Source organism: uncultured Roseobacter sp., from assembly GCF_947495275.1.
In the GTDB taxonomy this organism is placed as follows: Bacteria; Pseudomonadota; Alphaproteobacteria; order Rhodobacterales; family Rhodobacteraceae; genus Roseobacter.
Window position 1 is genome coordinate 571,101 of the sequence record NZ_CANLYL010000001.1, and the last position, 57,671, is coordinate 628,771.

Annotated in this window: 53 protein-coding genes and 1 tRNA gene (2 of these 54 cut by a window edge); 19 read left to right on the forward strand and 35 right to left on the reverse strand. The window is 58.5% G+C overall.

All coding sequences use genetic code 11. The annotated features are described in order from the left end of the window. On the reverse strand, positions 1-655 hold the 5' portion of the coding sequence (cobT, locus tag Q0802_RS02780) for a nicotinate-nucleotide--dimethylbenzimidazole phosphoribosyltransferase (RefSeq protein WP_298913199.1). The gene continues 359 nt to the left of window position 1, outside the view; only the first 655 of its 1,014 coding nucleotides appear in the window; its start codon is at positions 653-655; its stop codon lies off the left edge, out of view. Positions 656-737: 82 nt separating this feature from the next. Here cobT and cobS point away from each other — a divergent pair, with 82 nt between their 5' ends. Beyond that, the gene (cobS, locus tag Q0802_RS02785; RefSeq protein ID WP_298913202.1) at positions 738-1,499 is read left to right on the forward strand and encodes an adenosylcobinamide-GDP ribazoletransferase; all 762 of its coding nucleotides are present in this window, start codon (positions 738-740) and stop codon (positions 1,497-1,499) included. A gap of 50 nt (positions 1,500-1,549) precedes the next feature. Here cobS and Q0802_RS02790 read toward each other — a convergent pair whose 3' ends face one another. From Q0802_RS02790 to Q0802_RS02810, 5 genes are all read right to left on the reverse strand, one after another. Continuing rightward, positions 1,550-2,062, reverse strand: coding sequence for a CarD family transcriptional regulator (locus Q0802_RS02790; protein WP_298913205.1), 513 nt, complete (start codon positions 2,060-2,062; stop codon positions 1,550-1,552). A gap of 292 nt (positions 2,063-2,354) precedes the next feature. Next, entirely contained in the window at positions 2,355-2,693 is a 339-nt protein-coding gene (gene fdxA / locus Q0802_RS02795; RefSeq protein ID WP_298913208.1) for a ferredoxin FdxA, read from the reverse strand. A 52-nt stretch (positions 2,694-2,745) separates the two neighbouring features. After that, on the reverse strand, positions 2,746-3,123 hold the full coding sequence (locus Q0802_RS02800; RefSeq protein ID WP_298913211.1) for an RNA-binding S4 domain-containing protein: 378 nt from the start codon (positions 3,121-3,123) through the stop codon (positions 2,746-2,748). After that, a complete protein-coding gene (locus Q0802_RS02805; protein ID WP_298913214.1) occupies positions 3,124-5,979 on the reverse strand; it encodes a helicase-related protein in 2,856 nt (951 codons plus the stop codon). Between the two features lie 24 nt (positions 5,980-6,003). Continuing rightward, the gene (locus tag Q0802_RS02810; RefSeq protein WP_298913217.1) at positions 6,004-6,561 is read right to left on the reverse strand and encodes a tetratricopeptide repeat protein; all 558 of its coding nucleotides are present in this window, start codon (positions 6,559-6,561) and stop codon (positions 6,004-6,006) included. Positions 6,562-6,635: 74 nt separating this feature from the next. Here Q0802_RS02810 and Q0802_RS02815 point away from each other — a divergent pair, with 74 nt between their 5' ends. From Q0802_RS02815 to Q0802_RS02840, 6 genes are all read left to right on the forward strand, one after another. Further along, the gene (locus tag Q0802_RS02815; protein WP_298913220.1) at positions 6,636-6,926 is read left to right on the forward strand and encodes an SCP2 sterol-binding domain-containing protein; all 291 of its coding nucleotides are present in this window, start codon (positions 6,636-6,638) and stop codon (positions 6,924-6,926) included. Continuing rightward, positions 6,926-7,873, forward strand: a complete 948-nt coding sequence (locus Q0802_RS02820) for an alpha/beta hydrolase (protein WP_298913223.1) — start codon at positions 6,926-6,928, stop codon at positions 7,871-7,873. Before Q0802_RS02815 ends, Q0802_RS02820 begins: the two co-directional genes overlap by 1 nt. Before the next feature lie 39 nt (positions 7,874-7,912). Beyond that, positions 7,913-8,926, forward strand: coding sequence for a ligase-associated DNA damage response exonuclease (locus tag Q0802_RS02825; RefSeq protein ID WP_298913226.1), 1,014 nt, complete (start codon positions 7,913-7,915; stop codon positions 8,924-8,926). Beyond that, complete coding sequence (locus tag Q0802_RS02830) at positions 8,923-10,521, forward strand: ATP-dependent DNA ligase (RefSeq protein ID WP_298913229.1); 1,599 nt, start codon at positions 8,923-8,925, stop codon at positions 10,519-10,521. The genes Q0802_RS02825 and Q0802_RS02830 overlap by 4 nt, the downstream gene beginning before the upstream one ends. Further along, positions 10,514-11,389 carry an amidohydrolase family protein gene (locus Q0802_RS02835; protein WP_298913232.1) on the forward strand — a complete coding sequence of 292 codons (876 nt, stop codon included), beginning with the start codon at positions 10,514-10,516 and terminating at the stop codon, positions 11,387-11,389. Before Q0802_RS02830 ends, Q0802_RS02835 begins: the two co-directional genes overlap by 8 nt. A 77-nt stretch (positions 11,390-11,466) precedes the next feature. Beyond that, complete coding sequence (locus tag Q0802_RS02840) at positions 11,467-13,287, forward strand: M3 family oligoendopeptidase (protein WP_298913235.1); 1,821 nt, start codon at positions 11,467-11,469, stop codon at positions 13,285-13,287. 7 nt (positions 13,288-13,294) lie between these two features. On the opposite strand, the gene Q0802_RS02845 is transcribed toward Q0802_RS02840, so the two are convergent. The 3 genes from Q0802_RS02845 to Q0802_RS02855 form a co-directional block, all read right to left on the reverse strand. Further along, positions 13,295-14,269, reverse strand: a complete 975-nt coding sequence (locus Q0802_RS02845; protein ID WP_298913238.1) for a Gfo/Idh/MocA family oxidoreductase — start codon at positions 14,267-14,269, stop codon at positions 13,295-13,297. A 92-nt stretch (positions 14,270-14,361) separates the two neighbouring features. Then, positions 14,362-15,258, reverse strand: a complete 897-nt coding sequence (gene rpoH, locus Q0802_RS02850) for an RNA polymerase sigma factor RpoH (protein ID WP_298913241.1) — start codon at positions 15,256-15,258, stop codon at positions 14,362-14,364. Positions 15,259-15,439: 181 nt separating this feature from the next. Next, positions 15,440-16,468: an RluA family pseudouridine synthase gene (locus tag Q0802_RS02855; protein ID WP_298913244.1), complete on the reverse strand. Its 1,029-nt coding sequence runs from the start codon at positions 16,466-16,468 to the stop codon at positions 15,440-15,442. Here Q0802_RS02855 and Q0802_RS02860 point away from each other — a divergent pair. Next, positions 16,467-16,775 (forward strand): DUF6476 family protein, encoded by a 309-nt coding sequence (locus Q0802_RS02860; RefSeq protein ID WP_298913247.1) that lies wholly within the window; start codon positions 16,467-16,469, stop codon positions 16,773-16,775. The genes Q0802_RS02855 and Q0802_RS02860 overlap by 2 nt on opposite strands. Before the next feature lie 469 nt (positions 16,776-17,244). Here the strand turns inward: Q0802_RS02860 and Q0802_RS02865 are convergent. After that, a tRNA-His gene (locus Q0802_RS02865) sits at positions 17,245-17,321 on the reverse strand. Positions 17,322-17,364: 43 nt separating this feature from the next. Next, entirely contained in the window at positions 17,365-17,847 is a 483-nt protein-coding gene (locus Q0802_RS02870; RefSeq protein ID WP_298913578.1) for a GNAT family N-acetyltransferase, read from the reverse strand. 81 nt (positions 17,848-17,928) lie between these two features. Between Q0802_RS02870 and Q0802_RS02875 the strand changes: the two genes are divergently transcribed. After that, a complete protein-coding gene (locus tag Q0802_RS02875; protein WP_298913250.1) occupies positions 17,929-18,126 on the forward strand; it encodes a DUF6324 family protein in 198 nt (65 codons plus the stop codon). Here Q0802_RS02875 and Q0802_RS02880 read toward each other — a convergent pair. From Q0802_RS02880 to Q0802_RS02900, 5 genes are all read right to left on the reverse strand, one after another. After that, positions 18,123-18,581: an MmcB family DNA repair protein gene (locus Q0802_RS02880; RefSeq protein WP_298913253.1), complete on the reverse strand. Its 459-nt coding sequence runs from the start codon at positions 18,579-18,581 to the stop codon at positions 18,123-18,125. The two genes, Q0802_RS02875 and Q0802_RS02880, sit on opposite strands and share 4 nt — an antisense overlap. Before the next feature lie 568 nt (positions 18,582-19,149). Further along, a complete protein-coding gene (gene nusB, locus Q0802_RS02885; protein WP_298913256.1) occupies positions 19,150-19,632 on the reverse strand; it encodes a transcription antitermination factor NusB in 483 nt (160 codons plus the stop codon). Next, the gene (locus tag Q0802_RS02890) at positions 19,629-20,180 is read right to left on the reverse strand and encodes a 6,7-dimethyl-8-ribityllumazine synthase (RefSeq protein ID WP_298913259.1); all 552 of its coding nucleotides are present in this window, start codon (positions 20,178-20,180) and stop codon (positions 19,629-19,631) included. The genes nusB and Q0802_RS02890 overlap by 4 nt, the downstream gene beginning before the upstream one ends. A 3-nt stretch (positions 20,181-20,183) precedes the next feature. Continuing rightward, a complete protein-coding gene (gene ribB, locus Q0802_RS02895) occupies positions 20,184-21,308 on the reverse strand; it encodes a 3,4-dihydroxy-2-butanone-4-phosphate synthase (RefSeq protein WP_298913262.1) in 1,125 nt (374 codons plus the stop codon). A gap of 73 nt (positions 21,309-21,381) precedes the next feature. Next, positions 21,382-21,981, reverse strand: a complete 600-nt coding sequence (locus Q0802_RS02900; RefSeq protein ID WP_298913264.1) for a riboflavin synthase — start codon at positions 21,979-21,981, stop codon at positions 21,382-21,384. Between the two features lie 179 nt (positions 21,982-22,160). Here Q0802_RS02900 and Q0802_RS02905 point away from each other — a divergent pair, with 179 nt between their 5' ends. From Q0802_RS02905 to Q0802_RS02915, 3 genes are all read left to right on the forward strand, one after another. Then, complete coding sequence (locus Q0802_RS02905) at positions 22,161-23,426, forward strand: capsule biosynthesis protein CapA (protein WP_298913266.1); 1,266 nt, start codon at positions 22,161-22,163, stop codon at positions 23,424-23,426. Positions 23,427-23,542: 116 nt separating this feature from the next. Continuing rightward, the gene (locus tag Q0802_RS02910) at positions 23,543-24,676 is read left to right on the forward strand and encodes a polysaccharide biosynthesis/export family protein (protein WP_298913267.1); all 1,134 of its coding nucleotides are present in this window, start codon (positions 23,543-23,545) and stop codon (positions 24,674-24,676) included. Between the two features lie 8 nt (positions 24,677-24,684). Next, a complete protein-coding gene (locus Q0802_RS02915) occupies positions 24,685-26,703 on the forward strand; it encodes a capsular polysaccharide biosynthesis protein (protein ID WP_298913269.1) in 2,019 nt (672 codons plus the stop codon). Here the strand turns inward: Q0802_RS02915 and ribD are convergent. From ribD to Q0802_RS02980, 13 genes are all read right to left on the reverse strand, one after another. Continuing rightward, a complete protein-coding gene (gene ribD, locus Q0802_RS02920; protein WP_298913581.1) occupies positions 26,700-27,785 on the reverse strand; it encodes a bifunctional diaminohydroxyphosphoribosylaminopyrimidine deaminase/5-amino-6-(5-phosphoribosylamino)uracil reductase RibD in 1,086 nt (361 codons plus the stop codon). The genes Q0802_RS02915 and ribD overlap by 4 nt on opposite strands. Positions 27,786-27,802: 17 nt before the next feature. Further along, on the reverse strand, positions 27,803-28,270 hold the full coding sequence (nrdR, locus tag Q0802_RS02925; RefSeq protein WP_298913271.1) for a transcriptional regulator NrdR: 468 nt from the start codon (positions 28,268-28,270) through the stop codon (positions 27,803-27,805). Positions 28,271-28,404: 134 nt separating this feature from the next. Next, positions 28,405-28,824: a secondary thiamine-phosphate synthase enzyme YjbQ gene (locus Q0802_RS02930; RefSeq protein WP_298913273.1), complete on the reverse strand. Its 420-nt coding sequence runs from the start codon at positions 28,822-28,824 to the stop codon at positions 28,405-28,407. A gap of 43 nt (positions 28,825-28,867) precedes the next feature. Next, on the reverse strand, positions 28,868-29,284 hold the full coding sequence (locus Q0802_RS02935) for a hypothetical protein (RefSeq protein ID WP_298913275.1): 417 nt from the start codon (positions 29,282-29,284) through the stop codon (positions 28,868-28,870). A gap of 155 nt (positions 29,285-29,439) precedes the next feature. After that, on the reverse strand, positions 29,440-31,422 hold the full coding sequence (gene rpoD, locus Q0802_RS02940; RefSeq protein WP_298913277.1) for an RNA polymerase sigma factor RpoD: 1,983 nt from the start codon (positions 31,420-31,422) through the stop codon (positions 29,440-29,442). Positions 31,423-31,625: 203 nt separating this feature from the next. Beyond that, the gene (dnaG, locus tag Q0802_RS02945) at positions 31,626-33,581 is read right to left on the reverse strand and encodes a DNA primase (protein ID WP_298913279.1); all 1,956 of its coding nucleotides are present in this window, start codon (positions 33,579-33,581) and stop codon (positions 31,626-31,628) included. Positions 33,582-33,697: 116 nt separating this feature from the next. Then, a complete protein-coding gene (locus Q0802_RS02950) occupies positions 33,698-34,021 on the reverse strand; it encodes a hypothetical protein (RefSeq protein ID WP_298913281.1) in 324 nt (107 codons plus the stop codon). Positions 34,022-34,056: 35 nt separating this feature from the next. Next, entirely contained in the window at positions 34,057-34,602 is a 546-nt protein-coding gene (locus Q0802_RS02955; RefSeq protein WP_298913283.1) for a sarcosine oxidase subunit gamma, read from the reverse strand. Further along, positions 34,595-37,537, reverse strand: a complete 2,943-nt coding sequence (locus tag Q0802_RS02960) for a sarcosine oxidase subunit alpha family protein (RefSeq protein WP_298913285.1) — start codon at positions 37,535-37,537, stop codon at positions 34,595-34,597. Before Q0802_RS02960 ends, Q0802_RS02955 begins: the two co-directional genes overlap by 8 nt. Further along, complete coding sequence (locus Q0802_RS02965; protein WP_298913287.1) at positions 37,534-37,806, reverse strand: sarcosine oxidase subunit delta; 273 nt, start codon at positions 37,804-37,806, stop codon at positions 37,534-37,536. The genes Q0802_RS02960 and Q0802_RS02965 overlap by 4 nt, the downstream gene beginning before the upstream one ends. A gap of 66 nt (positions 37,807-37,872) precedes the next feature. Next, on the reverse strand, positions 37,873-39,126 hold the full coding sequence (locus Q0802_RS02970) for a sarcosine oxidase subunit beta family protein (RefSeq protein ID WP_298913289.1): 1,254 nt from the start codon (positions 39,124-39,126) through the stop codon (positions 37,873-37,875). 109 nt (positions 39,127-39,235) lie between these two features. Next, positions 39,236-39,826, reverse strand: a complete 591-nt coding sequence (locus tag Q0802_RS02975) for a DUF6151 family protein (protein ID WP_298913291.1) — start codon at positions 39,824-39,826, stop codon at positions 39,236-39,238. Between the two features lie 86 nt (positions 39,827-39,912). Next, positions 39,913-41,298 carry a Glu/Leu/Phe/Val dehydrogenase gene (locus Q0802_RS02980; protein WP_298913584.1) on the reverse strand — a complete coding sequence of 462 codons (1,386 nt, stop codon included), beginning with the start codon at positions 41,296-41,298 and terminating at the stop codon, positions 39,913-39,915. Positions 41,299-41,678: 380 nt separating this feature from the next. On the opposite strand from Q0802_RS02980, the gene Q0802_RS02985 reads away from it, so the two are divergent. Genes Q0802_RS02985 through Q0802_RS02995 form a run of 3 tightly spaced genes read left to right on the forward strand, consistent with a single transcriptional unit; the run spans position 41,679 to position 44,535 of the window. Then, positions 41,679-43,424: a TadE/TadG family type IV pilus assembly protein gene (locus Q0802_RS02985; protein ID WP_298913293.1), complete on the forward strand. Its 1,746-nt coding sequence runs from the start codon at positions 41,679-41,681 to the stop codon at positions 43,422-43,424. Then, entirely contained in the window at positions 43,421-43,957 is a 537-nt protein-coding gene (locus Q0802_RS02990) for a TadE/TadG family type IV pilus assembly protein (RefSeq protein WP_298913294.1), read from the forward strand. Before Q0802_RS02985 ends, Q0802_RS02990 begins: the two co-directional genes overlap by 4 nt. Continuing rightward, positions 43,954-44,535 (forward strand): hypothetical protein, encoded by a 582-nt coding sequence (locus Q0802_RS02995; RefSeq protein ID WP_298913296.1) that lies wholly within the window; start codon positions 43,954-43,956, stop codon positions 44,533-44,535. Before Q0802_RS02990 ends, Q0802_RS02995 begins: the two co-directional genes overlap by 4 nt. A gap of 16 nt (positions 44,536-44,551) precedes the next feature. Here Q0802_RS02995 and Q0802_RS03000 read toward each other — a convergent pair whose 3' ends face one another. Together Q0802_RS03000 and Q0802_RS03005 are read right to left on the reverse strand one after the other, a co-directional pair. Beyond that, on the reverse strand, positions 44,552-45,034 hold the full coding sequence (locus Q0802_RS03000; RefSeq protein WP_298913298.1) for a hypothetical protein: 483 nt from the start codon (positions 45,032-45,034) through the stop codon (positions 44,552-44,554). Between the two features lie 83 nt (positions 45,035-45,117). Further along, positions 45,118-46,248, reverse strand: a complete 1,131-nt coding sequence (locus tag Q0802_RS03005) for a DUF2235 domain-containing protein (protein ID WP_298913300.1) — start codon at positions 46,246-46,248, stop codon at positions 45,118-45,120. Between the two features lie 116 nt (positions 46,249-46,364). Here Q0802_RS03005 and Q0802_RS03010 point away from each other — a divergent pair, with 116 nt between their 5' ends. Beyond that, a complete protein-coding gene (locus Q0802_RS03010; protein WP_298913302.1) occupies positions 46,365-47,072 on the forward strand; it encodes a tryptophan-rich sensory protein in 708 nt (235 codons plus the stop codon). On the opposite strand, the gene der is transcribed toward Q0802_RS03010, so the two are convergent. Genes der through Q0802_RS03025 form a run of 3 tightly spaced genes read right to left on the reverse strand, consistent with a single transcriptional unit; the run spans position 47,069 to position 50,672 of the window. After that, entirely contained in the window at positions 47,069-48,532 is a 1,464-nt protein-coding gene (gene der, locus Q0802_RS03015; protein WP_298913303.1) for a ribosome biogenesis GTPase Der, read from the reverse strand. The two genes, Q0802_RS03010 and der, sit on opposite strands and share 4 nt — an antisense overlap. Positions 48,533-48,584: 52 nt before the next feature. Then, positions 48,585-49,934, reverse strand: coding sequence for a PQQ-like beta-propeller repeat protein (locus Q0802_RS03020; protein WP_298913306.1), 1,350 nt, complete (start codon positions 49,932-49,934; stop codon positions 48,585-48,587). Between the two features lie 60 nt (positions 49,935-49,994). Continuing rightward, complete coding sequence (locus tag Q0802_RS03025) at positions 49,995-50,672, reverse strand: hypothetical protein (protein WP_298913309.1); 678 nt, start codon at positions 50,670-50,672, stop codon at positions 49,995-49,997. A 230-nt stretch (positions 50,673-50,902) separates the two neighbouring features. On the opposite strand from Q0802_RS03025, the gene Q0802_RS03030 reads away from it, so the two are divergent. The 3 genes from Q0802_RS03030 to Q0802_RS03040 all read left to right on the forward strand — a co-directional run bounded on the left by Q0802_RS03030 (position 50,903) and on the right by Q0802_RS03040 (position 56,528). Beyond that, the gene (locus Q0802_RS03030) at positions 50,903-52,177 is read left to right on the forward strand and encodes an efflux RND transporter periplasmic adaptor subunit (protein WP_298913312.1); all 1,275 of its coding nucleotides are present in this window, start codon (positions 50,903-50,905) and stop codon (positions 52,175-52,177) included. Then, entirely contained in the window at positions 52,174-55,989 is a 3,816-nt protein-coding gene (locus tag Q0802_RS03035; RefSeq protein WP_298913315.1) for an efflux RND transporter permease subunit, read from the forward strand. Before Q0802_RS03030 ends, Q0802_RS03035 begins: the two co-directional genes overlap by 4 nt. Positions 55,990-56,069: 80 nt before the next feature. Then, the gene (locus Q0802_RS03040; RefSeq protein WP_298913318.1) at positions 56,070-56,528 is read left to right on the forward strand and encodes a DUF302 domain-containing protein; all 459 of its coding nucleotides are present in this window, start codon (positions 56,070-56,072) and stop codon (positions 56,526-56,528) included. A gap of 174 nt (positions 56,529-56,702) precedes the next feature. Here the strand turns inward: Q0802_RS03040 and Q0802_RS03045 are convergent, their stop codons facing one another. Next, a protein-coding gene (locus Q0802_RS03045; protein ID WP_298913320.1) for an ABC transporter ATP-binding protein/permease crosses the window boundary here: on the reverse strand, positions 56,703-57,671 show its 3' portion. The gene runs 873 nt beyond the window's last position; the window shows 969 of its 1,842 coding nt (coding positions 874-1,842); its start codon lies beyond the right edge, outside the window; it ends in the stop codon at positions 56,703-56,705.

Here is a 57,671-nt window from a genome sequence, read left to right on the forward strand (position 1 = left end):
CGTCCCCCTGACCGCCATGCAGCGCGACACCTTCGCGGACCACACGGATCTTGTTTGAAAGACCTACGTCATCGACACCTGTGCCACGGCCCGTCCAGCTTTCCGGCTCGCCCCCCAGAAGGGCTGTCGCCAGCGCGGCGGCCGGTGTCGTATTGCCGATGCCCATCTCTCCGGTCACCAGCACGTCTGCGCTTTCATCAACGGCCTCCCAGCCCGCCAGCAAGGCCGCGCAAAACTCCTCGTCGTTCATTGCCGGGGCCTTGGTAAAATCTGCGGTCGGCGTTCCCAGCGAGAGAGCATGGACGTCCAGCTTTGCGCCAAAGGTCTTGGCCAGTTGGTTGATTGCCGCGCCTCCATGCTGAAAATTCAGTACCATCTGCTCGGTGACTTCGGGGGGAAATGCAGAAACACCCTGCGCCGCAACGCCGTGGTTCCCGGCAAAAACGATCACCTGGGGTGATGTAATTTCCGGCCTCTCGGTGCCCCGCCATCCCGCATACCACACTGCAAGCTCTTCGAGCTGCCCCAAAGCACCCGGTGGTTTGGTTAACTGGCCATTACGCGCCTGCGCGGCCGAGACAGCAGCAGCGTCATTGTCGGGCTGAGTGGACAAAATCGACCGAAATCCGGCCAGATCGGAAAAAGCTGCTGTCATTTGACTACCTCGGTTGCAACATTCATCGCACCTCATTACCCAATGCTGACCGACCGGCAAGACGCGAAAAGGCCCCTTTTTCATGAAAACCGACAGATTGCCCAAATGGTTGGTCGACCTGCTCCTGGCCGCGACGCTTCTGACACGGCTGCCGCTGCCGCGATTGCCGGATATGTCCTACGCTCGGATGGGCAACGCAGTCTGGACTTATCCCATTGTCGGTGCCGCTCTGGGCGGTCTGGCGGCGCTGTTTGGTCATCTGCTCTTGATGCTGGGGCTGCCCGACAGCTTTGCGGCAGGTGGGCTGCTGGCGATTTTAATATTGATCACGGGTGCTATGCATGAGGATGGTCTCGCCGATAGCGCCGACGGATTTTGGGGTGGGTTTGATTCAAACCGCCGTTTGGAGATCATGAAGGACAGCCATTTGGGCACCTACGGCCTCCTGGCGCTGCTTTTCGTGACCGGTCTTCGGTGGCTGGCCTATGCCTCACTCCTGCCTCTGGGTATTCTGCCGGTCATTGCGGCAACCGCCCTGTCCCGAAGCGCGATGCCCGTGCTGATGGCGGCTCTGCCGAACGCCCGTGACAGCGGGCTTTCCCATAGCGTTGGTCGCCCTGCCATGCCCGTCGCGATCTTGGGATTGGCGCTTGGTTTGTTGATTGCAGGCAGTTGTGTCGGGTTGCCGGTGTTCGCCGCCCTGATCCTGACGCTGGCAGTGGCGATCAGCATCGGGGCACTGGCCAAGGCGAAAATCGGAGGTCAGACAGGTGATGTTCTGGGGGCCACTCAGCAATTGACCGAAGTTTCAATCCTGGCCGTGCTGGTTATCCAGCTGACATAAAAAAAACCGCGCCAGTGTTGGCGCGGTCTTTGTTTTCGATCCGAGGTACCTCAGGCCGCGACGCGGCTTTCCAACACATCCCCGACTTGTTTGGCCGCCGCGAGTTCATCGCCACCACTTACAGCGGCCACTTCACGGGTCAAACGCTCAAGCGCCGCCTCATAGAGTTGGCGTTCGGAATAGCTCTGCTCGCGCTGGTCATCCGTGCGGTGCAGATCACGCACAACTTCCGCAATCGCGATCAGATCACCGGAATTGATCTTTTGCTCATATTCCTGCGCCCTGCGCGACCACATGGCCCGCTTGACCTTGGCCTTCCCCTTCAATGTCTTCATCGCGTGGGTAATGACATCAGGAGAGCTCAGCGCCCGCATCCCGATTTCGGTCGCCTTATGGGTCGGCACCCGCAAAGTCATCTTGTCCTTCTCAAAAGAGATGACAAAGAGTTCCAGCGAAATGCCTGCGACTTCCTGTTCTTCAACCGAGATGATCTGACCCACGCCATGCGCAGGGTAGACAACAAACTCGTTGGGGCGGAAATCAAGCTTCTTCGATTTGGTCATTCAGTGTTCCTTAGAAAACGGCGCTGCCAATCCCGACAATCGACAGTCAAAAACACACCGAGCGGAGACCGTTAGGTCACGCGTCCAAGTGTGAACATGCCGATTTTTCAGAGCCCTCCCCCTTCTGGGGGCGGAGCGATTGCGTCGTCCGTTATTACTTTGCGAAGGTATTATAACACAAAAAGCGACCCTAAAAAAGCTGCCGCAGCGTCATCTGTGGAAAAATCGCGCCGAATAAGGCTGTTAGGCCGCAAAACCAAAGCGTTCCAAGCTCGAATCGGTGGTGACGGACCTAGCCGCCTTCGCCGGGTGTTTCGGAAAAATACTTCTCAAGCTTCCCGGTTTCCCCGTCGCGCTCTTCTGCGTCTGGCAGAGGGTCTTTCTTGGTGATGATCACCGGCCACATTTCGGAATACTTGCGATTGAACTCGACCCACTTTTCCATATCCGGTTCGGTGTCCGGGCGGATCGCATCCGCGGGACATTCCGGTTCACACACGCCGCAATCGATGCATTCGTCTGGGTGAATGACCAGCATGTTTTCACCTTCATAGAAGCAATCCACCGGGCATACTTCGACGCAGTCGGTGTATTTGCAGGCAATGCAGCTGTCGTTCACGATATAGGTCATCGGACCCTCTTTTCGGATTGTGTCAGAGCGCTAGCTAAATCAGCCGCCCGTATCATTCAAGAGAGCGCGCCTTAGAAAGATCAAGCATGCGACGATCACGCTTGGTCGGGCGACCTTTTCCCTCATAGCCCGGGTTTTCAGGAGGCGTGTTCTTTGATTCAGGCTCTGGCGGGGACAAATCCGTATAAAGAGCCTGAGCTTCGGGCGCTGGCCCGCGCCTTTGACCAATGGCATCTATCCGGATCACGCGAACTTGATCGCCCTGCACAAAGGTCAGCACATCCTCGGGCCCGATCATCTGACTGCGTTTTTCTGTACGGCTCCCGTTGACCCTTACCTCCCCCGCAGAAACCCGGGCCGCGGCAAGCGAACGGGTCTTGAAAAACCGCGCATGCCACAACCACTTGTCCAGTCGAAGCTCATCCGCCAACTACTTGTTGTCCTTCAGTCCCATCAAGGCGGCAGCAAAAGGATTGTCCGGATCGATTTTCTTTTCCGGTTTGGGCGGGCGGGCAGAAAACTTCTGTGCGCCTTGGCCCTTGTTACCACGCGGGCCTCCCCGTTTTCCTTTACCGCCAGGTTTGCCCTTGCCTTTGCCCGGCGTGCGATCTTCGCCCGAACGCCTTTGGTGCTGCCCCGCACTACGCGCCGGACGTCCCCAGGTGAAGGTATAGAAAACCTCAATTTCAGGTTCCGCATCCTGCTCTTCAACCGCGTCGCCAGCAGGTATCTGATCTTCTTCAACGGCACTCGCGTCACTTGCCGTCGCAGGCGCCGTTGATGGCTCTTCTGGTGTTTCCTGAGCCGGTATCTCTGCTGGCTTATCTTCGTCGGTGCTGCCCGCATCAGACTCAGGTTTGCCCTCCGTCGGTGCAACGGCTTCTTTGGCAGGATCTGGGGCAACGGCCTTGACCTTCGCGCGTTCACCTTTCTCCGCCTTGTAGCCCAATCCCTGCATCAGATCGGCAAATTGCTCAAGCGTCATGCCGGTGATGGACAACATGTCAGCCGTGGCCTCGAATCCGGCACGGGAGTTTTCACCACGCAACATGTCCGCCAGGCGCTCCAGCATGTCGATGCGTATCGCGCGTTCGCCCGCATTTCGGTAGCCCGCCATCGTGTCTGCGCCAGCCGGTGCCGACGTATCAGACGGAATCGTCACCAAACCGGGCGGCGGCGCTTCGGGAAAATCCTGCACGCCCTGAGCCAGAGACCACAACACCAGCCGCAAGCGCGTTGGTGCCGGTTTCAGCAAAAGCGGCATGAATATCGTGAATTGTCCAAATCGGATACCGTGTTTGCGCAAGGCCCCGCGCGCATCCTGATCCAGCGCCTTCACATCGTCTGCGACGCTCGCGCGCGGCAAGACACCAAGTGCTTCAACCATCTGAAAGGCAAAGCCCCGCGCCAGACCTTCCAGAGTTTCATCGCGGCTCAGGTTCAAAAGCGGCTCAAACAGCGCTGCGATCTTGCGGTCAATGAAATGTTGCAACCGCCGCTGAACCTTTTGTGCCACCTCTGCTCCGGCCACGTCATCGACGAACACCTCAACCTGCGGCTTCAGCGCATCGGCCCCCGCGACCAGTTTGCCGACAGCATCCTTGCCCCACATGAGGCCGCCCTGTTCGGTGAAATCAATCTCGGTGTCGGGCGCATTGTAGAAGCGATCAGCACGCAAATGGAAATGCGGTGCCAGCGCCTGCAGGGCCGCTGTCTTGATCGTCTTTTCTTCGGCGCCGCCGGCACCCTTGTCCTGAGAGAACCGGAAACCTTCCAGCCGTCCCACAAATTCGCCTTCGACGGTTACTTCGCCGGTATTCGATACTTCTGCCACCATGGCTTCCTTCTGGCCGAGCCGGCGCAAGAGCACGGATGTGCGCCGGTCTACGAATCTTTGCGTCAGACGCTCGTGCAGCGCATCCGACAATCGGTCTTCTACAGAACGCGCCTGCTCCCGCCAATGGCTTATCTCACTGGTCCAGCCTTTGCGCTGCGCAACGTAGGTCCATGTGCGGATAAACGCCAATCGCTTGGATAACGCATCAATATCGCCATCGGTTCGATCAATTCTTTTTATCTGGCGCGCCAGCCAATCATCAGGAATGCGGCCACGCTCATGCAAAAATGAAAAGATGGTTTCCAACAGGGACGCGTGTTCGGCATGGCTGATGCCCCGAAAATCCGGGATGCGGCAAACATCCCAGAGCAGCCTGACCGAAGGTCCGTCGGTACAGCGCGCGATGATCTCGGTGACCTGCCCAAGGGATTTCAGCGCCGAAAGGTCGTCTGCTTCCCGCGCGCGCACCAGCAGGTCGTCACCTGGCGACGATTCAAGGGTGCTGATCAGCCGGTCGATAGATCCGAATTGCAGCGCATGATTGCGCCAGTTCAGCTTTTTCAACGGTGTGAACTGGTGGTCCATAATGGCTTGGGCCACACCATCGTCCAGTGGCGGGGCCTCGCCGGTTACGCCAAAAGTGCCATCCTTCATGCCCCGCCCCGCGCGGCCCGCGATCTGAGCCAGCTCATTCGGCGCCAGCGGACGCATGCGGCGTCCGTCAAACTTGGTGAGACTGGAAAAGGCCACATGATCCACATCAAGATTGAGCCCCATGCCGATGGCATCCGTGGCCACCAGAAAATCCACCTCACCGTTCTGATACATCTCCACCTGAGCGTTGCGCGTGCGCGGGCTGAGCGCGCCCATGACAACCGCAGCCCCGCCTTTCTGGCGACGGATCAATTCCGCGATGGCATAGACGTTTTCAACGGAAAACCCGACAATCGCGCTGCGCGGACGCATGCGGCTTATCTTTTTTGGTCCCAGATAGGTCAGCGTCGACATGCGCTCGCGCTGCGCAAACTGAGCGTTTGGAACCAGCGCACGTATCGGTCCGCGCATGGTATCAGCACCCAGAAACAGGGTTTCATGCAACCCGCGCGCGCGCAAAAGCCTGTCTGTGAAGACATGTCCCCGTTCAGGGTCCGCGCAGAGCTGGATTTCATCCACTGCCAGAAAATCACAGCCCATGCCTTCGGGCATCGCCTCAACCGTGCAGACCCAATATTGCGTGCGGGGCGGCACGATGCGTTCCTCGCCGGTCACCAGCGCCACAACGGACGGGCCGCGTGCGGCCACGATCCGGTCGTAGACTTCGCGCGCCAGCAACCGCAGCGGCAACCCGATCACACCAGTGCGGTGTCCCAGCATACGTTCGATTGCGTAGGTGGTTTTGCCTGTATTGGTAGGGCCCAATACGGCCACTACGCGGGGATCACCTGTCACGGCGCTGTCCTTGCCTGTCTGTGGTCAGAGTGTTCGACCGACACCGCTCTGTCTGAGCTGTTCCATCGCGGTTTTCGCGTTCTCGTGATGAGGATGCAAGGCAAGAACGCGATCAAAAGCCTCAGCTGCGCGTTCCAGATCACCAAATTCCTGTAGCATCGCGCCCAGACCGAATATGGCGTTGTAATTGTTCGGGTTCAGCGCAAGGGCGCGCTCCAGATCATCCAGCGCCGGGCCATAAAGCCCCGCCTGATGATAGGCAGTCGCCCGCGCATGCCAGCCTTCAGCGAAATCCGGCGCGTGGTCGGTCAGCGCCGTCAGGTGCTCGATGGCCTTGGACACGTCTTCGGCTTCCAAGGCGTCGCGGCCCCGCTTTAACAACAGATCCATCGCCGCAGATCCTGATCGCCCCCAGATCAGGTTCAATTCCCGGTCCAGCCGCCCTGCTTCACCTGCCGGGGCCGCGCGCAGCTGGTCCAGCAATGCCTGTTCCGTGTCTTGCGCGCGCAACGGCGCAATAAATATGACAAGGAATGCAAATGCCGTAACGACATGTTTGAGAATGCGTGGTTTGATAGCCATAACAGCATTGTATGTAACAGGTGCGACGGGCAATTCCAGACCCCGCGCGCACCACACGGCAAAAGGGCCCAAGAATGAGCGATATTGTGAACCAGGCTGTAGCGGTTTTGAATGAAAAATTGGCCGGCGCCGATTTTGGCGGTACGGCAAAATTTGACATCCAGGGCGAAGGAGCCGTGATGATGGATGCCTCCGGAGCGCGCGCAGGCGATGATGCCGCTGACGTGACCCTGAGTGCGGATGCAGAAACCTTTCAGTCCATTCTCGAAGGCGACACCAATCCGACAAGCGCCTTCATGTCCGGCAAGCTCAGCGTCGACGGAGACATGGGACTTGCGATGCAACTGGCGTCGGCGCTCGCCTGATGGCGCTCACCCCCGCCCCTTTCCTCAGCGAAATTGCATTTGGGGCCGAGGGCGGGGCCGCGCTATGGGTCAAGTCATCCGATGACATCCGCATAAGAATTGGCCATTGGAAGCCTGATAACGCCAAAGGCACGGTTCTGATTTTTCCCGGCCGCACGGAGTTCATCGAGAAATACAATCAGACGGCTGGCGCTTTTGCGAAACGCGGACTGGCCAGCATGGCCATTGACTGGCGCGGTCAGGGCCTCGCGGACCGATTGATCGACAATCGCGATCTCGGCCATGTCGAACACTTCACGGACTACCAGAAAGACGTGGACCGCATGGTTCGTGCCGCGCGCGATCTTGGCATGCCACGGCCGTTTTTCCTGTTGGGGCATTCCATGGGGGGGGCCATAGGGCTGCGCGCCGCCATGGAGGGGTTGCCGGTTCAGGCGCTCGCGTTCACCGGCCCCATGTGGGGTATCCGGCTGGCACCACATCTGCGCCCGATGGCATGGTTTTTGAGCCATCTCATGCCGATGATCGGTCAGGGCCATCGCCTGCCACCTGGCACAAAGATGGAGCATCATATCCTGACGGAAGGATTTGAAGACAACCTATTAACAAAAGACCGCGCGCAATTCGAGCAAATGCGCGTCCAACTCGAACGTCACCCGGAACTGGCCCTCGGCGGACCCAGCTATGTCTGGCTACGCGAGGCTTTGCTTGAAACGCGGCATCTGGCGCATCGGGCGGCACCAAACCTTCCCTGCATCACTTTTCTGGGCACAAATGAGCGGATTGTGGATATTCCGGTGATCCATCGACGTATGGAAGCCTGGAACCGGGGCCATCTGGAACTCGTCGAGAACGGCGAACATGAGGTGTTGATGGAAAGCGAGGCTGTTTCAGCGCCGATCTTTGACCAGATGACCGCGCTCTTTCTCAGCGGTGGGCACGGCTAAAGTCTGGGCATTTTCCGACCGTCCGCTAGATTGCCTGTCATGAACAGCTCTCCGGCTCTGACATTCACGGAACGTGGTATTTACTGCGCTGCTGGTGATTTCCATATCGATCCCTGGCGGCCTGTCGCCCGGGCGCTGATCACCCACGGGCATGCCGATCACGCGCGCAGCGGACACGGTCATTACCTCGCTACGCACGCAGCTCTTCCGGTGATGCGGCACCGTTTGGGCGACATCGACGCGCAAGGCATTGCATTCGGCGAAACCATCCGCATCGGCGACGCATCAGTCTCCTTTCATCCCGCTGGACATGTTCCGGGCTCCGCACAAATTCGTGTGGAAGTCGGGCGTGAAGTTTGGGTGGCATCGGGCGATTACAAGACAGAGCCTGATGGGCTGTCCGAGCCGTTTGAGCCACTCAAGTGTCACCACTTCATTACCGAATCAACATTCGGGTTGCCGGTATTTCGCTGGCAAGCGCAGACCCACGTCGCCGCGCAGATCAATGCGTGGTGGGCAAAATGTGCGGCGGAAGGCAAGACCGCTTTCTTGGGCGCCTATGCCTTGGGCAAGGCCCAAAGACTGCTGAGCATGCTCGATCCGGAAATCGGGCCGATCCTGACCCACGGCGCGGTCGAAGCAACAAATGCGGTACTGCGCCAGCAAGGACTGCCATTGCCGGACACCCTGGGCGTCACGCCAGAGACTGATCACAAGGCGCAAAAAGGCGCGCTTGTGCTCGCCCCTCCATCTGCTCTGGGCAGCGCATGGGCGCGCAAATTCGGCCCCCAGGAGACCGCGTTTGTCAGCGGCTGGATGCAATTGCGCGGTGTTCGCAGACGACGCGCCGGGGACCGGGGGTTTGTAATCTCAGATCATGCGGACTGGAATGGGTTGCTTACAGCGATCAAGGAAACTGGGGCTGAAAACATATACGTAACTCATGGTTACACAGAGATATTCACGCGCTACCTTAATGAAAATGGATGGCATGCGCAGGTCGTTCCGACGGAGTTCGAAGGGGAAAGCCTCGATGCCGAGGGTTCCGAATGATCCGATTTGCTGCCCTCTTCAACACCATAGACCAAAGCACCAAGACCAACGCCAAGGTCGCGGCCTTGGCGGATTACTTTGACTCGGCACCCGATGAAGATCGGATGTGGACGATGGCGCTTTTTTCCGGACGGCGTCCAAAGCGGGCGGTAACGACAACAAAACTGCGTGAATGGGCCGCAGAAACAGCCGACATCCCCCTGTGGCTTTTTGAGGAGAGCTATCCGATTGTTGGTGATCTTGCCGAAACCATCGCGCTGGTTTTGCCGCTGAGCGAGACAACCAATGACGATAGTCTGACGCAATGGATTACCCGCCTTCGGGACGCCTCTCAAACAGACGATGCTGCCCGTAAGGCCTTTGTTCTGGTGGCTTGGGAGACCCTCGGCGGGACTGAAAGATTCGTGTTCAACAAGCTGATAACGGGTGGGTTTCGCATGGGTGTCAGCCAAAAGCTGATGACCCGCGCCCTGTCCAAAGCGACCGGCAAGGCGGAAGCAGAACTGGCCCACCGGCTGATGGGCAACTGGCACCCGGATCACACAAGCTGGCATGCCCTGATCGAAGCAGACGATGCGGCGGTGGACGCGTCGCGCCCCTATCCTTTCTATCTTGCCTATGCGCTCGAAGGCCCCCCCGACGCGCTTGGCGCCCCAGAGAACTGGCGTGCCGAATGGAAATGGGACGGCATTCGGGGTCAGCTTATCCTGCGGGATGGTCAGCATTTTGTCTGGTCACGTGGCGAAGAGTTGATGACGGATCGCTTTCCCGAACTCGCACGCTCCGTGGATTTCCTGCCGCCCGGCACAGTCCTCGATGGGGAATTGCTGGTCTGGCACCCTCACTCCGACAGCCCTGCAAGCTTCAACGCGCTTCAAAAGCGCATCGGCCGCAAGACTGTCCCCAAAAAGCTGCTCGCTGACGCGCCTGTGGTCCTGCACGCTTACGACCTGCTGGAGTGGCAAGGCGAAGACCTGCGTGATGCGCCATTTGCGGAGCGTCGCAAGATCCTTGAAGAGCTTTGCGCACCGCTCCCTGTGGCTGCACCTGTGCGCCTGTCACCGCAGCTTGAATTTACCAAATGGGACGAATTGGCCGACCTGCGCGATGTGGCCCGGGATGAAAATGCCGAAGGGATCATGCTCAAACGTTCGGACAGCCCCTATCTTGTAGGTCGCAAGAAGGGCGATTGGTGGAAATGGAAGCTGGCACCGCTGACCATTGATGCGGTGATGATCTATGCGCAAGCCGGTCATGGTAGACGCGCGAACCTCTTTACCGATTTCACCTTTGCAGTCTGGGATGGCAATGAACTCGTCCCCTTTGCAAAGGCCTATTCGGGGCTCACGGACGCGGAATTCCGTGAGATCACCAAATGGGTGCGCAAAAACACCTTGCAGCGGTTTGGTCCGGTGCGGCAGGTAACACCCCACCATGTGTTTGAGATTGCCTTTGAAGGCATTCAGGCCAGCCCGCGCCATAAGTCTGGTGTCGCCCTGCGGTTTCCGCGTATGTCGCGTTGGCGACAGGACAAACCGCTGCAGGAAGCGAATACGCTGGAGGACCTGAACGATATGCTGAGGATTTATGGATAAGCCCGACGCACAGATGCCACCCGCCCCCATTGCTCCTGTGCGACGGGCACCCAAGGGGGCCTGTGACGCCCATGTTCACCTGATCGCTGGCGCGCATGAGTTTCCATTGTGGGACGGACGGGTGGAGAACCCCGCCCCCGGCCCGGATTTTGAAGGATGGCTGGAGCGCTACCGAACGCACCTTGAAACGCTCGGGTTTTCCCGTGGCGTCATCGTGCATTCCATCCTCTATGGCACCGACAACAGCGTGACCGTCGAAGCCGTGCGTCGGATGGGCACCGGATTTCGCGGTGTGGGTCTGCTGCCGGATGGGGCGTCCGACGGGCAGATGGATCAATTCGTTGACTGGAACATGTGTGCCGTGCGCCTCAACTACGTGCATGGCGGGGTGTTGAGTTGGAAGGGCGCGCGCGCCATGGCACCGGCATTGGCCGAGCGGCGATTGCATATCCAGATGCTGTGTCACGCGGACCAGCATATGGAAGATCTGACTCAGGATGTCCGCACTTTGGGCACGGATGTTGTCTTTGACCACATCGGGTGGCCCAAGGATGCGCTGACGGCCTCCTCCGAAGGATTTCAGACGCTCTGCCGTCTGCTGGCGGACGGCAAGGCCTGGGTGAAGCTTTCCGCCATCTACCGCATGTGCGCGGCTCCATACCTGGACGCCGACCCACTCGTTAAAGCGCTGATTGACGCCAATCCGGAAAGATGCCTCTGGGGGTCGGACTGGCCACATCTGATGCTGGCGGATGCGAAGATGCCCCAGGCGGGTGCCTTGCTGAACGCGCTGGACCGCGTGGTATCTGATGCTGCGACGCGCCACCGCATTCTGGTGGACAATCCGGCAGAACTATTTGGCTTCTAGCACAGATTAGCGGGGGCACCCGCTTGTCCCCGAACCTGCTCCAGCCTACGTATAGCGAAACAGAAATGAGGTTTCAGATGATCCAGCTCCCCTTCCCGGTCCGTGACGCAAATGCAGCGGGTGCCGCCGCGCCGTTGGGCGATCTGCCAGAGTGGAACCTTGACGACCTTTACACAGGTGTCGATGCGGCAGAACTGAAACGTGATCTCGATTGGCTGGAGCAGGCTTGCGCCAGCTTTGCAAAGGATTTCGAAGGTAACCTTGCCCGATTGGACGCCGGCGGGTTTCTCGATTGTGTGCTGCGCAACGAAAAGATCAATCAGATCGCCGGGCGTATCATGTCATTCGCGGGCCTGCGCTATTACCAATTGACCACCGATGCGGATCGGGCCAAGTTCATGTCCGATCTGCAGGAGAAGATCACGAATTTCACCACGCCGCTGGTGTTCTTCACGCTGGAGATCAACCGCCTTGCGGATGATCACCTGGATGGTCTTTATGCGCAGAACGCCGACCTGGCACGCTACAAACCGGTCTTTGATCGCGTGCGTGCGATGAAGCCCTACCAGTTGAGTGACGAGTTGGAGAAATTCCTGCACGATCTGGGGGTCGTCGGTGATGCCTGGGAGCGCCTTTTTGACGAGACCATTGCCGGGCTCGAATTCGAGGTGGATGGCGAGACCCTGAACATCGAAGGAACACTCAACCTTCTGACCGACCCTGAACGCTCAAAACGGGAGGCCGCCGCGCGCGAGCTGGCAGAAGTCTTTTCCAGCAATATCAAAACCTTTGCCCGTGTGCACAACACTCAGGCCAAGGAAAAAGAGATCATTGATCGCTGGCGCGGCATGGAAACGGCGCAGCTTGGCCGTCATCTCAGCAATCAGGTCGAACCCGAAGTCGTCGAAGCGCTGCGCAATGCAGTTGTCGCCGCCTACCCCAAGCTGAGCCACCGTTATTATGAGCTGAAGCGCAAATGGCTTGGTCTGGACAAGATGCAGGTCTGGGACCGGAATGCCCCGCTGCCGCTGGAAGACAATCGCATCGTCGATTGGGCGCAGGCGGAAAAGATGGTCATGGACGCCTACAACGCCTTTGACCCGCGCATGGGTCAGATCGCCGAGCCGTTTTTCCGCAAGGGTTGGATAGATGCGGCAGTCAAACCGGGTAAGGCACCGGGCGCATTTGCGCATCCGACCGTGACCAACGTGCACCCTTACGTGATGCTGAACTACCTCGGAAAACCTCGTGATGTCATGACACTGGCGCATGAGCTTGGTCACGGGGTGCATCAGGTTCTCGCCGCCGAACAGGGCGAGATGCTCTCCTCCACGCCGCTCACCCTTGCCGAAACAGCCAGCGTCTTTGGCGAGATGCTGACCTTCCGCCAGATGCTGGACGGGGCGAAGGACGACGCACAGCGCAAGGTGCTGCTGGCTGGCAAAGTCGAGGACATGATCAATACGGTTGTGCGACAGATCGCGTTTTACGATTTCGAATGCAAATTACACGCGGCCCGTCGGGGCGGCGAACTGACACCAGATGACATCAACGCGCTATGGATGTCGGTGCAGGCCGAAAGCCTGGGGCCTGCATTTGAGTTCATGGACGGCTATGAGACCTTCTGGAGCTACGTGCCGCATTTTGTACATTCACCCTTCTACGTCTATGCCTACGCATTTGGCGACGGGTTGGTGAACGCCCTCTACGCGGTCTACGCCGAAGGCGACGCCGGATTTGAGGACAAGTATTTCGAGATGCTCAAAGCCGGGGGCTCCAAACACCACAAGGAACTGCTGGCGCCCTTTGGTCTGGATGCCTCCGACCCCGCATTCTGGGACAAGGGCCTGTCAATGATTTCAGGCTTCATTGATGAGCTGGAAGCCATGGAGGGGTAGAGCCGGTTCAGTCCGGCCTGCCACCCGCTTCGAACACCATATCCATCATCGCCTGCGTGCCCCGGCTGAACTCCAGCGGGCACGCATAGGGGGAGCCGTCGCGCACTGATGCCCCGAAGGCTTCAACCTGAAGCACGTAGTGATTCACCCCCGGGAAGCGTTCGACACGCCGTGTGTGTCCCGCGGTTTCAATGCTGATTTCAGCCTGGTCATGAACTGCCGCGTTAAACGGGCAGGTCAGGCGCAATACCCCTTTGTCGCCATGAAAAACCACCTCCTGCCGGTTAAACAAGCGCATGGAAACCATTGCCGAATAGGTGAAATCCGGGAATTTTGCTGCCACCTGAGCGAAAACATCGACACCGTTTTCATAGTCGATATGGGCAAATGGCACCGATATCGGCTCCTGCCCCGTGACAAAGCGCACCGAGCCAAAGGTGTAGACGCCAATATCCGGCAATCCCCCACCACCAGCGGCAGATTGGTTGCGAATATTGCCCTGATCCGTATTGAAATAGGAAAAGACCGCATCAACATGGCGTAGCTCCCCGATCGTGCCCGCTTCGATCAGAGCCTTGGCACGGATGAATTGCGGATGGTGCACGATCATGAACGCCTCGGCCGCCAGCAAGCCAGTGCTGTCACGAGCCGCGATCAGCCGGTCAAACTCATCCGCCTGCAAGGTCATTGGCTTTTCACACAGAACGTGTTTTCCCGCTTCAAGCGCTTTCAGGGTCCATTCAACGTGCAGGTGATTGGGCAACGGAATGTAAACCGCATCGATAGATGGATCAGCCAAAAGGCCCTCATAGCTGTCATGTACCAGCAGGTCAGGCGCAAAGGCCTGAAACCGGGGCGCTTTTTCAGGGTTGGAAGTTGCAAGTGCCGCCAATTGCGCGTCTCTTGCGGCGTTGATTGCCGGCCCCATGTAGGTAGTCGCAAAATTGGATGCCCCCAGAATACCCCAACGCAATACCGCCATCGTCAAACCCTCCGATTTTTCGGAGAGGTTAGCGCAAACAAATGCGTTCGAACAGCACAGATGGTCAAAATAAAAAGTCCCCACGTGGCGGATCAGGCGGTTGCCAGCATGCCTTTTTCCTTGGCCAGATCGCGCATCTTCTTTTGCAACTTCTCGAAGGCGCGCACCTCAATCTGGCGGATGCGCTCCCGGCTCACATCGTATTCAGCGCTCAGGTCTTCGAGCGTGATCGTTTTGTCTGATAAACGGCGTTGCGTCAGAATGTCCTTCTCGCGATCATTCAACACGCTCATTGCTTCGCCAAGCAGTTCCCGACGCGCTTCGAGCTCATTTCGCGCCTCATAATCACCGGCCTGATCTGCCTCTTCGTCTTCCAGCCAATCCTGCCACTGCATCGCCCCTTCGCCTTCCGAGCCGACAGTGGCGTTCAAAGACGCATCACCACCTGACATCCGGCGATTCATCGAAATGACCTCATCTTCGGTCACCCCAAGATCGGTTGCGATTCTTGACACGTTTTCGGGGCGCAGATCACCTTCTTCCAAGGCGCCAATACGATTTTTGGCTTTGCGCAGGTTGAAGAACAGTTTTTTCTGACCGGACGTCGTCCCCAGTTTCACGAGGCTCCAGCTGCGCAGGATGTATTCTTGAATGGACGCGCGGATCCACCACATCGCATAGGTCGCAAGTCGGAACCCTTTTTCGGGGTCAAATCGCTTGACGGCCTGCATCAGGCCAACGTTGGCTTCTGAAATAACTTCCGCCTGCGGCAGGCCGTAGCCACGATATCCCATGGCTATCTTGGCGGCCAAGCGAAGGTGCGAAGTCACCATGCGGTGCGCGGCGGCTGTGTCTTCTTTTTCAACCCAGGCCTTTGCCAGCATGTACTCCTCTTCCGGTTCCAACAGCGGAAACTTCCGGATTTCCTGCATGTAGCGGTTCAGCCCGCCTTCCGGTGTAGGGGCCGGTAGATTTGCATAATTTGCCATGAGCGCCTCCCAATGTTTAAGGGCTTAACATCAATATGGGGTCTAAACCGATCAGTTCAAGTCTGACCCACCAAAATTGTTAACGGATCATCTACAATCTTTGGATTAACGAAATACTGACATGAAGCGCACCTGTTAACATCTCACATGTCAGTGCGTTCACGCAGGCTTGCGATTTGTGTCAGCCATGGCGCAGCAATCCCAGTAACTCGGCCATATCTTGCGGCAACGGCGCTTCAAATCGCAATTTCTGGCCGGTCACAGGGTGATCGTAGCCCAAAACTGCCGCATGAAGGGCTTGTCGCGGAAATTTTGTTACTGCCTCGGAGGACGCCTCTGATAATGCCGCCCGCGCGAGCTTGCGTTTGCCGCCATATACGGGATCACCGACAAGCCCGTGACCGGCATGGGCCAGATGAACCCTGATTTGATGGGTGCGCCCGGTTTCCAGCCAGCATTCCGTAAGTGCGATCACCGCAGGCGATCCGAAACGCTCGGTAGTCCGGGCCCTTGTGATCGCATGCCGCCCCCCCTGGAACAGCACGGCCTGTCGCTGCCTGTCGGATTTATGACGCGCCAGTTGCGTGGTAATCTTCAGAATATTGCCGGGCTCAAAATTGGCCCCCTTCACACCGCGCAGCCGCGGATCGTTAGCGTCAGGGACACCATAAACCAGCGCTTGATAGTATCGCTCGACGGTATGCGCTTCGAATTGAGCAGCCAGCCCGTGATGGGCGGCATCCGACTTGGCCACAACCAGCAGGCCCGAGGTTTCCTTGTCAATCCGGTGCACGATTCCCGGTCGTTTCATCCCCCCAACGCCCGACAGGCTTTCGCCACAGTGGGCCAGCAATGCATTCACCAACGTACCAGAAGGCGAGCCCGGCGCAGGGTGCACGACCATGCCCGCGGGCTTGTTCACAACAATGAGATCATTGTCTTCGAACACGATGTCGAGCGCGATGTCTTCAGGCCGGATATGGCTTTCCTGCGCTTCTTCTATCTCGATTTCAACCTTCGCCCCTTCAGCAACCCGCGCTTTGGGATCTTTGACAACCCAGCCATCGACGGCAACCGCACCCTCGGTGATCAATCGGGCGATGCGCGTGCGCGACAATGCAGCCTCCACTGGCACATCCCGTGCAAGCGCCTTATCAAGGCGCTGCGGCGGTGTTTCGTCGATCAGAAAGCGGATTTGGCGGAGTGGCATGGAAAATCCCGATGTAAGGCCAGAGGACGAAAGCGCGGAACCCGCAAACCTGCGGTTTTTGAGGCGGTTAGTCACGGTGCTGACAGCGACCATGATCGGCGGTCTTCTATTGATCATCGTGTTGATTGTCACCCGCTTCAATGATCGATCGCCCCAATTGCCGACCGAGATCACGTTACCCGGCGGCGCAGAGGCCATTTCTTTCACCCAAGGACCCGATTGGTTCGCCGTCGTCACCGATGCCAACGAAATCCTGATCTTTGATCGCGTAACCGGGCAACTGCGTCAGCGCATTTTGATAAAGTAGCGATTCTTGAAGCCAGGTTTTTCTGACAGGATCAGAGCTAACAGATCGTCGGCTGCAAAGCTGCTCGCCACCATATGGTAGCGCAGGCATATGTCGATCCGGCTGGCGGGTACCAGAAACGTCCAGGAAACTGGCGGTTTCAGCAAACCCCTTGGCAAGCTGAGGTTCCGTCAGGTTTCGCAAATTGCCATGTCGTATGTCCACGAAGCGCATCGCTTGGAAATGACACCTTGAAAACATACTCATCACTGAATTTCAGTAAAAACGCTACGCAATTGAGGATGTTTGTCGAACCTCTGCCCGCAGGTAGGCTCTGAATTTGGCCACTTCTGGAGCCGAGACCAGCAGCTAATTGATTTTAAATGGAATTTAGGGGCCCCTAATAAGAAGTCAAAAGATAAACGCGATCAATAGAGACTCGGGAATATTTCACCGGGTTCTCTAAGATACTAATTTTGTTGGGAATTTGTGGTACCACCTCCCCGGCTCGAACGGGGGACCTCCTGATCCACAATCAGGCGCTCTAACCTACTGAGCTAAGGCGGCACTGAGGTCGATTTATCGCCCTGCTCATAAGATTGCAAGAGGATTAGAACCGATAGATCCAGCTCTGTTCGACCAGATCCTGACCAAAAGAATGCACTGGTTTGCTGCTTATTATGTGCCATCCGGTCGATTTATAAAGCGCACAAGCGGCCGCGTGGCTTTCATGGGTCCATAGCTGCATGTTCGAAAATCCGCGATCCTTGGCAAATCCCAAGCAGGTACTCAGCAGGCGTTTTCCAAGTCCCTTGCCACGTGCTTCCGGCACCAGCAGGAAGAGTCTGAGCTTTGCTGTTGTCTCCGACAACCTGACGCAGAATATCGACCCCAGTCGCTGCCCGTTGTTTTCGGCCATCCAGCCGGCCTCGCACTGCGGATCATGGCCGACGAGAAAGGCATCGATGATTTCGCCGACCAATACACCGAAGCTGTCATCAAACCCTTCGGCCTGAGCGTATTGGCAGCCATGCTGTGCGACCAGCCAATCACGGTCTTCAGCGCGGAATTTACGTATTTCGACAGCATCCATGGCCGCAGCAAAGCGCATGCCAGCTTGTGTTTCAAGCCTCCTCGCGTTAGCGATACTGCCACTCTATCTAGGAGATCAAATATGGGCATCGACACCGAACGCGAAATTGAGGCTAACTTGCAGATCGGGCCGACCGATACGGGCATGGTTCGCATTTATGTCGAGGCGGATGATGTTGAAATTCCTATGGATTTTGCGCCCGACGACGCAGACGAAATCGCTGAAGAGATCACCGCCGCCGCCAATCGGGCGCGCGGCATGAAACCCCGCCGTCGCTAGCCCCAATCGGTGGCTGCATCCGGGTCACGCATTGCGTGTAGGCGACGCGCTGCAGTTATCGCGAATTTCTGTATCATAACCTTGCGTCTGGCAGCGGCAAGTTTGTCCTCCGGACCCATACGAATAATCTCTGCACCATAAGCATCGCCAATGATCAATCCGGTATCTTCGGGCAACAACTCAGTGGGAAACGCCTCATCCACCGCCCAGAAAAACCGGTCACACCACGCCAGGTAGCCCTGCCATTTGTGATCAGACTGATAGTCTGCCCGACTGGATTTACATTCGACAATCCAGATTTCGTTCTTTGGCCCCACCCCCATCAGATCGACGCGCAGCCCACGTGACGGAACAAGTTCCTCAACACTTACAAAGCCATAGCTATTTAACAAACGCGCTGCTCCGCGCGCCAAAAGTTGCCCCGGCTGGAAAGATTGCAAGTCATCGTGCGCCATGGCTTAAATATGAACATATAGTGAACATCAGGCAAGTTATTTTATGGCCGTGTCACGCTTTGCCCCTTGTGGTGCGCCGATCCTCAACTTAAGTCCTTTGGGTGATGGGTGCTGCTCTTCGCGTGACTGGTTACATTCCAGTGGCCTTAAGCAAATCCGAGGGAGCTGGCTCTGTCCTGGCCCTGGCCTGGTTACCTGGCGCCCACCTGTATATACAGGTCCTCGGGAATAAATACCAAGACGGCTGTAGCGGGCCCATCACATTGAACCCGTACAAATCCTTGGTATTTCAAAATATTAAGTAAATAAGCTAAGGTTACTTGCGGCGCTCGGTCAGCTTGCGCTTGCGCGTTGCGCGCACGGGGATCAGCTGCGGCTGCGAGCCAGCGCCCGGAAAGACAGTGCGAATGATGCGTTCGATCAGGTCAAGCATTGCTTTTCTCCTCTGCCTTAAAGATGGCACTTAAATCGGTAGAGTCCAGAGGAAGCCAAAGAAAAATGAGCACAATTTCGTGTGGATTTGCGAATTCCGGCGCTTTAAGCGAGATGACGTTGCGGCAGCCGTGCTTCAGAATGCCTCGGGCTGCGCTTCTCTGGCCATGTGATCGAGCACCGCGTTTACGAACTGCGGTTCCTTACCGTCCGGAAAAAACGCCCGGGCCACATCCACATATTCAGTGATGACCACTTTAGGTGGGGTCTGCTTGCCATTGAGCTCCGCGCCCGCCGCTCTGAAAAGGGCGCGCAATGTTGGGTCGATCCGCCCCAAGGGCCATTTTGCAACCAGAGCGCGGTCTGTTGATTGGTCAATCGGCGCCTGATAGTTCACCGCCCCTTCCAACACAGCGTCGAACAGCTCGACATCTCCATCAAGCATCTCTTCACCTTCAAATACCTCACCAAATCGGTGGTTGAGGAACTCAACGCGAACGGTCTCAACAGTCTGCGACGAGTGTTCCATCTGGAACAAGGCCTGCACCGCATATAGCCGCGCGGCGGACTTCATTTTGCGGCGCTGATTGCCGGACAGGTTGCCGTGAAGCGATGTCATGCGGTTGGTGATCCGTCATTTGAACCGGCGATCTGGAAACTCTGGCCAGCTGGCTTGAACCCGATGCCTTTGGATTGGGACGCCCACTTACGGGCCATTGCGATCAGATGCAAGGCCGCAGCGGCAGCCCCGCCGCCTTTGTTCTGCCCTTTGACCTCCGCCCGCGCTTCGGCCTGCGCGCGGTTCTCCACGGTCAGAATGCCGTTGCCGATGCAAAGCCCCTGCAACCCTAGCAGTTGCAAAGCACGCGAACTGTCGTTGCAGACCGTTTCGTAATGCGTTGTCTCTCCCCGGATGACACAGCCCAAGGCAACGTAGCCATCAAAATTGCTGCGCCGGTCGGCGATCCCGATGGCAGTGGGCACCTCAAGCGCACCGGGCATTTCGGCCAGTTCCCATGTGCCACCCGCTGCCTCGATTTCGGCCTTTGCACCCGCCACAAGACTGTCCGCGATGTTCTTGTAGTAAGGGGCCACCACGATCAGAATTTTGACCGGCTTGTCAAACGCGGGCCGTGGCAGGACGTAATGCTGTTCATTGGCAGCCATGATCTATTCCTTGGTGATGGGGCGCGTGCCCACGATGGACAGGTTGTAGGCATCAAGCCCAAGGTATTTGGTTTGCGGACTGTCGGTCAGCAAGATGAGGTCCCTCAGTCCCAGCGAAGACATGATCTGCGCGCCCACCCCGGTACGTTTGATGGTGCGTGGGCCATCATCCTCATCCCCGTCAAGGCGCAGTTTCGGATGTGGTTCACGAAAGAGCAGCACAGCGCCGCGCCCTTCTTCGGCGATGATCTCCATGGCCCGTGGCAATTCATCGGCAGGGCTCGGCCCAAGCCCCAGAATATCCTCAAGCGCGTTAAGCGCATGGGTCCGCACCAGCACCGGCTCATCGGTGCTGATATCGCCTTTGGACAGCATTACGTGATCTGTCCCGGTGATCTCATCTGCAAACACCCGCATGTGCCATTCGCCGCCATAGGCCGAAACAACCATCCGTTCATCGCGCAGACGCAGCAGGTTGTCATGCTTGTGCCGATAAGCGATCAGATCGCTGATCGTGCCGATCTTCATCCCGTGTTCTTTTGCAAATTCGATCAGTTCTGGCAATCGCGCCATTTGGCCGTCGGGCCGCATGATCTCGCAGATCACGCTGGAAGGATGCAGGCCGGCCAACCGGCTGATGTCGACGGCGGCCTCGGTGTGACCGGCACGCACCAGCACGCCGCCCTGCCGGGCGCGCAATGGGAACATATGCCCCGGCGTTGCAATATCCGCAGGTCCCTTGGTCTCATCAATGGCGGCGGCTACGGTCAATGCGCGATCTGCCGCAGAAATCCCTGTCTCAACACCTTCACGCGCTTCGATCGAGACAGTGAAAGCTGTTTCATGGCGTGATGAATTGTTCACCGCCATCATCGGCAGGCCCAGAGTTTCGATCCTCTCGGCGGTCAGCGGCAGGCAGATCAAACCACGTCCGTGCACCGCCATGAAATTGATTGCCTCGGCATCGGCAAATTGCGCCGGAATGATCAGATCGCCTTCATTCTCGCGATCTTCGTGATCCACCAGAATGAACATGCGGCCTTGCCGGGCCGCTTCGATAATCTCGTCAATCTCCGCGATACTGGAGCGCAAATCGGTCTCAACGGGACCGGGCGTTTCAAAACTCATGGCGCGCTTGCCTTTCCTTCAGACTTGCAGGCTCTTAGCCCAGCTTCCGCATCTTGACCAGACGCAGACACCCTCATGAACTGGGCATTTCCGCCAATCGCGCGACGTAACGGGCCAGGGTGTCAATTTCCAGATTCACCAGATCCCCGACAGCGACATCCCCCCAGGTCGTGGCAATTTTGGTGTGCGGTATGAAATTGATACCGAAATCGCAGCCCGAAACTTCATTGACGGTCAATGACGTGCCATTCAGCGCCACGGATCCCTTGGGCGCAATGAACCGCGCCAGATCATGCGGTGCACGCAATGTCACGCGGGTGCTGTCCCCTTCCTCTGTGACAGCGATCACCTCTGCCACCCCGTCTACATGGCCGGAAACAATATGACCGCCCAGCTCGTCACCAACCTTGAGCGCGCGTTCAAGATTGATCCGCTTGCCAACCCCCCAGTTGTTGCGCCCGATGTTGGTTTTTTCCACGGTTTCGGCGCTGATCTGTACTTCGTACCAATCCGGCCCCAAATCCACGACTGTCAGGCACACGCCATCCGATGCAATCGACGCGCCCATATCGATGCTTTGCGTGTCATAGGCTGTCTGGATACGCGCACGCAGATCGCCCTCCTGTTCAAGCGAGATGATCGTACCAATGTCGGTAATGATGCCCGTAAACATGCGCTGCCCTTCCCAGTGACCTTGCCTCTGAGGTAACGGGGCCGAATTGCCCTGACAAGACCCCGAGCTTGCGACAACGCGCATATCCTGCAATAATTGTGAAGGGTTCTTTGTGGAAGTGGCGCATGTAATTGTTCGAGGCTCACCATTTGACCCTTCACTCTCTCTCAGCTTCTCGCGTGTTCTTGTTCCTTCAAGGCCCTCATGGACCGTTCTTCCATCAACTGGGAAAACAGCTGCGCTATGCGGGCAACACGGTCTGGCGCATCGGCTTCAACGCAGGGGATCGCGCCTTCTGGCCGGACCGGCAATCCTACATTCCCTTTCGGGCGGCTCAGGGCAAATGGGGTGATTTCCTGGGTGAAACGCTTGTTAAAAAAGGCGTTACGGACATTGTTCTATACGGCGATACCCGGTGGATTCACGCGAAGGCCGTCGCGGTGGCAAAATCAAGAAACATTCGCATTCATGTCTTTGAGGAAGGATATTTGCGCCCCTATTGGGTCAGTTATGAAAGAAACGGGTCTAACGGCCATTCGCGCCTCATGGATATGCCTCTCGACGCAATGCGCGATGCACGTGCCCAGGCCGATCCTGATCCTCCGATTCCGCCAAGCCACTGGGGTGATCTGCGTCAGCATGTCTTTTATGGTGCCGTCTATCATTGGTTCGTCATGTTTTGGAACCGCGGATACAGACAGTTCCTGCCGCATCGTTCCCTGAACGTAAGTCAGGAGTTCTGGCTCTATGTCAGACGACTGCTGCTGATGCCGTTTCAGGCGTTGGAGCGCCGATTGGCGACCCGGCGGTTGCGGCGCGGCGGTTTTCCTTACCATGTCGCCCTCTTGCAGTTGGAGCACGACAGTTCGTTCCAGATACATGCGCCATTTGCCACTCAGTCGGAATTCCTGGAGCTGGTAATTTCTCAATTTGCCGCAGGAGCTCCCCCGCACCATCATCTGGTGTTCAAAGCCCACCCGCTGGAAGACGGACGCAGTCCTTTGCGCCGGGACATTCGCCGTTTTGCCCGCCGTCATGGCCTTGCCGGGCGGGTCCATTATCTGCGCGGCGGGAAACTTGCAGCACTGCTTGCCGAGGCGCGCAGCGCTGTCACCGTCAATTCAACATCCGGTCAGCAGGCGCTCTGGCGCGGTGTGCCCCTGAAAACATTTGGCGACACCATTTACGGCAAACCAGAACTTGTCTCCAGCCAGCCATTGGCGGAGTTTTTTGCCAAACCCTCGCGCGCAGATGTGCAGGATTACCGCGATTTTCGCCAGTTCCTTTTGGAAACGAGCCAGTTGCCCGGCAGCTTCTATGCCAGTCGCGGACGCCGTCAATTGCTGCGCCAGGTGGTGGATATGATGCTTTCTGACCGCGACCCCTACGAAATCCCGCGCCGCAAAACCGCGGCCATCGGGCAACAGTTTCGTGTCGTGAAATGACCCAGGCGCGTTCGGATAGTAGATTTTCCAAAGAATTGGCGATAGATTAACGTCAATTGCGCCACGAAAAGATGGCGAACTGAGGCAGATTTCGAATAGGTCGAGGAGACCGAGCAGTGACACCTTCCGGCTTTCGATGGGCGCGTCCCATCGCTTTTGTGGCGGCTTTGGCCGTTCTGGCATCATGTGGATTGCCCCATGTCGGCCCCAACAAGCGTCAGATTTACGCAGGCTCCGTTCAGAAAGAGGGTGACGCATTTGTCGTCACGGTAAATGATCGCGTAACCCGCGCCATCGCCGTTGTACCGGCTCTGGGCTTTTCGGAAAGCTTCAAGAACTCCGCCAAGATTGGATCTGACACCATCCAACCCGGTGATGTTCTGGGGCTGACCATCTGGGAAAACGTGGACGACGGCTTGCTGGCAGGCGAAGCGAGCAATGCAACCCTTCTCGAAAGTGTCCAGGTCGACGGCGACGGGTTCATTTTTGTCCCCTATGCGGGTCGCATCCGGGCTGCTGGCAATTCTCCGGAAGCTATTCGCCGCATCATCACATCCAAGCTCGAAGAACAGACCCCCGACCCACAGGTCGAAGTGCGCAGACAGGCCGGGGACGGCTCGACTGTCTCCCTGGTCGGGTCCGTTGGCGGTCAGGGCGTTTACGCGATCGAGCGCCCGACGCGGACACTTTCCACGATGCTGGCGCGCGCGGGCGGGGTCACCATCGAACCTGAGGTCGCGCAGATCACCGTTATTCGCGGCACGCAACGCAGCCGCATATGGTTCCAGGATCTGTACAATCACCCGGAACTGGACATCGCCCTGCGTGGTGGCGACCGAATTCTGGTCGAAGAGGACACCCGCTCCTTCACCTCCCTCGGTGCTACCGGAGCACAAGCGCGTGTCCCCTTCCGTTCCCAAAACCTTTCCGCTCTTGAAGCCATCGCACAGGTAGGTGGGCTGGTATCAGCCACCTCCGATGCAACGGGTGTATTTGTGTTCAGAAACGAACCACCCGAAGTTGCTGCCCAGGTTCTGGGACGCGATGATCTGATCGGAGCCCAGCGTATGATCTACCTGCTGGACCTGACTGAACCGAACGGCATGTTCGTGGCGCGCGACTTTGTGATCCGCGATGGCGACACGCTCTATGTCACCGAGGCACCGCTGGCACAGTGGAACAAAGCTGTCTCAGCCGTCTTTGGCTCCCTCGTTGCGCCAGCTGCATCAATCGACCAACTGGCGAACTGACACCCTCCATGGCCACGTCACGTGACCTTGAGCCCGCCGGACAGGAAACTGCCCGGCGGCTTTACGTTTATAACGGTGGATTTCTCACCCAAACGCGCATTCGACGCATTTTGCACCTGAGCGGTTTTGACGTGAAGATCGGTGCCCCTGGGCCCGATGACATGGTGGGCGTCTGGGGCAACAGTCCAACATCGCACCGCGGTGAAGCCGTGGCCGAACGCAAAGGGAGTAATTTGGTGCGGGTCGAGGACGCCTGGGTGCGCTCCCTGCATCCCGGACGCATCGGGGAGCCGCCACTGGGCTTGTTGATAGACGAAACCGGCGTCCACTATGACCCGACGATCCCCTCCGATCTTGAGACGTTGCTCGCCACGCACCCCTTGGACGATACGGCGCTGCTCAATCAGGCGCGCGGGGCGATTGAACGCATGAAAGAGGCGCATCTGACCAAGTTCAGCGCGGTTGATCCTGCCCTGCCCGCGCGGCCGCCGGGCTACGTTCTGGTGCTGGACCAAACCCATGGTGATGCCTCGGTGGTGGCGTCCGGTGCGGATCGGAACCGCTTTCTCGAAATGCTCTTTGTCGCGCAGGAAGAGCATCCCGGCGCGCCCATCATCATCAAGACCCATCCAGAGACCGTCGCGGGGTTTCGCAAAGGTTATTTCGAGGCCCAGGATGCATCGGATAGGGTCACCTTCACGACTGAACCCATCAGCCCGTGGACGTTGTTCGACGGCGCTATCGGCGTCTATACGGTGTCGTCCCAACTTGGGTTCGAAGCCATTTTTGCCGGTCACAAGCCGCGTCTATTCGGCCAGCCCTTCTATGCCGGTTGGGGGTTGTCAACGGATGAATTCCCGGTGCAACGCCGTCAACGCAAGCTGACGCGCGCGCAATTGTTTGCCGCCGCGATGATGATCTATCCCAAGTGGTATTGCCCCTACGATGACAAGTTGTGCGATTTTCAGACCGCTCTTGAGAGTATGGCGGCACTGGCGCGCGCATGGCGTGAAGATCACAAGGGGTGGGTCGCCTCTGGCATGAGCCTCTGGAAAAGGCCTCACCTGCAACGCTTTTATGGCCACCACAAACAAGTGATCTTCGAAGATGAGCCCGCGCGTGCACGCGCTGCGGATCGCCCCTGGATGGTTTGGGCCAGCAAGGCAACCATCGGGCAATCGGATGCTGTGCGTGTCGAGGACGGGTTTCTCAGATCCCGCGGGCTGGGTGCAGAACTAGTCCCACCACTGTCATTGGTCTCTGATGATCTGGGCATTTATTATGACCCCACCAAACCCAGCCGCCTCGAAACGATGATTGCGGAACGCGAAAAATTGCGACCGGATCAGGAGTTGCGCGTACAAAATCTGATCCGGACGCTGATTTCCAAGCGGATCAACAAGTACAATCTGGGTGGCGACCAGATCGTTCTGCCGGAAGGACATCGCATTCTGGTGGTGGGTCAGGTTGAAGATGACGCCTCTGTAAAGCTGGGAGCTGGCACCGTGCGCCGCAACCTTGATCTGCTCAAGGCGGCACGGCAGGCAAACCCCGAAGCAGTGCTGATCTACAAACCCCACCCCGATGTCGAAGCCGGTCTGAGGGACGGCGCCTGTGACGCATCGGCGCTGGCCGATTGTGTTGCCCACAAGGCTGATGCGATTGACCTTCTGGAGCAGGTTCAGGAAGTCTGGACGATGACATCCCTTTTGGGGTTTGAAGCACTGATCCGGGGGCTGCCGGTCACCACATGGGGTGCCCCCTTCTACACGGGGTGGGGGCTGACGCGGGATCGTGACGACGTGCCGCCGCGCAGGCGGGCAACCCCGTCATTGGCAGGCCTCGCGCATGCAACGTTAATCGATTACCCGCGATATCTGGATCCGGTGACAGGAATGCCCTGCCCTGTTGAAATTGCGATCAAACGTCTGGCGGAAGAGGGAGCGCCCGGCCACCCGGCTGGCAATCGACTGCTCTCCAAACTACAGGGCCTCTTTGCGAGCGCCCGGTGGTTTTGGCAGCGTTAAGAAACGTGGCGGCGGTCGCGCCGCCAGATATGCAGTGCATCTGCACCAATGCGGCGTGTCTCGACCAGCGAAAATCTCGGCGCGTTTCTCAGGCGGCTGACCCCCAACGCGCCGATGGATGGTAAGCCTTCGGCACCAATGGTCAGACCCGCAGTAAACCCTACCAGTTCATCAATCAGATCGGCCTCGATCAGACTGGCGGTAAGGGCGCTGCCGCCTTCGCAAAAAATGCGCGTCAGACCGCGGCCCGCGAGTTGCCGCATCACATCGCGCGGGTCCAGTTGTGCACCGGAGGCTGAACAGGCCAACACCTCTGCGCCGAGATCGCGCCATGTCTGCAAGAGCGTCGGATCAGCGTCTCGGCCATGGCAAAGGATCACCGGCACCTCCTTGGCGGTGCGCGCCAGCGTGCTCATCAGCGGCAAATCCAGTCGCCTGCTGACGACGATCCGCACTGGCTGATGCTTCATGCCCAAACCGCGAACCGTCAGACTTGGGTCATCCTTGCGCGCCGTCCCGCCGCCTACCATCACAGCGTCATGCCGCGATCTTTGAGCATGGACAAAGCGACGTGCCTCCGGACCGGTGATCCACTGACTTTCGCCTGTTGCAGTGGCAATCCTGCCGTCAAAACTACTGGCGAGCTTTAGCGTCACAAAGGGACGATCTTCCTCGATACGGGCAAAAAAACCCGCGTTTGCGGCGAGCGCCCGTTCCTCCGCTGCATCAAAGATCACGTCGATACCGGCGTCGCGCAACGTCTGGGAGCCTTTTCCGCTGACGCGCGGGTCTGTATCACGCGCACCGACGAAAACCCGCGCCACGCCCGCGTCGATCAGAGCCTGTGCGCAGGGAGGTGTTTCACCATGATGTGCACAGGGCTCCAGTGTGACGTAGACATCTGCGCCTTGTGCGAATGTGCCAGCCTGCGCCAGAGCTTCGGTCTCAGCATGTGGGCGACCGCCAGGTTGGGTCCAGCCGCGACCGACAATGCGCTGGCCTTTCACGATCACGCAGCCAACGGCCGGGTTGGGCCACGTCCTGCCCAGCCCGCGCCGCCCCAGGGACAGCGCAAGCGCCATAAAGCGGCCAGGTTCACTCACTCTTCTGAAGGAACGTCTGGCCGCAATTCACTGACAAACTTGTCGAAGTCGTCGGCGGCCTGGAAGTTCTTGTAAACACTGGCAAAACGCACATAAGCGACCGTGTCGATCCGCGCCAGAGCCTCCATCACGATCTCACCAATCTGTTTGGAGCCAATGTCAGTCTCCCCCATGCTCTCCAAACGGCGCACAATGCCGGAGATCATCTGATCAATGCGTTCCGGATCGATCGGGCGTTTCTGCATCGAAATCCGAATGGACCGCTCCAGTTTATCACGGTCAAAATCTTCGCGCTTGCCATTGGATTTGATCACAACCAGGTCGCGCAACTGAACGCGCTCATAGGTGGTGAAGCGCCCGCCGCAAGCCGGACAAAACCTGCGCCGCCGGATCGATACGTGATCTTCGGCGGGTCGGCTGTCTTTAACCTGAGTGTCAATGTTTCCGCAAAACGGGCAGCGCATGGGCCGTCCCCCTTTAGTTGTGTCTCTGCCTCTTTTGTGGGATCGCCGCCCCACTTATCCACACTTATAGGGGAGAGGCTAGGTTTTGGGTAGAGGGGAAATGTACACCCACATCTGGTAGGTGCATTCCAGCCTCAAGGGTTGCCAAGAAACGACACGGCCACGGCACGCTGGTGCGGTCGCGCGCGGTGTTCAAAAAGGTAGACACCTTGCCAGGTTCCCAACAGCGCCCGCCCGTTCCGGACAGGTATGGAAAGGCTGACCGGCATCATCGCCGCCTTGATATGCGCCGGCATATTGTCAGGACCCTCATAGGTGTGGCGCAGGTAGGCCATTTTCGGATCATCCGATGATGGCACCAACCTATCAAAGAAAGCTCGCAGATCGCTTTGTACATCGGCATCGGCGTTTTCCTGAATGAGCAGAGACGCAGATGTGTGGCGGATAAACAATGTCACGAGGCCATCGCCGCAACCTTCGAGACGGTCCAGCAGACGATCCGTAAACTCATAAAGCCCCGGACCCGAGGTCGTGATCTGTATCTCAGTATTCATCTTTTCGGACCCGGCCCCAGTTCATCATTGGCATTGCTGCTGATCAGAAACGGTCAAACAGCTCTTCGATGAACGCCTCGCAGAAAAGATAGGCGTGACCAACGGGAAGATTCTCACCCACCCGTTTAACTGATACCGAATATGACGTGGGCGTGTTGCGCAACGCGTCATCCGGGTTGAGCGTGTAGACCACCCCCATACGTCCTTGAACGGTTTTGGAAGGTCCGCGCGGCTCCAATATGTACATCCGCTTGCGGGCCCCATCGAGACCCGCTGCCTTGGTGTAATCTGCTGCTGCGCACCAGATGCCCCGCGCACCCACGCCTCGGTCCTCGATCACTTCGAAAGTATCGGCGCTTAAAGGATAGACGAAAAGCCGGTTTACCGCCCGAAAAGGCTGTGCTGCGAGGCTTGGCAGAGCCACAGCTAAACTGAGCAAAAGCGGAACATGGACCTTCATAAGATGACATCCCCTACCGTCGGCATTCCGCCGACCATAGAACAAGGTACAGATTTTCCAAACTCACAAAGTATCTTTGCACAAACAGGCTGGTACAGAGGGGCCCGTGCGCATGAAAAATTCCCAGCAGGCAATGCCGCCTGCCGGGCGTTTCTTCACTGATCCAGGAATGACCGCAATTTGCGCGACCGGCTGGGGTGCTTGAGCTTGCGCAATGCCTTAGCTTCAATCTGGCGAATACGTTCGCGGGTCACGCTGAACTGCTGACCGACTTCTTCCAAAGTGTGGTCGGTGTTCATGCCGATGCCGAAACGCATGCGCAGCACGCGTTCTTCACGCGGCGTGAGCGAGGCCAGCACGCGGGTCGTGGTTTCCTTGAGGTTTTCCTGAATGGCGCTGTCCAAGGGCAGCACAGCATTCTTATCCTCGATGAAATCGCCCAACTGGCTGTCTTCTTCGTCGCCGATCGGCGTTTCCAGAGAGATCGGCTCCTTGGCGATCTTCATCACCTTGCGCACCTTCTCCAGCGGCATCTGCAGCTTTTCAGCCAGCTCCTCGGGCGTTGGTTCGCGGCCAATCTCATGCAGCATCTGGCGCCCCGTACGCACCAGCTTGTTGATCGTCTCGATCATGTGCACCGGGATACGGATGGTGCGCGCCTGATCCGCGATCGAACGCGTGATCGCCTGACGAATCCACCAGGTCGCATAGGTCGAGAACTTATAGCCACGCCGGTATTCAAATTTGTCCACCGCCTTCATCAGGCCGATGTTACCTTCCTGAATGAGATCAAGGAACTGCAACCCGCGGTTGGTGTATTTTTTCGCAATGGAAATCACCAGACGCAGGTTTGCCTCGACCATTTCCTTCTTGGCCTGGCGCGCCTCTTTCTCACCTTTTTGAACCTGCTGAACAATGCGGCGGAATTCGGAGATATCAAGACCCACATATTGACCGACCTGCGCCATATCGGTCCGCAGTTCTTCAACCTTTTCCGTGGAGCGTTCGATGAACATCTGCCATCCACGGCCCGACTTCTCGGCCATACGTTCCAGCCAATTAGGATCAAGCTCATAACCACGATATTCATCGACAAATTCACGACGGTTGATGCGGGCCTGATCAGCAAGCTTCACCATGGCGGAATCAATCTGCATGATGCGACGGTTGATGCCATATAGCTGGTCGATCAGCGCCTCGATACGATTGTTGTGCAGATGAAGTTCGTTCACCAGCAGCACAATCTCTGCGCGCAGTTTCTGGTAGAGATCTTCATCTGACTGCGTGAAGGTCCCATCTTCGTTCAGCGTCGCCGAAATCCGGCTGTCCTGCATTTCCGAGAGTTTGACATAGTCATCTGCGATGATGTCCAGCGCTTCCAGAACCTGAGGCTTCAGCGCCGCCTCCATGGCGGCAAGGCTCATGTTGGCCTGATCATCTTCGTCATCGTCGTCGTCATTAGCGATGGGGTTCCCGTCGGCATCCAGTTCCGGGCCGGTGTCTTCCTTCTTGACCGTGCTGCCATCAGCGGCAACAACCGGCTCATCGACCGCGCCATCCTCGTCCATCTGGTTGCCGAAGGTGGCTTCGAGGTCAATGACATCGCGCAACAAAATATCTTCGGAGAGCAATTCGTCGCGCCAGATGGTGATCGCCTGAAACGTCAGCGGGCTTTCACAAAGCCCCGCAATCATCGTGTTGCGACCGGCCTCGATGCGCTTGGCGATCGCAATCTCGCCTTCACGGCTGAGCAGTTCGACAGAGCCCATTTCGCGCAGGTACATGCGGACCGGATCATCCGTGCGGTCCAGTTTTTCAGCTGTCCCCGACCCCAAGGTGACTTCGCGGGTGCCTTCGGTGGTCGTCAGTTCAGTGGAGCCTTTTGCCTCTTCCTCTTCGGCATCTTCATCTTCAATGATGTTGATCCCCATCTCAGAGAGCATGGACATCACATCTTCGATCTGTTCGGAGCTGACCTGATCCGGCGGCAGCACAGTGTTCAGCTGATCGTAAGTGATGTAGCCCTTTTCGCGCGCCTCACCGATCATCTTCTTGACGGCGGCCTGGCTCATATCAAGCGAATGGCCCGATTCCTGATCGTCTGATTTTGCGTCTTCGTTGGTGTCTTTCGCGGCCATGCGGTGCTCCTCAGAGGTCTCAGTGATTCGCTCGCCCGAATCACTTGGGAATCATCTAGCGTTTTTGGGTGATTCGGCCACCCATTTACCTTCTTTTTCTGCGGGTTTCCCGTTCAAATTTGGTTAACCGTCCGGTTTGTGGTGCTTATTTGCATCCCCACGCTCCCTTTCACAACTGATTCGGCCCGACATGAACCGCAGCGTCATCTCTTGCGCGGTTTTTCAATTTTTATCTGCCCCAACAGATCATCCAGTCGCCGTCTTTCATCGCGACTCAACACAGCGCCATTGTCGGCAACATCATATTCAGCCCGGTCTTCCTGACCACTGCGCCGCGCCATATCCGCCGCCTTGGCGGCTTCGGACAAGCGCCAGGTCAGGCCTTCATCCGCCACGCCACCCAAATCTTCAACGGCCTCGGCAATTTCCGCGTCCAAACCTTGGGCACTCTGTAATTTGGCAAGCTCTTCAGCCACCGTCATCCGCGTCTTGTCCAGATCTCCCGGCGTGCGGATACAGGGTACGATGGCGACATGGCGCTGCGACAGCAGGTTTTCAAGAGCCCCTTCCCCCAGTGACTGGGAAATTTGTTCCCGCAGGCCGTCCGCACTCATTCCCATGTTGCACAGCAACACATGTCGCAATTCCCTGTGAAACGGGTCATTGCAGCGCATCTGTTCGATGCCCCCCTCAAACTCCTCGATCACCTCCGGGCAACTTGCCAGAACGGCGAGGATCACCGCTTCACGCAGATGATCCGTGCTGGCCGGATCTTCCGCAGCCGCCAACAGGGATGATTTCGTTGTGGCCCGCGCGGCGGCGGGCGGTTTTTGCCAGCCTCCGCGTCCCTTTGCGGTACTCCTCGGCCCGGGTTGCGGACGGAAAAGCTGCCAGCGCAGGTCCTTGATCTCCTGCCCGTAATGGCTGCGAATGGACGGGTCCTTAATCGTCATGATCTTGCTGCGCAGGGCCTTGTCCAGGGCCGCCTTGCGTTCCGGGCTGTCAAACACACGACCCTCGGTTTCGCGCTGCCAGAGCAACCGAACCATCGGCATGGCGTCATCAAGCAGCTTTTGCAAAGCGGGTGCGCCCTGCTCGCGCAGCAGATCGTCGGGATCCTTGCCCGCCGGCATGATGGCAAACCGCAGCGATTGGCCCGCCTCCAACAACGGCAGCGCCAGATCAATCAGACGCATGGCCGCGCGCAGACCCGCCGTGTCGCCATCCAGCGCAATGATCGGTTCGGGGGTAATCCGCCAGAGCATCTGCAACTGGTTTTCAGTGATTGCGGTGCCCAGAGGGGCCACACTGGCCTCGAACCCGGCGGAGGCAAGCGCTATCACATCCATGTAGCCTTCTGCCACGATCAGTGACTGACCTTTACCCGCCGCCGTGCGTGCCGGGCCCTGATTGTAAAGGCTGCGCCCCTTGTCGAAGAGTTCGGTTTCCGGCGAATTCAGATATTTGGCGTTGTCATTGGGATCCATGGCGCGCCCGCCAAAAGCGATGGCGCGTCCGCGCGCGTCCCGGATTGGATAGATGATCCGTCCCCGGAAGGTATCATAGGGCTTACCGCCCTTGCTCGACGGTTTCGCAAGGCCCGCATCCAGTATCAGCTGATCCTCGACTTTCTTGGCTTTCAGGTGGTCCCAAAGCCCTTGCCATTGATCCGGCGCATAGCCGATTTCCCAGCGTTCAAGGGCAGCACCCTCCAGCCCGCGACGCTCCAGATAGGCCCGCGCTTCGGCGGCGGCACCGGTATTCAGTTGCAGCCGGAAGAACTTGACCGCCTGCTCCATGATCTCGACAAGCTGGCTGCGTTTGTCGGCTTTCTGCTGGGCTTGGGGGTCGCGTTCCGGCATCGGCATCCCGGCCTCGCGCGCAAGAATTTCGACGGCCTCCATGAAGCCCACATTCTCGGTTTCACGCACAAATGAGATGGCGTCGCCCTTGGCGTGACACCCGAAGCAATAATAAAAACCCTTGCGATCATCCACGTGGAAACTGGCCGATTTTTCCTGATGGAATGGGCATGGTGCCCACATATCGCCCTTGCCCTGATTGGATTTGCGCGCGTCCCAGATGACCTTGCGCCCAACCACCTGAGACAGGCTGGAACGGGTGCGCAACTCATCAAGAAATCCGGGTGGAAGGCTCATGATCTATATATCGGCGCGCACCCGATGAGAGTCCAGACGCCGCAGTGAAATTCAATCTACAGATCGCCGGGGCATGCCACCCAAGCAAGGCGCAACGCGCAGCTATGTGCTGCGGATCAATTGCCCTGCAAAGAGGATAGATCCGCCCCCATGCACTGCTCGAAGGTCGCGCTGCGCCAATCGGTGTTGCGCAATTCCTTGCGCTTCAACCCGTACATATGGGGCGCAAGCACCGGGATCATGCCGTTGTAATTGGCAGGCCAGGTCGCGTTTTCCGCAAGCGCCTGAGGCAGTTTGCGCTCGCTCACACGGTCAAGGCGGGCCTGGGCAATGGCGGCGACAATATCTGCCTGATGACCGCAGAGCACTTCCTTGTCGTCCTGTGCAAGAACCGGGGAGGCAGTAAGCAAAAATACAAAGGCCGACACGTAACGCAACATTTTTCATTCTCCGATCAGGTAACCCTTGCAACACTTTAGCGGCGGGCGGCAGTGGCTTCCATAGCTTGTTTGATGTCTTGCACCAAAGTGATCGCCATCGACCGGAAGACCATGATCAGAAAGCTGTCGCTGCCCACCCGGGTGATCGAGCCGTTCATGTGCCTGATTTGCGTCCTGACCGTATGACCGCGTTTGAATTCGGCTGCGCGCAAGTCAACGGGCACAAGACGCGCCAGGATATCTTCGGCAGGGGGTCCGTCGAGGGTTACACAGGCCCAGGCATCGGATTGATCGGTAAGCGCTGCGGTTCTGGCCAGATCGGCATTCGGTGGCGGTCCGACCAGCAATGCCATATCCTTGCCGAACCAGATGGCCCGCTCGAACGCCTTTCCGGTAGCACGGTTCACAGCGGGCAGCGCCATCCCATGGGCGGCACGCAGCGCTTGTGATGTCGCCGTTGTCTGACCCTGAAATGGTGCGATGGAGGTCAAGTGGCCGACCTCCGCGTCGCTCAGCGTCGCCGCGCCTTCGGATAGCGGCAACAGATCACCGAAAGCGCTTTTTGCAATCAGATCACCCACGTGTTCGGCCTCCCTCAGGATCAAAAAAGACCGGATCGCAAATCTCGACCTCTGTTTCGAGATCGCGCAGATGGTCCACGACACGCATGACCTCACCAAAGCGCTCCGGGCCTCTTTTGACGAAGCCCAGTCCGACGAAATGGCCCAGCGTTGGCGAAAACGCCACCGAAGTGACATAGCCCTGATCGTTGACCCGTATCGCAGAGGCATCCTTTTCGAACACATGCGCCCCTGCCGTCAGTTCCTTGACCGCGCCCACCGGTTTCATGCCAACAAGCCGTTCGCGACCGGGATTGACCAGCCCGTCGCGGGCCGCCATCGTCTGACCGATGCAATCCTTCTTGGTGCTGATCATCCGGGCAAAACCGATATCGAAGGCTGTGGTGCGCCCGTGGATTTCGGCATGGGTAATATGGCCCTTTTCGATCCGCAGCACATTCAGCGCTTCCATCCCATAGGCCCCGCCGCTCAGGCTTTCGGCCCGTTTGACCAGCAATTCAAACAAGCTCTCCCCGTATCGGGCGGGAACGGCAATCTCATAGGCATGTTCACCCGAAAACGAAATGCGGAAAAGCCGACCCGCCACACCCGCGACCGTTACATCGCCACAGGCCATGAAGGGCCAGGTGTCATTGTCGATGGGAGTGTCGAGGATTTCATTCAGCAATTCGCGGGACCGTGGCCCGGCAACAGCGAATTGCGCCCATTGCTCGGTAACGGACATGAAACGCACATCGAGATCAGGCCGCAACACCTGATGCACGAACTCCAGATGCCGCATCACATTGCCTGCGGCGGCGGTTGTTGTGGTCATGACAAAGTGCTGATCCGCCAGACGTGCCGTGGTGCCATCATCCATCACATGACCGTCTTCGCGCAGCATCAGCCCATATCGGACACGTCCCGTTTTCAGCGTGGAAAAGGTGTTGGTGTAGACGAAATCGAGAAAAGCCCCGGCGTCCGGGCCCTGAATGTCGATTTTTCCCAGCGTGGAGACATCGCAGACGCCGACGGTCTCGCGCACATAGGCCACTTCCCTGTCGCAGGACTGGCGCCATGTGGTTTCGCCGGCCTTTGGAAAATAGCTCGGACGATACCACAAACCCGCCTCGATCATGGGGGCTCCCATCGCGACACTGACCTGATGGGAGGTGGTGAAACGTTGCGGTGCAAACCCGTCTCCCTGACCCCCTGCGCCCATCGCGGCGATAGCAACCGGTGCGTAGGGAGGGCGGAACGTCGTGGTGCCCGTTTCCGGAATGCCGCGCCCGGTTGCGTCGGCCAGCACCGCCAGGGCCGCGACGTTGGAATTCTTGCCCTGATCCGTTGCCATGCCTTGGGTGGTGTAGCGTTTCATGTGCTCCACCGAGCGGAAGTTTTCGGTTGCTGCCTGTTTGATGTCCTTGACCGTCACGTCGTTCTGGAAATCCAGCCAGGCGCGGCCCTTGCCGGGCACGGCCCAGAGCGGCGTGATGCCAAAACCGCCATCGGTATCACTGCCTACGGGCAGATCGACACGGGGGGCTTTCCGTTTCAGCTCTTTCAGGACCGTCCTGGCAGCATCGTACCCCGCTGCAAAACACTCTGATGTCCCAAAGGTGCCGTTGCAGGCCCCGGCGGCCTTGAGGCCGGGAATGCTATCTGGCGTCGGCACAAAACTGGCAATGTCTTCGCGCCAGGTGGGCCTGCCATTCATGTGACAAGTCAGGTGGACGGTCGGGTTCCAACCGCCCGACATGGCCAGACAATCGGCGTCGATCCTGAAGGCGCCTCTTGGCCCTTGAACCGTGACCCCTTGGAGCCCGCGTCGACCCGCACTGCCCGTCACCACGGCCCCGGCATAAACCGGGAAGTCCGCACCCGGGATCTGCGCATCCGGTCTGCTGTCGATGAGGCCCGCAACTTCCACGCCCGCTTCGACCAGATCCAGGGCCGTGCGATGCGCATCATCATTGTTGCCAAAAACGGCCACAGATTGCCCGGGGCTCACGCCATATCGGTTGAGATAGGTGCGCACGGCTCCGGCAGTCATGATCCCGGGGCGGTCATTGTTTGCAAAGGCGACAGGTCGTTCCAGCGCACCCGCTGCAAGGATCGCGTGCTTGGCAACGATCCGCCAGAACGTCTCCAATGGCGCGCCACGACCCGGCGGTGCACGATGCCCGGTCACTCTTTCCAAAGCTGCATATGTGCCTTGGTCATAGGCGCCGGTCACGGTTGTGCGGGTCATCAGGCGCACATTTTCCAGACCCCGCAATTCGGCCACGGCGGCTGCGGCCCAATCGCTGCCATTCTCGCCGTCGATGACATAGGTTTCTGCGTTCAGGCGTCCCCCCAAAAGCGCATCTTCGTCTGCAAGGATCACATCGGCCCCCGCGCGCCCGGCAACGAGCGCCGCCATAAGCCCGGTTGGCCCGCCCCCGATGATCAACAGATCACAGAACGCATATGCCTTTTCGTAGGTGTCCTCATTGCTCCGCCCGCTAAGCCCCCCAAGGCCCGCGGCGCGCCGAATGATCGGCTCATAGAGCTTCTCCCAAAACGCGGGCGGCCACATGAACGTCTTGTAATAGAACCCTGCCCCCAAAAACGGCCAGGCCAGATCGTTGATGGCCATGACATCCCAGTGCAGGGAGGGCCAGGCGTTCTGGGACCGGACCTCAAGCCCGTCGAAAATCTCCTGCATCGTTGCCCGCACGTTAGGCTCTTGCGCCGAGCCACGGCCAATCGTCACCAGGGCGCTGGGTTCCTCGCTGCCCGCTGTCAGTACGCCGCGTGGCCGGTGATATTTAAAGGATCGCCCCATCAAACGTTGACCATTCGCCAGCAGCGCAGATGCAACCGTATCACCCGAATACCCGCCGTAACCGATGGTGTCGAACTCGAAGCGCACAGGTTTCAAGCGGTCAATCAGGCCTTTGCCATCAACCCTCATCTGGCCGCCCTCGCTTCGGTTTCGGCAAGCGTTACCGAGAGCACCTCATGGGTTACGGTGTTGCGGGTGACGACAACCCAGGCACCACACCCCCCCTCGTGGTGCCACAAATCACGCGTCTGCCCGGCGGGGTTATCACGCAGATGAACATAGTCGTCCCAGGCATCAGCGCCTGCGTCGGGCGCCGGACGTGTCATCGCCACGGCATCGCCCTGATAATAGAATTCACGACGATCGCGCGCGCCGCACAAAGGACAGGTCAGCCGCATCGCGCCCCCCCCTTTCGCCAGTTTTTAAAAGCAGTTCCGCAGTTGGTTTTCATCCCCTGTTACCCCTCAGTGCAGATTGTGCTGAGAGCCGGTACCCTCTTCATCAATAATGCCGTGCCCGGTTCGGAAACGGTCCAGTTGAAAACCTGTTGCTGTCTCATGATGTTGATCGGTGGCCATCAGATGCGCCAGCGCAAACCCAGAGGCCGGGACCGCCTTGAAACCGCCGTAGCACCAACCACAATCCAGATACAAACCCGCCGTATCGGTCTTGTCGATGATCGGAGAGCCATCCGGCGTCATATCCATGATGCCGCCCCAGCCGCGCAGCACTTTGGCCTTGCCGATCATCGGCATCAGGGTCATCCCCGCTTCCATCACATGTTCGGCCATCGGCAGGTTGCCGCGCTGCGCATAGGAGGCGTAGAAATCCAGATCGCCACCGAATACCAGCCCGCCCTTGTCGGATTGGCTGATGTAGAAATGGCCCATGCCGAAACTGACCACATGATCAATGCAGGGCTTCAATCCTTCGGACACAAAGGCCTGCAACACATGGCTTTCGATCGGCAGACGCATCCCCGCCATCGCTGCCACCTGCCCTGACCGGCCAGCGGTTACAATTGCAACCTTCCGGGCCTTGATGGCCCCGCGCGTCGTCTGCACGCCTCTGACCGCGCCGTTTTCGATATCGATCCCTGTCACTTCGCAGTTCTGCAACAGGTGAACACCGCGCTGATCGGCCCCGCGGGCATATCCCCAGGCCACAGCATCATGGCGCGCAGACCCGCCACGTGGATGCAAGAGGCCGCCATAGATTGGAAAACGCGTGTTGTCGAAATCAAGATAGGGCAGATATTTCCTGACGCCATCACGATCGAGCAGGACCGCATCATCCCCCTGATTGATCATCGCGTTACCGCGGCGCACGAAAGCATCGCGCTGACCATCGGAATGAAAAAGGTTGATGATGCCACGCTGCGAGAACATCACGTTGTAGTTGAGTTCCTGCTCCAGCCCCTCCCAGAGCTTCATCGAATGGCTGTAGAATTCCGAATTTCCCGGCAGAAAGTAGTTCGCACGCACAATCGTGGTGTTCCTGCCGATATTGCCACTGCCGATGTAGCCTTTTTCCAGCACGGCGATATTGGTTAGCCCGTGTTTCTCAGCCAGATAATAGGCCGTTGAAAGCCCATGGCCGCCGCCGCCAACAATCAGCGCATCATATTCTGCTTTTGGTGTCGGATCGCGCCAGTGCGGGGTCCAGCCCTTGTTGCCTGTCAGCCCTTCCCTGAGAACCCGTAGGCCTGAGAATTTCACCGCAGATTCTCCCTGTTGTTCGGACAAAACCTAACAACACTGCCCCTGCACCGCTACAATTGAATACGACCAAAAGTGTCGCTCCGGGACCGCACTCTTCGCGCAGGCCTCACTCCTTGTAGGCAGCCTCGCGGTCCGCCAGCGAAATAACCTGCGGCGCAACAACCGGTTGGCCCGCCTTGTCAAAGAACGGGTTCTGCCGCGCCGTGCCAGCCAGGTAAGCTGCCAATGATCGTTTGATCAGACCGCCCAACATGCGCGCCAACCCTTTGTCTTTTCGAGGCGCGCCATTTTCTGGCAGCGCGTGTTTGGTAAAACCGTGGGTCACAACCGGCCCGAAGGCAGCCCAATCGTCAAAGTTCGGCCGCCACATGCCCGCGAGCGGGATTTTCGAGCTGTGCACAGTATTGGCCAGTGGCGTGTTGCAGCACGCCGCATACCACCGGTTCAGCCCTTTCGGTGAAAGCCGCAAACAGGCAATCTGATCAGCGCCTTGAGAGATTTCAACGCGCGCGGGCAAAACCTGAACCAGCGGGCTGCCCCCTCCCGGTTCCAACGCGGCCAACTGCCCCATGTGGCGGGCAAAAGCCCGGCAGTCTTTGCAATAGCAAATTAGATGGCATGCTCCAGCGGGCGTGACGTCATGCACCACACCTTTGAGGGTGCCGCAATCGCAGGAAAAGGTGACATTCTCAGTCACGGCATGCCTCCAATTCTGAGTCTCGAAGATCGCCGGGCCATCAAGCCCCGGCGATCAGCATTGTACTTTGGTGTCGAACCGTCGCGTCAGAGACCTTTGGCGCGATAACTTGCCGCCACCTTGTCGATTGCGACGAGATAAGCAGCCGTCCGCAGGTCATCCACGTCATCGCGCGAATGCCAGACGTTGGCCATCGACTGATAAGCGATACGCATGGTGTCATCGAGACCGGAACGCACCAGTTCCAGTTCCCCGGCACCGCGCAGGTATTTCTCCTTGAAATCCGGGCTCAGCTCCCAATTCAGTCCCTTGTCGCGCGACAGCCGTTCCAATTCACTGACAATCAACTGGTGCCGCGATTCCTCCTGACGCCGGCCCATGCGACCGAACCGGATGTGGCTGAGGTTCTTGACCCACTCAAAGTAGCTGACGGTCACACCGCCTGCGTTTGCGTACATGTCCGGGATCATGACCACCCCTTTTTCGCGCAGCACCTGATCCGCGCCCGCCGTGACCGGGCCATTCGCAGCCTCGATGATCAAGGGCGCTTTAATCTGATCGGCGTTGCCAAGGTTGATCACACCTTCCAGCGCGGCCGGGATCAGAATGTCGCAATCCTCTTCCAGAACCTTCGCACCATCCTTGACGTGATGCATGTCGGAGTAGCCGGAAATGCCCCCGTGTTTGGCGATCCAGTCGCGTACCCGGTCGACATCAAGACCATCGGGATTAAAGAGCGCCCCGTCACGCTCGATGATGCCGGTAATGACGCTGCCATCCTCTTCGGCAAGGAACTTCGCCGCGTGGTAGCCCACGTTACCAAGGCCCTGCACAATCACGCGCTTGCCTTCGAGATCTCCTGTCACGCCCGCCTTTTTCATGCCTTCCGCATCGCGGAAGAACGCCCGAAGCGCATATTGCACGCCACGCCCGGTGGCCTCGACCCGTCCGGCGATCCCGCCTGCGTTCAAGGGTTTGCCGGTCACGCAGGCGTTGCCGTTGATATCCGTTGTCTGCATGCGTTTGTACTGATCGGCGATCCAGGCCATTTCACGTTCGCCCGTCCCCATGTCCGGGGCCGGCACGTTCTGGCTGGGATTGATCAGGTCGCGTTTGATCAGCTCGTAGGCAAACCGTCGGGTGATCTGCTCCAGCTCATGCTCGTCGTATTCTCTCGGATCGACGCAAAGCCCGCCCTTTGATCCACCGAATGGTGCCTCAACCAGAGCACATTTATACGTCATCAACGCGGCCAGTGCTTCCACCTCGTCCTGATTAACGCCTAGCGAGAAACGGATGCCACCCTTGACCGGTTCCATATGTTCCGAGTGTACGGAACGGTAGCCGGTAAACGTCTGTATCTTGCCACGCAGCCGAACCCCGAACCGCACCGTGTAAGTTGCATTGCAGACCCGTATCTTTTCCTCCAGTCCCGGCGAAAGATCCATCAGGCTCACGGCCCGGTTGAACATCTGATCAACGCTTTCTCTGAAGCTCGGTTCGCTAGTGTGCTGGTTCAATGTCTTTCTCCTGTTGGCGGATCATTGTTGTTCATACGACGACAATGCCACCCTATGACGGTGAGTCGTTCTTTGCCAGTTTTTTGGGCGACTACGGAAAAACCCGATATCGCCGGGAATCGGGTTTTTCGTCGCTGATATTGAAACAGTCGACAACCAAGGGCCCCATCGTTTCTCAAAACGCCCTTAAACTGCTGAAATTAACATAAAAATTTATCTTTTTCTGGCGCGTCGGCGCGTTTCCGCCCGCTTTCTGCCACAAAACCCAAGCATACAAGAAAGTCAGTTTTCCATGCCGCAAGGCAGATTTAACGCAACGAGTTGGTAGTAACATGACACGCATTTCGCCGGAGAAACCCGAAGCTGAAGACAAGCGTCCCGCACCGTTTGAGCGTTTTGTGCGCGAAGAAGACGGGGTGATCACGATCTTCACCATCTTCATGCTGTTTATGGTTTTGATGGTCTGCGGCATCGCCGTCGACCTGATGCGCAACGAAATGGAACGTATCAAGGTTCAGAACACACTTGATCGTGCGATCCTGGCGGCGGCTGACCTGCAGCAGACACTCGATCCCAATGTCGTCGTGACCGACTATTTCGAAAAGGCGGGCATCGCTGAATACCTGGGCGACATCACTGTCACGCCGGGGGACAACCTGCCCACAAACTACTTCCGCACTGTCGAGGCCTCTGCCCGGGCCCGCACACCCTCGCCCTACATGGCGATGACGGGCGTGAACGACCTCCCTCTGTTCGTCGCCGGGACTGCCGAAGAGGTGGTGAGCAATCTGGAAATTTCACTGGTTCTGGATGTGTCGGGGTCAATGGGCCGCAACAGCCGTCTTGTGAATCTCAAGGTCGCAGCTAAGGACTTTGTCGACCAGATCGCCAACAACAGCCAGGATGGCCGCATGGCGATCTCGATCGTCCCCTACGCCACCCAGGTGTCGATACCGGACGCGATGGCGGACAGGCTGACGTTGGAAGGGACCAACCCACACTCGAACTGCCTGAACTTTGCCGCAAGTGATTTCCTGACACCGGCCATGCGCGTTCCGTCAGCTGCGGCGGGCGCGCCACCCGTGGTTGCTTACGAGCGCACGATGCACTTTGACCCATGGACGTATCGCAGTTCGCTGGATGACGGGGACGGGCGCCTGTCAACACCGCATGAGCTGGTCAAATCGCCTGTCTGCGAAGCGGACGCAAACCGCGAAATTCTGCCACTTCAAAAAGACCGTGACGTCCTGAAAAACTACATCGAGGCGCTGGATGCCGCAGGCAACACCTCAATCGACGTTGGCATGAAATGGGGTCTTGCCATGCTCGATTCCAGCATGAGCCCGATGGTCGAAGGCCTTATTTCGGACGGCACCGTTTCCGCACAATTCTCGGGACGTCCCGCCGATTACAATTCGGATGAAAACCTCAAGGTGATCGTTTTGATGACAGACGGCGAAAACACTGCCCAGTACTACATCGAAGACGGCTACCGCGAAGGTCAGACCGTATTGTGGTGGAATGCGGATGCAAGCGTCTATTCCGTTTACGACGACATCACCGAGGAGTTCTACTACTCCCGTGCCGTGGACACAGATGGCGACGCAGATGTCGATGGGGATGACGAACGCTGGGGTGTCTCACCTTACGGCTGCCTGAACCCGACCAACTCATCCGATTCCAGCGACTGGGATTGCTCGGCTGGCACCCCGGCGGGTGGCGCCTATAACATCAGTTTCCCCGATCTCTGGGCCCATACGCCAATCCTGGAAAACTTCTACACCAACTTCTACCCGTGGATGAACTACAGCACCGCTGCAAACCGTTGGTACTATAACGCCTTCGACAATGTCAGTTCGGGCACCAAAAACACCCGCACCGAAAACATCTGCGATGAAGCCAAGGACGAAGGCGTGATCGTCTTCACCATCGGCTTTGAGGCCCCTGAAAACGGGCAAGCAGTGTTGAGAAACTGCGCAAGCTCCGTCAGCCACTACTTTGATGTTGATGGTCTGGAAATCGCCGATGCCTTCAATGCGATTGCGCATGAGATCACACAACTGAGGCTGACACATTGAGACACCATATTTCAAAACTCCTGCGCCGGTTTCGCCGTGACGAGGAGGGTCAGATCGCAATCGAATTCGTGATCATCGTCCCGCTGATCTTCACGGTTTTCCTAACCTCCATCGAAACCGGCATCTATTCGATGCGCCAGATGTGGCTTGAACGCGGGCTGGATATCGCGGTGCGTACCGTACGGTTGAGCACGGGCGAAGCGCCACAGCATGGTGAGCTGAAAACCATGGTATGCGAACAGGCCCCCTTTCTGCCCAATTGCGAGGCGCGCCTGCAGCTGGAAATGACACCGATCTCACCCACCGCTTTTGCGGGCCTGCCGGCACAGGCCGACTGCGTCGACACCAACGAAGAAGTGAACCCGCCCCGTACCTTTGTTCAGGGTGGCAATCATGACCTGATGATCATTCGCGCCTGTCTGGTTTTCAATCCGGTCGTGCCAACTTCCGGACTGGGGTTTGAGTGGGATCAGGCCGAAGGTCTCCCCCGGATGACTGCCATGTCCGCTTTCGTACAGGAGCCGAATGAATGATCGATTTCTATAAACGATGTCGTGCCCGCGTCGCACAGTTCACCGGCAATGAAAGCGGTGCTGTGACGATGGAATTCCTGATCATCTGCCCCTTCCTGTTTTGGGGGTACATGGCAATGCTGACCTACTACGATGCCTTTCGGCAAAACACGGTGAACCAGAAAGCCGCCTTTACAATTGCAGACCTGATTTCGCGGCAGGCGACGGTCAACGGTGCCTTCCTTGACGGGGCCCACACGGTTTTCGATACGCTGGTGCGCTCTAACACCCCGACGGCTTTGCGGGTCACCAGCGTGACCTATAATGACGATGATCCCGAAGATGAGACACTGGGTACTTATTCCGTGCTCTGGTCCGAACCTCGCGGTGATTTCGGAGAACTCACAACAGACGACGTCGAAAACTGGCATGATGTGCTGCCGGTGATGTATGATGGCGCGACAGTTGTGGTTGTCGAAACCTGGGCCGGTTTTCGGCCCGCGTTCAAGATCGGCATGAGCGAACGGACCTTGCACAATTTCACTTTCACACGTCCGCGCTATTCACCGCAGGTATGTTTTGAGGACAGTTGCGACTGAAGATTGTCCAATAACCTCAAGATCGTTCTGCGAGCATGACAGCGATGATCTCAGACATATATTTGGTTTGACGCCCCGGCGTCATGCCGCCGACTCCAACGCGCCGACCAAAGCGCCACCAGAGCCCCGGGCGCCACTTTCGCTCGACCGGTTCCTGCAAGCGAAGCAGGAAGCCATTGGATGGTTTGAAGGCAAACGCCCCGCGATCAATCGAGACGATGTTATCAACCTCGACGATGGTCAGCCCCCCGCTGTCGCGCAATTCTGTTTTCGTCAGTTCCAGCCGGTGAACAGTGGACCGGCGCATGGCATCCGCAATCATCAGGGACGATGCCCCAATGGCGATAAGAAAAAGCTGCCAGCCAAAGCTGGGGGGCGCGACGATAGCCACGTAAATCACCAGAACGCCCAGAAACGCCAAAAGACCTATGCCAAGGAACCGCCGACCATTTGACGCGGCAACAGTTGCCAAAATCTCGGTGTCGCTTGTCTCTTGCATGTGAAACGCCTCTATCTGGTGTCACACGCCTCCTATCCTGCACCGCCACCGGCTCACAAGAGCAAAGGTGTCTAACCTGCCAGTCACGGCTTGCGCGACAGGCCGGGCATCAGATTGCGCAAACTGCCCGGCCGATAGGATGGCATACTGGCCAATCGCAAGCGCACCGTGTCGTGCACATCAAGGGTGCGCATCGGTCCTTTGCGCCACTGCAACAGCCAGGGAGCCAGCCGATAGAGGCGACCCAGATCATCAATTTCATCGGTTTGAATGGTGGGGTCTACCGACACCATCGGAATTTCCACCCCGGGTTTGAGGGTCAGGCCCAGCCTTGCCGCCCCCTGCCATATCCATGCCAGCGTGATTTCACTCAAGGCACGGGTCGTTGCCGACCCTCCGACAATGCCGTGATCGCCCACAAACCAGACCTGCTGATAGGGCCTGTTGGCACTTTCATCCCCAAGGTTGAGTCCGGGTGCGCCGGGCTTGTTTTCAAGGTTATCCCAAAGGCTCGGTTCATAGAGGACACGGCGTTCGTCCAGTGCCACCGCATGGCGGGCGTTTTCCACCAGATGCGACAGGCTCGTATCATGAAATTTGTAGCGCGCGTTCCACCACTCTGCCACCTTGCCAAAAATACTGGCCGGGATGCCCAGAGCGCCAACCGTGTCCCAGACGCCCAAATAGGTGATCCGAACTAGGTAACTGTCATCTGCGCGGGCAATCACATCTGATTGGCTGGTCGCAAACCCGGGTGAGAGTTTCTGCCTCGCCTTCATGATATGGGCCGCATCGGGCCGATTGTTTACTCCGCGCCTGCGGTAGAGCCGAAAGGCGCGATACAGATTGATCCGGGTTGGGTTTTCGAGGATGCCGCATTTCCGGATCATGCCCGCCAACGACCGAGCCGTATAAGCCCCGCGCGAAAACCCGAAGATCATGATTTTGTCACCCGGCTGATAGGTCTGGCACAGCGCCAGATAAGCCGCCTTGATGTTTCGGTTCAGCCCCCAGCCGAAAAGACCCCCGCCAACCTTGCTCAGCCAACGCCCCAGGCGGCTCATCATGCCCGATCCGGTGCCAACACCCTCAAAATACATGACCTTTTGCTCAACTGTCTGTGCGCAGACATCAGACAGCCGTAAGACATGTGTCTGCCCGCCCGCGCTGGCGCTGTTCCATGTTCCGTCACAAAAAATCGCGATATATGCCATTTGCCTATCCCCTTTTGCGCCCTACACATGACAGAAGGATCATCGCAGGCGCTTAAACCTGCGCGCGCGCCCTTAACGAATAGAATGATCCTCGGAGCAGAAAAGGACCGGCTGCCATGACGCCCAAAATGATCGCTTATCTGGCATTGCTATTGGCCATTGCCTTTGCCGCATCACCCTTGCTGGTGTCTGACTTCAACGGGTTTGACGCCGATCAATTTCCCGTGCCTCAGGACAATCCCCCCATTCAACCGGCGGGATATGCCTTCGCCATTTGGGGCGTGATCTACCTGTGGCTCATCCTGGGCATGGCTTTTGGGGCAATAAAACGGGCAGAAGACCCGGACTGGCATGCCATGCGCGCACCGCTGTCGATCTCATTGGCCATTGGCACCATATGGCTCGCGGTCGCGACTCAAAGCCCGGTCTGGGCGTCGGTTCTCATCTGGGCCATGCTGATTTCGGCCTTGTTCGCACTGTTCCGTGCCCCGCGGCAAGATCAGCTATCGGCGGCCTTGCCCGTTGGGCTTTATGCCGGATGGCTGAGTGCCGCCAGCTCCGTCTCGCTGGGGTTGCTGGCGGCTGGCTATGGGTGGCTGACCGAACAACTTGCAGCGCTTATTTTCATCTTTCTGGCGCTCGTACTGGCCTCGGGTGTCCAGTCCACCCTCAAGCGCGCGCCGACCTACGGGATCGCCGCCATCTGGGCGCTGACCGCCATTGTCATCCAGAACCTTGCGGATGAACCCACCGTGGCCGCCCTTGCGGGTGGCGGCGCCGGCGCTTTGCTGATGCCGACGTTCAAAGCCATGCGGGGCTCCTAGTCCCGTCGGCGCCCGTCGGTGTGCTTGCGCAGTTTCGAGGGGGCCGCTTTTTTGCGCCCCTTGTAGGGGTTCGCCTCGTTCTGACCCCGCATCCACAGGCGGATCGGCGTGCCGGGCATGTCGAAATCAAGGCGCAATCCATTCACCAGATAGCGGCTGTAGCTTTCAGGCACCTTGTCGGGATGCGAACACATCACCACAAACCCCGGCGGTCGCGTCTTGGCCTGCGTCATATAGCGCAGCTTGATCCGCTTGCCTTGCGGTGCAGGGGGCGGATGCGCCTCGACCATGCCCGAAAGCCAGCGATTGAGATGGGATGTGGTGACGCGCCTGTTCCATACGTCATAGGCTTTCATGATTGCCTCGTGCAGCCGGTCCAACCCCCGGCCTGTCTTGGCAGAAACCGTGATGAGGGGCGCGCCGCGCAGTTGCGGCAGCAGACGCTCAAAGCTCTCCTTGAGCTCTTTCAGCTTGCCCTGCCGGTCTTCCTCGACATCCCACTTGTTGACCGCGATGATGACCGCGCGCCCTTCCCGCTCCGCCAGATCGGCAATGCGCAAATCCTGCTGTTCAAAGGGAATCGCCGCATCCAGAAGGACAACAACCACCTCGGCAAATTTCACCGCGCGCAGCCCGTCCCCGACCGAGAGTTTTTCCAGCTTTTCCTGCACCTTGGCTTTTTTGCGCATGCCCGCCGTATCAAAAATACGCATGGGCACACCAGACCAGTTGGTACGCAATGAGATCGCATCCCGCGTGATCCCGGCTTCCGGCCCGGTCAGCAAACGGTCTTCACCGAGAATTTGGTTGATGAGCGTGGATTTCCCCGCGTTCGGGCGTCCGACAACCGCCACCTGAAGGGGTTTTTTGTCGGTGGGCATGGGGATTTCCGCCTCCATGTCGCCATCGTCTTCGTCGAGCGTCACGTCGGTGTCGGGGGCGTCTTCTGCGGCGCGCTCTGCAAACTGATCAGCCAGAGGCATCAGATGGGTGTAAAGATCATTCAACCCTTCCCCATGCTCCGCCGACAGTCGGATGGGTTCCCCCAACCCCAATGAATAAGCCTCGATCACGCCTGCATCCGCAGCCGCCCCTTCGGATTTATTCGCAGCTAGAATGACATGTGCGGAACGCTTGCGCAGGATATCAGCGAAAACCAAATCCGAGGGCGTAATGCCAACCCGTGCATCCACCATGAAAAGGCAAATGTCCGCCATATCCACGGCCCGTTCGGTCAGGCGGCGCATCCGTCCCTGCAGGCTGTCGTCGGTCACCTCTTCGAGACCGGCCGTATCTATGACGGTGAAACGCAAATCAGCCAGCCGCGCAGCCCCTTCACGCAAATCGCGGGTTACGCCGGGTTGATCATCAACCAGCGCAAGCCGCTTGCCCACCAACCGGTTGAACAATGTTGATTTGCCCACATTCGGGCGCCCCACAATGGCGAGGGTGAAAGACATGTCAAAAGGCTCCAAAAGCCGGGATAAAGGCGCGCTTTACCCTACCTTTATGTCAACGGAAAGCGTGTAATTTGCCGCCCGTGGACACAACGTAGAGCACACCGCCCGCAACCACCGGCGCGGTTGTCGCCCCTTGCGCGATGTCGATCGAGCCCAGCAACGCACCGCTCACCGGGTCAAAACTGCGTAATGCGCCATCATTTGAAGCGACGTAGATGCGCCCGCCCGCCAGAATCGGCCCGTGATGCGCAATGATCTCGGCGCGACGTTTGGGTCGGTTCTTTACAAAGTTGGGCAGTTGGACACCCCAGATGCGCGCACCGCTCGACGCATCAAGCCGGACCAGTTCCCCCAGATCGTTGACCACGAAGACACTGTCACCTGCCGGCATCACCGGCCCAACGGCGCCCTCCGGCGCGGTCCAGATACGCCCGCCGCTTTCAAGATTGAGCGCCACGATTCGCCCTGACTGATTGCCGACGTAAACCGAATTGCCCGAAACGACTGGGGCACCGGTGACATCGCCAACAGCGCCCAGCGACCGGCCAAACCGCTGGCCAAGGGCAGAGGCATCCCACCGACGCAAACCCCCGCGCCGGAACACCGCCTGAACCTCTCCGGAACCAAAGCCGAAGATCGTCAGCCCATCTGCAACGGCGGGCGCAGGAGAGCCCAGAACATTGTGCCCATCCGGCGAGGCCGCCAGTTGCCATTCGATACGGCCATCCGATGCGCGCAATGCCCAACCGGTGTCGTCGCCCGAGGTCACATAGACGAGCTCGTCAAAAGCCGTGGGCGTGCTGACACCAACCCCATCAAGTCGCTGACGCCAGATTTCGGTCCCGGTCTTGGCATCCAGAGCGGCAATTGAACCATAGCCGAGCGAGGCAAATAATATGCCGTCCTTATAGGCCAGACCGCCCCCGGTCGCGGCTTCGGCACTATCGCGCAACGGTTTGAGGTCCGCTTTCCAGGCAATCGCGCCGGAGGTAGAGACAGCAGCGACCTGTGAGGCCGCATCCAGCGTGTAGATCAAACCGCCGCCCACAACCGGATCCGCCGTGATGCGCTGTCTGCGACTGTCGCCCGATCCGATGCCAACGCTCCAGATTTGCTGCGGGGATGCGCTCAGAGCGGCATGATTGACCCGAAATTGTGGCGTTCCGACCCCTTGGGTCCAGTTGGCATTGGCCTGCACGGGCGGCAGGGATATCGGGCGCGCCTCGTTTTCCGCTTCCTCCACGGCTATGGCCGCGTCTTCTTCCTGTACCACCGAGCGGATGCTTTCACGTTTGCCCGGCAGGATGACATCAGGCTCGGAGCACGCCGTGAGGAAAGTGGCGGCTGCCAGCAGGCAAAAGGTCATCCGCCCCCGCACAGATGAATTCGGAATTTGCATCATGCCTTAATCGCTCTGCCTGTCATACCGCTTGCCACCCGTCCTCATTACCTTGCCAGCAGATCAGTTTTCCACCGTGGGCAAATTTTCCAGATCAGGCGTGCCTCCCAAGGCTACAATCACCTGTAAGGCCCGCTGTTGCAAGTCCGAGGTCACGCCAGCGTCTTGCAGGATGCCCTGATAGCGCTCAAGGGCCGCGTCGGTTTTGCCTTCGGACACATCGATCAGCGCGATTTGCTCTGTCGCCAGCAGCCGCAGGGGAGAGCCTGCATTTGAGAGTGCCTCGAACTGCTGTCGGCGTGTATTCGCATCCAGTGTTCCGGCCTGCAACGTCAGCGCCTTGAAGCTCGCGATCTGGCGATAGATTTGCGGAACCTCGCCATCCACGGCGATGGCATTCAACTGCGCCACCGCAGTCGCGGCATCTTCGGCCTGCTCCGCCTCCGAAGCGGTCAACATGGCGACAACCGCCTTTGCCGCTGCATTTTGCGGGGCCAATTGTTCCAGCTCCTGTGCGCGCTCAGCCGATGTTCCCTGCGCCAATGCCGCCAGCATACCGTCGCCCAAAGCTTCGGCTTCTGCGCGGATGGAAGCCTTGCGGTATTCGTTCCACGCTGCACCCCCAACAATCAGGACAACCAAAAGAATCCCAATCCACCCATATCGCTTGAGCATGACAAACAAACGGTCGCGGCGGACCTCTTCGTTGACCTCATCGATAAAACTGTCTGTGTCGCTCATACGCACCCGCCGGATTGAATTCCCGCCCCTCTTAGCGCGGGTCGCGGGGCAAGCCAAGACCTCGCTTTGGGCGCGGTAGGACGGACCCGTTGACGGGCGATTGCACATAGCCTCAGAAAATTCTAATCTGAACTGGTCAGTTCAGTGTATTTATCGTATGGGTTCGGTGCCACACCGCGGGGTAAATGCCTTCGGGCGGGGCTCGGAAAGTTCAGTGTGAGGCAATCGATATGCGTTTTTTCTCCATCCTTGCTGCCGTTCTGGTTTCAGCAGTCTTGGCGCTGTTCATTCTGGATCGGCCACGGCTTTACGCCCTGATTGGTAAGGAATATTCGGAAACCACCGAAGAGATGACGGCGGCTGACACGGCAGTAACCGAGCAGGCGAGTGCATCATTGGTAAAGGTCGTGGTGCAGAAATCGGTGGCGCGTCAAATCGACACCGCGGTTTCCCTGCGCGGGGAGACCAAAGCGGCGCGCGAAGTCAACGTACGGGCCGAAACCTCCGCAGTGGTTGTTTCCGAACCGTTGCGCAAAGGCGCACGTGTGGAGACGGGTCAGGCGCTCTGCCGCCTTGACGAAAGCACACGTGGCACGGCGCTTGCACAGGCGCAGGCGCAGTTGGACGAAGCGCGCGCGCGCGTACCCGAATCCGCTGCGCGGCTGGATCAGGCCCTTGCGCAGCTGGAAGAGGCCCGGATCAATCAGAACGCCTCCGCAAAACTGAGCCAGGGTGGGTTCGCCTCCACAACCCGTCTGGCCAACTCGGATGCCGCAGTGGCCACGGCCGAAGCCGCCGTGGAGAGTGCGCGGGCCGGATTGCAGGCCACACAATCCGGCATCCAGAGCGCACAAGCCAATGTCGCAACAGCGCAAAAAGAGATTGAGCGGCTGGTGATCAAAGCGCCTTTCTCGGGGCTTCTGGAGAGCGATACGGCGGAATTGGGCACGTTGCTGCAACCCGGTGATCTCTGCGCGACCATTATCCAGCTCGACCCGATCAAGCTGGTGGCCTTCGTTCCGGAAACCGAGGTGGCGCGCGTCACCGAAGGGGCGCTGGCTTCCGCGCGGCTGGTGTCGGGCAGCGGTGCGATCAATGCCAGCGTTACCGAAAGCCGGGGCCAGGAAGTGCGCGGTCAGGTCACTTTCCTCTCCCGCTCGGCGGATGAGACCACCCGGACCTTCCGCGTGGAAATCGATATTTCCAATTCAGACAACTCGATCCGGGACGGCCAGACGGCAGAAATCCTGATCTCCGCAGAAGGTGCGACCGCGCATCTGCTGCCTCAATCGGCACTGACGCTGAATGACGAAGGCACCCTGGGCGTGCGGACCATCGATGCCAATGCTATCGTCGCGTTTCACCCGGTGACCCTGATGCGCGACACGCTTGAAGGCATTTGGGTGACAGGGCTGGCGGATAAGGCGGATGTCATCGTCCTGGGACAGGAATATGTCGTGGCCGGGGTGCAGGTCGCGCCGACATATAAGGAGCTCAGTCAATGACCGGCATCGTCGATTGGGCCGCAAGCCGCGCGCGGATGGTCCTTGCCTTCATACTGCTGTCGCTGGTGGTTGGCGGATACGCCTATACGACCCTGCCCAAGGAGGGTGAACCGGACATCGAAATCCCCGCACTTTTCGTGTCGGTCCCCTTCCCCGGCATTTCGGCCGCAGATAGCGAAACCCTGCTGGTCAAACCGATGGAAACCGAACTGGCCGACCTTGACGGGTTGAAAACCATGACCGGCACCGCGGCAGAAAACTATGCGGGTGTCGCGCTGGAATTCGAGTTTGGCTGGGACAAGACGAAAATCCTGGCCGACGTGCGCGATGCCATGGGCAAGGCTGAGGCTGATTTCCCGCAAGGTGCGGAACAGTATTCGATCACGGAAATCAACTTCTCTGAATTCCCCATCATCATCGTGAACCTGACAGGTCCGGTGCCCGAACGCACCATGATCCGGGTCGCAAAGGATTTGCAGGATGATCTGGAGGCTGTTGACGCCATTCTGGAAGCCGGGATCGCAGGCAGCCGGGATGAGATGCTCGAAGTGCTGATCGATCCGCTGAGGCTGGAGGCCTACAATGTCACCGCCAGCGATCTGATCAACACGGTCCGCAATAACAATCAGCTGATCGCTGCCGGGGAGGTCGATACCGCGCAAGGCACTTTCGCGGTAAAAATCCCCTCTTCTTTTGATGATGCCCGCGATGTATACAACCTGCCGGTCAAAACCAATGGCGACCGCGTAGTGACCCTCGGTGATCTTGCGCAGATCAACCCGACCTTCGAGGACCGTGCTGGCACCGCGCGTTTCAACGGGGAAAAATCGCTGGCCCTTCAGGTGGTCAAGCGCAAGGGCTTCAACCTCATCGACACCGCCGAGATCGTGAAGAACATGGTCGATGACAAACGCGCCGACTGGCCGGAAGGGTTACGTGCTGCCGTCGAAATGGGCACGTCCAACGACCAGTCGCGGATCGTGAATGCGATGGTGCAGCAGCTTCTGGGCTCGGTGTTCACGGCCGTGGCCCTGGTGATGATCGTCGTCCTCGCAGCCCTGGGCATCCGCGCGGCGCTGCTGGTGGGCTTTGCCATCCCCACATCCTTTTTGCTCTGCTTCGCTTTCCTCGCCATGATGGGGATTTCCATTTCGAACATCGTGATGTTCGGGCTGATCCTCGCGGTGGGCATGCTGGTGGATGGGGCCATCGTGGTGGTGGAATACGCAGACAAGCGCCAGCAGGAAGGCGTCGGCCCGATGCAGGCCTATGTGGATGCGGCCAAACGCATGTTCTGGCCCATCATCTCCTCCACCGCGACGACGCTCTGCGCGTTTCTGCCGATGCTCTTCTGGCCTGGCGTGCCGGGCGAATTCATGGGCATGCTGCCCGTTACGTTGATTTTTGTTCTCTCCGCGTCTCTCGTTGTCGCCCTGATCTACCTGCCCGTTATGGGCGGGGTCACGGGCCGACTGGAGCGTTGGATGTCCGACTATATGACGGCAATTGCGGCGCTGCGCTGGTATCTGCACCTCGCGCTCTTCCCGATCGCCGCGATCATGATGGCCACCTCCGGCCTCATGGGGCCGATCTTTGGCCTGATTGGCGCCCGTTTTGCGGTAATGAACAGCCTGCAAATCCTGTCATCGGTCATCCCGACGCTCTTGGTTGTTTTCCTGCTGATCCTCGCCGCGGCGGCCTGTCTCTTTGTTGCGCTGGGGGGATTCCTGCTGCTGCTGGTATCAATGTTTGCCGTGCTGACCCGTATGGGCCACTATGGGCGCAAGATCGCCAGCCGCTTGTTCCGCGCCGAACCAACCGGGATCAACGCAGGCTATCAGCGCTCTTTCTTTGGATACTTCATTCAGGGCATTGCCGGCAATCCGGTTATGCCCCTGGTCATGGCAGGCATCGTTTTCGTCTTTGTCGGCTCCGTCCTGATGTTCTTTACGAACAACAACAACGGCGTGGAGTTCTTCGTGGAATCCGAACCCGAACAGGGGATCGTCTATGTTCTCGCCCGCGGAAACCTCTCTCTGGAAGAGAAAGACAGCCTTGTGCGCAAGGCCGAAGACATCGTGCTGGCGCATCCGGGCATCAGCAATGCGTTCTCCTTCGCCGGAGAGGGCGGATTGAACACCGATACCTCTGGCGGCGCGCGCCCCAAGGATCTGATCGGACAGGTGCAGTTTGAAACGATCCCCTGGGAGGAGCGCGCCGGTCGCCCCGATCTGGATGGCAACATCGTCATCGCCGAACTGACGGAGCAGCTCTCAACGCTGCCGGGCATCAAGACCGAGGTGCTGGAAGTGGCCGATGGTCCCGCCTCGGGCAAACCTGTGCATCTGCGCCTGAAGGCAGATGACTTTGAAACGCTGATCGAAGCCGCCGCAATCGCACGAACCCAGTTCGAGCGCACCCCCGGGCTAACCCTGATCGAAGACACCCGCCCCCTGCCCGGTATCGATTGGCAAATCGACGTCGATGTGGAGAAGGCCGGGCGCTATGGCGCGGATGTGGCCACGGTGGGGGCCATGGTGCAGCTCGTCACACGTGGTCTGATGCTGGACACCATGCGAGTGGACAGCTCGGATGAGGAAATCGAGATCCGCGTGCGTTTGCCGGAAGAGGACCGGGTGTTGTCCACTCTGGACACGCTCAAGGTCCGCACCGCAGATGGCCTCGTGCCGCTGGCGAATTTCATTACCCGCACGCCGGTGCCGAAACTGGCGGAGATCAACCGCATCGACCAGAAACGCTATTTCGACGTCAAGGCGGATGTCGCGCCCGGCATGATGAAGATCGTGGAAACGCGCCGGGTCAACGGTGTGGAGGTGGATGAAACACTGGCCGTGCTACGCCCGGCAGGCGCCGACGCCGATCTCACAGCACCCGACCAGACCGCCTATAAGATCACCGACCGGATCGCCCCTGCGGACCGCGATCTGCAAACGGGTGTCAGCGCAGGTGATCTGCGGCTGGTGCCGATCAACCCCAACGAGCGTATCGGAGTTCTGACCGAATGGCTGGAAACCCGCCCGTTGCCCGACCGCGTGGCACATGAATGGACCGGTGATCAGGAAGACCAGGAAGAAAGCGGTGCTTTCCTGCAATCGGCCTTTAGCGCAGCGCTGGGACTGATGTTCATCATCCTGCTGGCCCAGTTCAACAGCTTTTACAACGCGGTACTGGTGCTGCTGGCGGTGGTGCTGTCCACCACCGGCGTGTTGATCGGCATGCTGGTGATGGACCAGACCTTTTCCATCATCATGACCGGAACCGGGATCGTGGCGCTCGCGGGCATTGTGGTGAACAACAACATCATCCTGATCGACACCTATCAGGAATACAGCCAGTACATGCCCCGCATCGAGGCGATCATTCGCACTGCACAGGCGCGTATTCGCCCGGTGCTGCTGACCACAATCACCACGATGGCCGGGCTCGCCCCGATGATGTTCGGGCTCAGCCTGAACTTTGCCGAAGGCGGCTACACCATCGGCAGCCCGACGGCTTTGTGGTGGAAACAACTGGCTACGGCGGTGGTCTGGGGGTTGGGCATTGCCACGGTGCTCACCCTGATTGTCACCCCGTCAATGCTGGCGATCCGCATCTGGGCCACAACTTACGTGCGCTGGATTGCCCGGCTGCTGGCGAAAATGTCCATGGGCACCGCCTCGCGGGCCGCAAAGGACTGGGCGCTGCAAAAAGATGCGGCCCGGTTGGGTGCGGGTGAGATCATCTGGGAGGAGGCCTTCCCGGGCGATCCCTCTGCTTCGACGCAAAGCGGTACACTGAAAGCCGCCGAGTAACATAAGGACACAGCGTTGTGATCTGACGTGGCGTGCCAATTTGATATTGATGTCCCTACATTCCAGGACAGGAGCGCAGAATGATACGGTCCCTTACCACCGGCCTTGCGATGAGCATCGCCCTTTTGACAACATCAGCACTGGCAGACGACATGATCAAGATCACCAGCCCGCACTCTGTTTCAGAGACAATTGACCGGTTGGAGCAAGCCGTAACCGGTGCCGGTGCCACTGTTTTTGCCCGCATTGATCATGCGGCAGGTGCCGCCAAAGTTGACGCCGAATTGCGCCCGACACAGGTTCTGATTTTCGGCAATCCAAAGATCGGCACCCCCGCCATGCAGGCGGCCCAGACGGCCGGTCTTGATCTGCCGCTGCGGGTTTTGGCTTATGAGAACGAGGCCGGAGAGACCGTCGTCGCCTATCACGCCCCCGCCGCGATGGCCGATGCCCATGGGATCGACACAACAGCGCCCTTCATCCAGAAGATGGCAGGCGCCTTGAACAAGCTGACAGCCAAGGCAAGCGCGGCGGAATAGATCAGGTTTTCTCCGAATTCAGCGATGGGCGACGTAACGGTCGCCCATTTTTTGTGGCCCCGCCACAGGTGTCACCGCCCAATGGCCCTTTGCCTGATCCAGACGTACTGAAAAACAGGTCGCAAACATCTGGAACGACGGCGCATTTTGGGCCGCGCGAGGTCGCGACCCGCTTCAGACCGCATCATCCGCCTGTTGACGATACCAGAGCTGCGAATAGCGCCCGTCCTTGGCCAGCAGGCTTTCATGGGTGCCCTGCTCAACCACCTTACCCGCTTCCAGCACAACGATCCGGTCGGCCTCCGCGATGGTCGAAAGACGGTGCGCGATGGTCAGCACCGTGCGCCCGCGCCCGGCCTGCATGAGCGCCTCCTTGATGTCCTGCTCGGTCTCGGAATCCAATGCGGAGGTGGCTTCGTCAAGTAACAGGATCGGCGGGTCTTTCAGAAGCGTGCGGGCGATCCCGACGCGTTGCTTTTCACCTCCCGAGAGCTTCAGCCCGCGCTCGCCCACAGTTGTGTCATAGCCATCGGGCAGCCGCACAATGAAGTCGTGAATTTGCGCGGCCTTGGCGGCTGTTTCGATTTCTTCCTGCGTCGCCCCCTCGCGGCCGTAGCCGATGTTGTATCGAATGGTGTCGTTGAAGAGCACGGTATCCTGCGGCACCACGCCTATGGCCGCGTGCAGACTGTCTTGGGTGACATGCCGCACGTCCTGCCCATCAATCCGGAGCGCGCCGCCGCCGACGTCATAAAACCGAAACAGCAAGCGCCCGATGGTCGATTTTCCCGAACCGGTTGAACCCACAATCGCCACCATCTCTCCGGGTTCCGCCGTGATGGACACCCCCTTCAGAATGGCGCGCTCCGCATCGTAACCAAAGCGCACGTTGTCGAGTTCGACCCGTCCCCCCTCAACATTCAGCGCAGTGGCGTCCGGGGCGTCGGTCACCTCGGCCGGTTGTTCCAGCAGATCGAACATCTCCCCCATATCCACCAGCGCCTGGCGGATTTCACGATAGACCGTGCCAAGGAAATTCAGCGGAATGGTGATCTGGATCATATAGGCATTGACCATGACGAAATCGCCAACCGTCAAGGTGCCGTTCTGCACGCCGATCGCCGCCATGACCATCACTGCGAC

Excerpts from the sequence above, each read along its gene's own strand:
- Q0802_RS02845 (WP_298913238.1), bottom strand. The coding sequence starts at position 14,269 with ATGGCGGTATTGCGTTGGGGTATTCTGGGGGCATCCAATTTTGCGACT.
- Q0802_RS03020 (WP_298913306.1), bottom strand. The coding sequence starts at position 49,934 with ATGATGCAAATTCCGAATTCATCTGTGCGGGGGCGGATGACCTTTTGC.
- Q0802_RS03035 (WP_298913315.1), top strand. The coding sequence starts at position 52,174 with ATGACCGGCATCGTCGATTGGGCCGCAAGCCGCGCGCGGATGGTCCTT.
- Q0802_RS02935 (WP_298913275.1), bottom strand. The coding sequence starts at position 29,284 with ATGAAGGTCCATGTTCCGCTTTTGCTCAGTTTAGCTGTGGCTCTGCCA.
- Q0802_RS02985 (WP_298913293.1), top strand. The coding sequence starts at position 41,679 with ATGACACGCATTTCGCCGGAGAAACCCGAAGCTGAAGACAAGCGTCCC.
- Q0802_RS03025 (WP_298913309.1), bottom strand. The coding sequence starts at position 50,672 with ATGAGCGACACAGACAGTTTTATCGATGAGGTCAACGAAGAGGTCCGC.
- nrdR (WP_298913271.1), bottom strand. The coding sequence starts at position 28,270 with ATGCGCTGCCCGTTTTGCGGAAACATTGACACTCAGGTTAAAGACAGC.
- der (WP_298913303.1), bottom strand. The coding sequence starts at position 48,532 with ATGTCTTTCACCCTCGCCATTGTGGGGCGCCCGAATGTGGGCAAATCA.
- Q0802_RS02790 (WP_298913205.1), bottom strand. The coding sequence starts at position 2,062 with ATGACCAAATCGAAGAAGCTTGATTTCCGCCCCAACGAGTTTGTTGTC.
- Q0802_RS02900 (WP_298913264.1), bottom strand. The coding sequence starts at position 21,981 with ATGTTTACGGGCATCATTACCGACATTGGTACGATCATCTCGCTTGAA.
- Q0802_RS02815 (WP_298913220.1), top strand. The coding sequence starts at position 6,636 with ATGAGCGATATTGTGAACCAGGCTGTAGCGGTTTTGAATGAAAAATTG.
- Q0802_RS02965 (WP_298913287.1), bottom strand. The coding sequence starts at position 37,806 with ATGCGGCTGACCTGTCCTTTGTGCGGCGCGCGCGATCGTCGTGAATTC.
- ribD (WP_298913581.1), bottom strand. The coding sequence starts at position 27,785 with ATGGCGCTTGCGCTGTCCCTGGGGCGGCGCGGGCTGGGCAGGACGTGG.
- cobS (WP_298913202.1), top strand. The coding sequence starts at position 738 with ATGAAAACCGACAGATTGCCCAAATGGTTGGTCGACCTGCTCCTGGCC.
- rpoD (WP_298913277.1), bottom strand. The coding sequence starts at position 31,422 with ATGGCCGCGAAAGACACCAACGAAGACGCAAAATCAGACGATCAGGAA.
- Q0802_RS02855 (WP_298913244.1), bottom strand. The coding sequence starts at position 16,468 with ATGCCACTCCGCCAAATCCGCTTTCTGATCGACGAAACACCGCCGCAG.
- Q0802_RS02915 (WP_298913269.1), top strand. The coding sequence starts at position 24,685 with ATGGCCACGTCACGTGACCTTGAGCCCGCCGGACAGGAAACTGCCCGG.
- dnaG (WP_298913279.1), bottom strand. The coding sequence starts at position 33,581 with ATGAGCCTTCCACCCGGATTTCTTGATGAGTTGCGCACCCGTTCCAGC.
- nusB (WP_298913256.1), bottom strand. The coding sequence starts at position 19,632 with ATGACATCGCTTCACGGCAACCTGTCCGGCAATCAGCGCCGCAAAATG.
- Q0802_RS03040 (WP_298913318.1), top strand. The coding sequence starts at position 56,070 with ATGATACGGTCCCTTACCACCGGCCTTGCGATGAGCATCGCCCTTTTG.
- Q0802_RS02825 (WP_298913226.1), top strand. The coding sequence starts at position 7,913 with ATGAACAGCTCTCCGGCTCTGACATTCACGGAACGTGGTATTTACTGC.
- Q0802_RS02870 (WP_298913578.1), bottom strand. The coding sequence starts at position 17,847 with ATGGATGCTGTCGAAATACGTAAATTCCGCGCTGAAGACCGTGATTGG.
- fdxA (WP_298913208.1), bottom strand. The coding sequence starts at position 2,693 with ATGACCTATATCGTGAACGACAGCTGCATTGCCTGCAAATACACCGAC.
- Q0802_RS03010 (WP_298913302.1), top strand. The coding sequence starts at position 46,365 with ATGACGCCCAAAATGATCGCTTATCTGGCATTGCTATTGGCCATTGCC.
- Q0802_RS02880 (WP_298913253.1), bottom strand. The coding sequence starts at position 18,581 with ATGGCGCACGATGACTTGCAATCTTTCCAGCCGGGGCAACTTTTGGCG.
- Q0802_RS02930 (WP_298913273.1), bottom strand. The coding sequence starts at position 28,824 with ATGAATACTGAGATACAGATCACGACCTCGGGTCCGGGGCTTTATGAG.
- Q0802_RS02980 (WP_298913584.1), bottom strand. The coding sequence starts at position 41,298 with ATGTTCAACCGGGCCGTGAGCCTGATGGATCTTTCGCCGGGACTGGAG.
- Q0802_RS02860 (WP_298913247.1), top strand. The coding sequence starts at position 16,467 with ATGGAAAATCCCGATGTAAGGCCAGAGGACGAAAGCGCGGAACCCGCA.
- Q0802_RS02950 (WP_298913281.1), bottom strand. The coding sequence starts at position 34,021 with ATGTTGCGTTACGTGTCGGCCTTTGTATTTTTGCTTACTGCCTCCCCG.
- rpoH (WP_298913241.1), bottom strand. The coding sequence starts at position 15,258 with ATGGCAAATTATGCAAATCTACCGGCCCCTACACCGGAAGGCGGGCTG.
- Q0802_RS02960 (WP_298913285.1), bottom strand. The coding sequence starts at position 37,537 with ATGAGGGTTGATGGCAAAGGCCTGATTGACCGCTTGAAACCTGTGCGC.
- Q0802_RS02875 (WP_298913250.1), top strand. The coding sequence starts at position 17,929 with ATGGGCATCGACACCGAACGCGAAATTGAGGCTAACTTGCAGATCGGG.
- Q0802_RS02830 (WP_298913229.1), top strand. The coding sequence starts at position 8,923 with ATGATCCGATTTGCTGCCCTCTTCAACACCATAGACCAAAGCACCAAG.
- Q0802_RS02840 (WP_298913235.1), top strand. The coding sequence starts at position 11,467 with ATGATCCAGCTCCCCTTCCCGGTCCGTGACGCAAATGCAGCGGGTGCC.
- Q0802_RS03030 (WP_298913312.1), top strand. The coding sequence starts at position 50,903 with ATGCGTTTTTTCTCCATCCTTGCTGCCGTTCTGGTTTCAGCAGTCTTG.
- Q0802_RS02835 (WP_298913232.1), top strand. The coding sequence starts at position 10,514 with ATGGATAAGCCCGACGCACAGATGCCACCCGCCCCCATTGCTCCTGTG.
- Q0802_RS03005 (WP_298913300.1), bottom strand. The coding sequence starts at position 46,248 with ATGGCATATATCGCGATTTTTTGTGACGGAACATGGAACAGCGCCAGC.
- ribB (WP_298913262.1), bottom strand. The coding sequence starts at position 21,308 with ATGAGTTTTGAAACGCCCGGTCCCGTTGAGACCGATTTGCGCTCCAGT.
- Q0802_RS02810 (WP_298913217.1), bottom strand. The coding sequence starts at position 6,561 with ATGGCTATCAAACCACGCATTCTCAAACATGTCGTTACGGCATTTGCA.
- Q0802_RS03000 (WP_298913298.1), bottom strand. The coding sequence starts at position 45,034 with ATGCAAGAGACAAGCGACACCGAGATTTTGGCAACTGTTGCCGCGTCA.
- Q0802_RS02820 (WP_298913223.1), top strand. The coding sequence starts at position 6,926 with ATGGCGCTCACCCCCGCCCCTTTCCTCAGCGAAATTGCATTTGGGGCC.
- Q0802_RS02890 (WP_298913259.1), bottom strand. The coding sequence starts at position 20,180 with ATGGCTGCCAATGAACAGCATTACGTCCTGCCACGGCCCGCGTTTGAC.
- Q0802_RS02995 (WP_298913296.1), top strand. The coding sequence starts at position 43,954 with ATGATCGATTTCTATAAACGATGTCGTGCCCGCGTCGCACAGTTCACC.